Origin of the sequence: Microcoleus sp. ARI1-B5, assembly GCF_036705795.1 — a bacterium.
Lineage (GTDB): Bacteria > Cyanobacteriota > Cyanobacteriia > Cyanobacteriales > Microcoleaceae > Microcoleus.
Window position 1 is genome coordinate 241,264 of sequence record NZ_JAUBVK010000002.1, and the last position, 57,671, is coordinate 298,934.

Sequence of the window (57,671 nt, forward strand, 5' to 3'; positions counted from 1 at the left end):
GGTACAGCAAAACTCCGTAATCCATTCTGCCTTGCCCCAATACCGACACGTAGAGGCTGGCGACATCCCACTGATTGATTTCAATAGATATAATTTGGTGTTCGCTCAAAGTCCGCCACGGAGCATCGTGCCAAATTTGAGCTGCTTTTTCCATCAGCACTTCAGCGTACTGAGGCGGCAACTCGGGAGGCCGATTGACAGCCACCTCTTCCATTCCCCGAAATATTTCGTCAATGAGGGGCAATTCCGGTACGTAGTCAATGGAAATGCCTAAATCTTGAAGTACGCCCCGGAGGTAAAATTGAATTTCTCGGTTTTTGACTACGATTTTTTGGGGGCGGACTGCGGGAGCTGGACTTTGGGGATGTTCCATTGCCCGCAGCAGAGCCCGGACGATCGCCTCGGGGCCGGCATCTGGGCCTACCATGTCCATAGCCCTGACGATGCCTTCAGAGCCGTCCACCCACAGAATGCACTCGCCACCGGCTTCTGGATCGTCGTCGTCCTCTAGCATCATGTGCGAGTCAGCATTTGATAACGGTCGGCGGTCGCCCTCCCACACGCTGGGAATTTGAGGTAAGTTTTGTAGCCGACGAAGAGTAGAGCGATTCAGCGCTGCCATAGAGTAAGCCCGTTGGGTGAAGCATTGTTGCGGTGCCACAAAGGGTCAACCGCTGCTTCTCAATCATAAACCCTATAGGGGGAGAGGACATCAAGCTTGGAAACGAGGCCCCACGGAAATTAAATTTTTCACGGTAAAAATTATTATGCGTTCAGCATCGATCGCAACCCCCCTGACGGTGAGGACTTTCTTAATTCCCCAAACCCTTCTACCTTCTTCCTAATGACCGATGACCGATGACCGATGACCGATGACCGATGACCGATGACCGATGACCGATGACCGATGACCGATGACCGATGACCAATGACTTCTTCCCTGTACAATGGAGGAATAAGATTAAACTCAAGCGCGTTGCACAGTCTCAGGAGTTCGGCAAATTATGACTCAAGCGATTTCCCAACAGCGGGGCATTCTAATGACGGACTCTGCTGTCCGTCAAGTTTTAGCTCTTCGAGAAAAACAAGGTAAAGACCTCTGCTTGCGAGTAGGGGTGCGCCAGGGCGGCTGCTCTGGTATGTCTTACGTGATGGATTTCGCAGACCCCAGCACTGTGAAATCGGACGATGAGGTGTTCGACTACGAAGGTTTTCAGGTAGTTTGCGATCGCAAGAGCATTCTTTATCTCTACGGTTTGGTGCTCGATTTCAGCGATGCCATGATCGGCGGCGGCTTTAAGTTTACCAACCCCAACGCTACTCAAACTTGCGGCTGCGGCAGTTCTTTTTCTGCTTAAATGGGAAAATTGCTTGGGGGCACGGGCATGGGGCATCGGTAATTGGTCTGAAGCTAAATTGCTAACAGTTCACCGACAATGGCGATCGACCATTAGCATCAGATTGGGTTCCTTTATCCCGCACCCAATGCTTTCAAGCAATTATTGAATCCAAAATCCCAAATTGCAGAACCTCGGATTGACTTAGGAGTGTCCCGCACGGATGCTTTCAATCAATTCTTTAATCTAAAATCCAAAATCCAAAATCGAATGACCCCTGAAGAAATGTTTAAAGATGGTTTCGATCGCTACCAAGCTGGCGAAGCCCCTGCTAATCTGATCCCCGTGTTCAAAGAATTGTGCGAGAAATCTCCCAAAAATGGCAATGCCTGGGCTAGCCTCGCGTGGCTCTACCTTTTGGAAAATAAACCCACCTCGGCTCAAAAGGCAGCGAAAACCGCCGTTAAATTGAACCCTCACGACCCCCAAGCTCGCATCAACCTAGCAGTCGCGATCCTCGACCTCAAAGAAAAAGGAGTGCGCCCCCACGTTGAAGTCGCTCAGCAACTCCTGATGGCTTCCGATGAGTTGCTCGACGAAGTTAAAAAAAATTTTGAAGAAGGATTAAGCAGAAAACCGGACTGGAAAAGTCTCGCCCGCGTTAAACAGTGGCTTCTGGAGCCGTAACCGCGCAAACAAGTCGATTGGGTGGCGGGGATCAAGGTAATCGAGTTTGCGGTTTATTACGAGATCGTAATAAATCAATAAATAACTTTATGGAAAACTCAGCAAGCCAGTGCTAGTATTTGAAAACTTAGACGATCGACAAACCGGCACAGCGGTTTTCAGACTTGACTACCATAAATACTAGGAGTTGTAACGACATGAGCACTGACAGCCACGTTAACATCAAACCAGCAACCCGCAACCACAAAGGTTTCTTTATTCAGCCCGCTTCTTACAAGTTGATGAGCATTGATAAATCCGGCTGGGCCTTGATTTGCATGGACAAAGCAGTTTGTCATTATGTAGATCCTGATGACTTGCAATTGCCGAATAAGTCGGGAACGTCTGAAGGTTAATCCAGAAGTTTTGAGAGACATTAAAATGCTTTACTGAAGTAGCTGCCCTCGATTGAGAGGCAGCATCTTTTTTTTGTCAGTTGTCAGTAGTTAGTAGTCAGTTGTCAGTTGTCAGTTGTCCTGCCGTCGGGCCGTCGGGCCGTCGGGCCGTCCTGCCGTCGGGCAGTCATCAGTCATCAGTCAGAATTGTACTGGCTCTAACCAATGTAAGGAAGTTCGGCAACGGATTGTGTAGCGGATGTAACGGATAGAATTCCCAATTACCAATTCCCAATTACCAATTACCAATTACCAATTCCCAATTCCCAATTACCAATTACCAATTACCAATTCCCGATCGCCTAATTGTTAGATTTGAAGGCAAAAAGCATTTCAAGCTGAGCAGTTGTTGGTTGTGTGGAAGCTGTGGCTACGCTGACTCCTCGGAGAGAATTGAGCAATTCAGCGACGGGCGGCGAAACTAAATTTGGCTGTACTGCAAGCAAATAACGGTTGGCCCAGGACATGGTTTTTTCCATATCTATGTAACAGTAACCTTGGTTGGCTTGCGGTAAAGAAGTGGCGATCGCCTGAAAACTCGGACTGCTGCTTAAGGGTTGCGGCGGCGTCGAAGTAATCACATCAACTAAAGGGCCGCCGAAAGCGACAAACACAGAATTTTCATTCAGCCAACCGTGCCCGAATAAAGTGCCTTGCTCGGGTATTTGCCACTCTGTAACCTCTTTCCCCTGCACTTGTCTGGGGGCGACGCTGACTGTGGGATTGCTTTTGGCGATCGCATCGAGCTTTTTCAGGGTTGCTTCCGCTGCGGGGCGATCGCTCGTTTCAAAAATCATCGCCGCCCCCATCCCCAACTGAGACAAAATACCTCGATCCGAACCGATCGCCCCGATCGCAAATTCCCCATTCATCCAACCAAAAACATCACGATCCGCATCCAAATCCAAGCGTTTAAAACTACTTCTCACCTGCTGAATGCCGCTGTCCACTTCCGGGCTATCTTTTGCCTCTGCCGTCGCCTGCGACCAAATGCGATCGAGTCCCTTACCGCCGACTAAAGCAATGGTTTCGCCGGGAAATCTGGGCAACAGTTTCGACGGGAATTGCTTTTGTTGCTGCGCGAATTTAGGATCTAGCTGAGCGATGGTTTTTACTCTCAATCCCGAACTGTCCGCCCCAATTCCCGCAACCATTGACTTGACTTGTTTGAACTGTCCAAGCACTGTCGAAGGCAACTGGAAATCAGCGGGCAAATTAGCTTTTAATTGCTCGATTGCAGCAGGATAGTCAGCAATGTAAATAGTTGCGATCGGATTCGGTACGCCAGCACTCTCGGAAAAAAACTTAGTTGTACTCTTCTGGGTGGCGAGGGAGGGTTGTCCTTTAAAAGTATCGATCGCCAATTCCACAGGCTTTCTCAAAGGAGCCATAACTAATTGGTCGTTCAACAAAGCCACACTGTAGCGCTTGCCGGTTGGCTCTGCAATCTCAGAAATTTTAACTCCTTTATACTCAGTTTCTTGAGTTGTAGCACCAGGCTGAGATTTTAATTTATTCGCAAAATTCCAAGCGCTAATTTTATTTTTGACGCTGACTACAACCAGCAGCTTAGGAGGCTCTGTTTTTGCCCCAGCATCCGGTGGCAGCAAAGCCACCATCACCCCCCCCAGCCACGGCTTTAAGTCCCTCTCAAAGTCGATTTGAGTGCCTGCCAAGCTTTGTTCTTGAAAGGCCTTCAAACCCGCACCGACCAACTTTTGAGCGCCTGGGGTGCCAAATTGCTGCAACTCGGACAGCGCTTGGGGATTGGGGGAGATGAAGGTGGCCATGGTTGCTTCGTCGGGTACAACTTTAGCGCTGTCTTGGGGGTTGGATACTTGTTGGCTCAAACCCTGGAAGTAAAAGTAGACCGCGGCGCTACCTGCTGCGACGGCGGCGGCAGCAATTAGAAGCTTTGGTTTTTTTGCAGGCATTGTTTTTGATCCTCGCGTCCTTTATCAGTTTAATGAAAATAGACTTGGCTTGTGGGGAGGCGATCGAGCTTGCCATTTATTTTTGTATAATTTAAAACGGGTTTGGACGATCGTCTAAACTACTGTTCATGTGCATTGCGGGAAGAAAGATGAAAGTAGCGATCGCGGGAGCAACGGGATTTGTAGGTAGCCGGCTGGTGGAGAAGCTGCAAGCTGCGGGACATCAAACGGTGGTTTTGAGCAGGGATGCGCAGAGGGCGGGGCGAGTTTTTCCGGCTTCGGCTTATCCAAATTTGGAAGTTGTCGCCTACACTCCAGCGGAGTCCGGTGATTGGCTGCATTCGATCGCGGGCTGCGACGCTGTTGTCAATTTAGCTGGGGTGCCGATTGCGGAGGAAAGGTGGACGGCGGCGCGCCAGCAAGCGATTCTCGACAGTCGCAAACTGACGACGGCAAAACTGGTAGAGGCGATCGTCAATGCTAATCCTAGGCCATCTGTGTTTGTGAGCGCATCGGCGATCGGCTACTACGGAACCAGCGAAACCGCTGAGTTTGACGAAAATAGTCCTGCGGGAAACGATTTTTTAGCAGCAGTTTGCAAAGAGTGGGAAGCCGCCGCCCAACCTGCAAAAAATGCAGGCACCAGGCTAGCAATTTTGCGATTGGGAATAGTTTTGGGAATGGGAGGCGCGCTGGCAAAAATGCTGCCACCTTTTAAACTATTTGCGGGCGGCCCGATTGGCACAGGAAAACAGTGGTTTTCTTGGATTCACCGCGAGGATGTGGTTGATTTAATTTTGTACGCCCTGCAAAATCCGCAAGTTGAAGGCGTTTTGAATGCGACAGCGCCGAATCCGGTGCGGATGAATGAATTGTGCCAAACTTTAGGGGAAGTTTTAAGTCGGCCTTCTTGGTTGCCGGTGCCAGGTTTTGCTTTAGAATTGCTCTTGGGAGATGGTGCTAAAGTTGTTTTGGAAGGGCAGAAAGTTTTGCCTAAACAAACTTTGGCTAGCGGTTTTCAATATCAGTATCCGACGCTTAAATTAGCACTGGAAGAGATTTTTGCTGGTAATTAAATCCTTCGTTTTTAGATATCCCTCGTTACCAGGATCTGCCTGGTAACGCAGATCCTGAGGCAGAGCCTCGTTCCTTCAAATGCCTCGTTCCCCGGCTCTCTCTGCCTGGGAACGCAAATGAGCGAGCCTCTGCATCGCTCCTTAAAATAAATCATCCGACTCAACAATCAATCACATCAACAAGCAGCAATCCATCGCGATCGATATAGTTTCGATAACTCGAATATCTCCAACAAGCTGGATCGTCCACATAGCCGCGCTTGACAGGATTATGCGGAAGCTGCTTATCAAGTGATGCAACCGCTATAGCGAGCGATTCAGTATTTCCAAGAACCTCCTGAAGATCGGGAAAAATGCTATGAGATTTTGAGTATCGCAGAACCAAATAAAGTTATTGACGGTATCGATTTACTAGCTCAGGATTTAGGAAAGGAAGCAACAGTCAGGACTTTTAGGGAAGATGTGCAGGATTTTGACTTTCTCTAGTCCGGGAGGTAGAAAAATGGTTTGATGATTGATAAAACTGGGTTTCTGTGTTTTCACTAATGATTTGCGATCGCCATATCGCGCTCACCATGATACAATTAAGTTACAATTCAAAACTTAACACGTTTGTCATTATACCATGACTAGCCCTACTGCAACTCTTTTAATTGCCTGTCCCGATCGCAAAGGGCTTGTCGCCTTACTTGCTAATTTTATCGCCTCCCATAATGGCAATATTATCCACGCCGATCACCATACTGATTTTACCGCAGGATTATTTTTAAGTCGTCTGGAATGGCAATTAGACGGTTTTGACTTAAGCATTGAAGAAATGACAGATGCTTTTAGCGAACTTGCCAAGGATTTACAAGCAAATTGGCAATTGCATTTCTCCCATAATATTCGACGGATCGCGCTCTGGGTAAGCCGTCAAGATCATTGTTTATTAGACTTGATTTGGCGAGAACGCTCTAAAGAAATTAATGGTGAAATTCCCTTAATTCTGAGCAACCATGAAAAGTTAAAGCCCATTGCCGAACAGTATGGTATCGACTTTGAGTATATTCCCATTACTAAAGACAATAAAGCTGTTCAAGAAGCACGACAGTTAGAGATTCTTAAAAATTATAACATTGATTTAGTGGTTTTGGCGAAATATATGCAAATATTGAGTCACGATTTTATGATGAAGTTTCCTAACGTGATTAATATTCACCATTCATTTTTGCCCGCGTTTGTGGGGGCAAATCCCTACGAAAGGGCTTATGAAAGAGGTGTGAAAATTATTGGTGCAACTGCCCACTATGTGACACCCGATTTAGATGCTGGCCCGATTATTGAGCAAGATGTTGTGCGCGTGAGTCACCGCGATGAAGTGTCGGATTTGGTTCGCAAAGGTAAAGATTTAGAAAGGGTTGTTTTGGCAAGGGCGGTGCGATATCATTTACAAAATCGTGTTTTAGTTTATGGCAATCGCACTGTTGTTTTTGCGTAAATTTTAGACCTGACTCGCGATCGCATTTTTCCGTTGACTTCACAGGTAACGTTTTTTATCTGACGAGAAAAGTCGCAGGGAGACCAAAGAAACCGGGTTTTTTGCCTGATTGGCGGGCTGCAACGAAGAATTTTCGTAAAAAACCAGGTTTCTCGCCACCATTTCGTCTAATAAGCCGAATCAAATAAGCAATCCTGGGAATGCGAGGTGCATGAAATAGCTCCTCGCATTTTATTCATCGCAGCAGCTTACATTCGGGCGAATAATGTTTCAGCGTAAGCTCGATCGATCAATTGGCGAGCCACCGTCTGAATTCCCGTATGTTCGTAATAATTGGTACTCATGTCCAAAAACGCGGCGACATAATCCAATTTGTCATCGGTAACATCAACGTATTGCTTGAGATTGCCTAAAACTGTGGCGGGAGTTAAGCCGCGAGACTGCACTAAATTGTTCATCCAACCTTGGGCTGAGGCGAAAGTTGCTGTCACGAATCCGAACTTTTGTGCATTATTTGCGCCGGGAATTAGGTTGCTGATATTTTGGAATGTTGAGTTTTGCTGCAAGCTTGAAGCGTTCAATCCGCCTAGGGTATTTTGCGCTACTCGAATGAAGTCCGGGCCGAGGGGAATTAAACCGTCAGCGCATACTAATGCAGCCATCCGCATCAGAGATTCGCCTTTGTATTCTGATAAGTAATTAGCAAAGCTTCCCGCGTTGTTAAGGGAAATTTTGTTAAGTTTGCAGAAGACTATGAGCTCGATCGCCACTTTGATGCACAAGTCGATCGTTTGAGTGGTGTCAGCCTTGGGAGTCAGGCGGCTCATAAACGACAGAAAGCCGATTTTTTCGCCGATTTTATTCGCCATAGCGGCGGCGCCTAACGCACTGTCGGCGCTGTCTGCTAGCTGGTAAAGCCTGACTGCGCCTTGATAGGGCTCGTTGGAGTTGGCGTAAAGCTCGATCGCCCGGGCGCGAATTTTTTGCACTAATTTGCGATCGGTTTCCCCTGTGACAGCTTGAATAGTATTGTCAAAACCAGATAAATTGTTCCACTCTCCCGGAACCACAAAATCCAGGGATTTGAGCATCATCACAGTAATCCCAGAAGACGGCAAATTGTCAACCAATTCCACAATTGATTTGCTCACAACAAACTCCTAAATAGCCATATTTGATAGTGTTCTTCCAAATACTCCAACTTGGGCAAATCCGATTCCAGATTCCCCCGTAATATCATCTGGGATCAAAGGATCGCATTCAGATTGGTTCGATCGTTCGGAATGCGAATCCTTTCTTTGATGCGGACTCGCATTCCGAACGATCGAACCTTGTAAAGTTTAATTATATCAACTCGGTAAAAATCACCGAGATGTGTTAAAATCGATGGCGCAAAATAGAAACATATAAAATATGACTGTTGCAGCTAACAAAACTCCGGGATTAGCTTCGCGTTTAGTAAATGGCGTACTCTCCATCAAGCCTTTGGCCGCTCTAGCCAAGCACCAAGCGCGGGAAATGATGATAAACAGAGCTGAAAAAATAGGAGTGCATTGGCGAGAAGAAGCGCAAGCACTTTTGTCCCGGAATTGGGATGCAGAATTGCTCAGCGTAGAAAATCCAGATTTGGTTTACCCTCCATATTATCTAACTTCATTCCACGCTTATGAAAAAGGTAATATGAGTTGGGAAGCTGCTACAGAAGTTGAAGTTGCAGCCCGTGCAGTTCATGCCGGAATTTGGCCGGAAGCCGGTGCAGAAGGCGATGCTAAACTCCGCGCCAGCTATCACGAAATTGTCAAAGCTCAAATTTCTTCTTCGCCGCAAGATATTGTGGATTTGGGATGCAGTGTGGGAATGAGTACCTTTGCGCTTGGGAATGTTTACCCGGAAGCAAAGATGACTGGGGTGGATTTGTCCCCTTATTTTTTGTCGGTTGCTCAATACCGTTCCCAACAGCGAGAAGCGGAATTTTATAATCAAAAATCTCCGACTTGGGTGCACGCTGCTGCTGAATCTACTGGTTTACCTGCGGCTAGTTTTGATTTAGTTTCTATTTGTCTCGTTTGTCACGAATTGCCGCAGAAAGCTTCTAAAGAAGTATTCCGGGAAGCGAGGCGCTTGCTGCGTGTTGGCGGACATTTGACAATTATGGATATGAATCCTCAGTCTGAAGTTTATGCCAAAATGCCTCCTTATATTTTGACTTTGCTCAAGAGTACGGAGCCTTATTTGGATCAGTATTTTGGGTTGGATATTGACCAAGCTTTGGTAGATTCCGGTTTTGCACAGCCGACAATCACTTGCAATACCGTCCGACACCGGACTATTGTTGCTGAGGCGATATAGCGGTTTTTAGGTGACTTTAGTACAAATGCTCGGATAGGACACGGCAGTGCCGTGTCTCTACTGTATGGGATTCGATCGCCAATCTGGTAAAATTAACGGTCAGACAGCGGTCTTAGGTAGAAGATTCTGAAAAAACCGTAAATTAAGGATATCTTGATGAACCCGACAGATCCTTCTCAACACGTCATCGATTGTTTGCAGACGATTTTGGATTCTACGGCCTCGAAAAATTACCAGCTTTTTACAACTGTAGGCGATGCTGGCTACAAAGCGGCGATTACACAAGAAATGTTTGAAGATGTTAGCTATCGGCTCGGTTCGCGCCTGCAAAACGGATATTCAATTACTTATTTTGGCGAGTGAAAACAAGGTGATTCTCAGATTTATTTGTGGAAGCTGAGTTTTGCAGATGGTGGAGATGAATTTGTGGCACAGATGACCATGAATAAAGACAAAGTTGCTGGGATTTTTATCGCTTGATGTCACCTTGAGGTTGGTAGTGAGGAATGCGAGTCCTCAAAAAACTATGAGGACACAAGTCCGAACGATCGAACTTATTTAATTGTGGTTTTGACTGCGGACTTGATATTAGAAGATAACCGATCGCCCACAACGGTTAATCGAAACCGCTCCGGCGGTACAAACGTGATTCCCCGGCGGGCTGGACGAATTGGCCGATCGATATTTGAGACAAACTCGCGCCCTGACAACACGGTTGCTAACACCAGTTTCATCTCAAACATCGACAACGCCATGCCGATGCAGCTTCGACTCCCGCCGCCAAACGGTAAAAATTCCGCGGCGGAAAACTTGCGATCTAAAAAGCGATCGGGATTAAACCCGGCCGGATTTTCGTAGGTTTCAGGGCGGCGGTGCGCTAAATACACGCAGGGGATTAAAATCGTTCCCGGTTGATAGGTATAGCCTTCGAGTTCGATCGCCCTTTTTACCTTGCGCGGCTGCGAAATTAACGCAATCGGATAAACCCGCAGCGCTTCTTTGCAAACTGCGGTTAAATACGGCGACTGCGAAAGCGATCTCGGATCGGGATTTGAGCCTAATTCATCCAATTCGGCGCGCAACTTAGCCAGACATTCGGGATGCTGATGCAGCCAGTAAAATGCCCAGGTCAATGCAGATCCAGTGGTTTCGTGTCCCAACAACAACAGCGTCATCAACTGATCGCGCAATTCTCGATCGCCAATGGATTCGCCTGCTTCGTCGCGCGCCACCATCAATACTGACAGAATATCCGTGGCTGACGCATTCAGGGAATGCGATCGCCTCTCGGCAATTTCCGCATAAATTAGCGAGTCAATCTGTGCCATTTGCTGCAAAAACTGCCCCCACGGACTCCAAGAGCCGAAATTTTGCTGCAACGGCGCAAAGAAAAATTGGATTGAGTACAGCTCAGAGGTAATTGCTTCTAAAAGTTTGCCCAGCAACTGTTTGAGGCGATCGTAGCGCTCTCCAGGCACCAATCCGAAGACAACTTGCAGGATTACTTGCAGCGAAATTTCCGACATTTCTTGACGCACGGCGATCGCATTTCCGGCTTTCCAATCCAGTGTTTGCTTTCGCGTCAAGTCAACTATCAAATGCCCTTGACTGTGCAACTGTTCCCGATGTAGCGCCGGCATTAATAGCTGCCGCTGTCGCAGGTGTCGCGGGCCTTCGTTCATAATTAGGGATTCATTTCCTACCAGCGGGCGAAATACGTTGGTGACTTTGCCGAATTCAAAGGCATCGGCGAAGGTGGTAAACACGGCTTGAATGGCTTCTGGACGGCCTAGAAACACGACGGGGGGCGAGCCTGGCCCTAACACGCGGGCGCTAAATGTATCGCCGTATTTGGCAGAATAGCGATCGAAAAAGGCGATCGGATCGGCTACCAGCGAAAGCGTTTGGAACAAAGCGGGAGAACGAGCTCCGGTAGGCAACGTCATTGCAAAAATTGGCGATACACAATATTTCTAGTGTATTTTGACATACTGGGAAGTCGATCGACCGCAGGCACTCTGAAATTTATCTGCGATCGATCGACAACTTAACGCGAGGCAATTAATTTTAATATATAGTTGTTGCGATACAGAGGATTATGGTACAGGTTAAAATCTCCGGCTTGAGAGAGCATCTCGATCCCATTAAGCCGCAACTCTCTGATGTGATTAATTCCTGTGTGATAGATGCACTCGAGTATCCACCCGATAAACGTTCGCACCGATTCTTTCCGTTCGACTCCTGTGATTTCTTCTACCCTGCGGGGCGGACAGAACGTTACACGATTGTTGAGGTGAGCATGATTGAAGGACGCAGTGTTGAGGCGAAAAAGCAGTTGATTCGTTTATTGTTTGAGCGATTACAGCCATTGGGAATTTCCACACAGGATTTAGAAATCACGATTTTTGAGAATCCCAAGCATAATTGGGGTTTTCGAGGCTTACCCGGTGACGAACATCAACTCAACTATAAAATCGAGGTGTAGCCGATCGACCTTAATCGATCGCAAGGCGGGCGATCGGCTAAAAGCTCGATCGCCCGCCCTTAACCTCCCCGCAACTGCTGCACCAAGTGAACTAACTCAGGTAAAATTAGCTTTTCCACAGCTAGTTTCACCCCATTGCTAGAGCCTGGAAGAGAAAAGACTAACTTGCCTTGATACACGCCTGCAACAGCGCGAGAGGCGATCGCCCTCGAACCAATTTCTTGATAGCTCAAAAACCGAAATATCTCCCCAAATCCCGGTAAAATCCTGTCGAGCAAACTCTCCATCACATCGTAAGTAGTATCTCGGGGAGAAATACCCGTCCCGCCGTTAAAAATGATTGCATCCACATCTTCGCGCTGGGAAAACGCCTGCATTTGCAATACAATTTTTGCCGCATCATCTTTAACAACAGTGTAAGCTACCACAGAGTGACCTGCATCTTTTAGCAGCTTCTTCGTTAACAAGCCGCTATTGTCTGTTTCAGCCGAGCGCGTGTCGCTAACAGTAATGATAGCGCAATTTACGGTTATTTTAGATAAATCGGGGTGAGGAATTTGGGTCATAGTTTCTTGTCGTAAGTAATCGGCAACCGGCAACCAGCGATCGGCTTTCTTACCAATTACCAATTACCAATTACCAACTACCCATTATGCCTTGTTAAATCCTAAGCCGTTTGCTTCCGAGTAGCGTTCCATGAAACGCATAAAGCGTTCCCATTCTGCGGAACTTCTCATGAGATAAAGAGCTTCCAAACCCGCAGGCTGACCGTTGATGAACTTCGCCTTGACCTCGCGAGTCAGGAGTTCGCCTTCTTCGTCGATCATGTACATTCCAGTAATATCTTGGGTACTGCTGTTGCTGAGAGATTTGGGATTTTCAAACAGAAACGTGGCAGTGCCTTGCTCTCCGCTTTTGGAACGGGTTAGGCGCACTTCGGGTACAGCATCTTCGTCTATACCCCGGGAGAATTGAATTTTAGCCATAATCTGACAGTCGAACCTTAAAGATTGCTGAATTTCTTAATTTTTTAATCATAAAACGATTCGGGTACTCGGAAGTCGAGACTTACCAGAGAGATCGGGGAGAGAGAGGGGGAGCCAGAGAAGGGGAAGGGGAGACGAGTTGGTTATTGGTAAGCTGTTGGGGATTTAAATTGTATGTTTCCATGCCCGATCGAAACTCGTCAGCTCTGCTCCCCCTCTGGCAATAGGTTTAGACGATGTAGGGAGAGTTAATGGCTTGTGCTCGGTTTGTAGCTACCAGAGTTTGGTAGACGAGGGCGGATATCTCGCCGCGGGTGATATCGCGGGCGGGGGACAGCTTGTCGCGGGCGGGATAGTTGACGACGATTTTGCGCTCTGTGGCGGTGGCGATGGAGTCGGTGGCAAAACTGGGAATCAAAGCCCGATCGGCATAAACGCTCAAAGAATTGGGATTGCCGCCCGCAAACTGCAAGCCGTTTACCAAAGATACGATCGCCTGAGCTCTAGTCAAATTCTGCTCCGGGCGAAACGTGCTGTCGGGGTATCCAGCCAAAAACCCACCTCGATTAGCTTTGACGATCGCACTTTGGGCCCAAAAATCCGGCGCCACATCCTTAAAAACCGTCGCCTCGCGGCGCGGCGCCAACTCAAACGCCTTCGCAAGCATTGCCGCATACTCAGCCCTAGTTAAACTCCGATCGGGTTTAAAAGTACCGTCGGGAAACCCGTTAACAATATTCATCTTAGCAAGGCGATCGATAAAATCCTTCGCCCAGTGCGTGCTGGTGTCGCTGAAATTTACGCCCCCAGGAGTCGGAGTTGGTGTCGGAGTTGGTGTCGGAGTTGGTGTTGGAGTTGGCGTCACATTGCCCAAATCAAATAAACCTTTCACCCGCGAAGGATTGAGCTGATTTCCCAACGCAGAAATTTTCACCCCAGTCGCGTTTTGCAAATCAAATTCGCCGTTATTGGCAAATATATTTCCTCCCAAATCTTGAGCCGTACCAAGATCCGGCAGCGATTTGCCCACCGCAGTTAAACCATCTTCGGTATTTTTTTCAATGCGATTCTTGCGCAAAACCGGCTTAGAGTCCCCCGCTAAAACGATACCGGAGCGATTTGCCAAAATTTGGTTATCAACAATCAAAGGAGCCGACTGAGCTTGCAGAGAAATGCCGAAACCGGTATTTTGAAAAAGATTGCGCCGCATTACGCCTTTAGCACTTCCAGCCAAGATCGCGCCAGCCGCCGAGTTTTCTACAAATCTGTTGTCGAGAATCGCAGGATTAGCGGTGCCCGTGGCAAAAATGCCTTCGCGCTTGCAAAGCGTGAAAGTGCAATTAGCCACAGTGGGAGAAGTTGACTCAATCCAGACTCCCGTGCCGCGACTATCCAAATTAGTGACAGTTACTCCCCGCAATTCGGCATCGGTTGCTAGCAGTATAGTGATATTTTGACCCGCAGCGCTGGGACTGACAAATTTGCCGCTTCCTTGAATCAGAGTGCCGCTTCCTTTGTTGGCTTCATTGCCGGTAACTTTGACTCCTGAGGGAATTTCTAAGGGGAATTGTTCGCCGCTGGCTGCGCTGTAAGTTCCCGGTGCTAGCTGAATAACTGTTCCGGATGCAGCGGAGTTGATCGCGCGGGCGATCGTTTTGAAAGGAGCCGATTGGCTGCCGGCTGCTCCATCGCTGCCTGTTTGCGGGTTGACGTAAAGTGTTGCCATGTTTTTGCTGTATGGATAATTTGCGATTCCCTTCGGGATAGCTTCGCTTAACGAGCCTTTATGCACTTTTCATTCTCTACCAAGCTGGCCCCGGATCTATATTTGCGTTTAATTTCGGAGATTATTTACTTGCACGATATCCGCCACGTCACCCCTCGGGAGCGACAACCCGCAGGGGGGATTGCCCCTACAAAACAGTAATAGGATTTGAGATTTTAGATTTGAGATTTTAGATTTGAATAATTTGGCATGATATCATGCCCGAACAGAACAAGCACAATAAATTTGGTGTCGATCGTTCGGACTTCAGTCCTCAGAAGTTTCATGAGGACTGAAGTCCGAACGATCAAACGTTATAACGGTTATTATTTTCCTCAACTATTGCGGTTTATTTATCTTTATACACTAAATAAAAACGCATTTTTTTATTGCTTTTCCCGTCTTAACTTCCAGCAATTTTCACAATACAAGACGCATCCAAAACCACTAGAATTTCATTCTGAAAAACAGCACAACTTGTCATTGCGGGAGCTAAAGCGGGAATTTTCCCTTGTTTGAGAGCAAGCATCGCCTCCGGTGTCGCATCAAAATCCTCGATCCAGCCGTAATCCTCTACATACTTAAGAGTCAAGGCATTGCGCTCGATCATCCAAAAATCAACTCCATAGCTGTTAATGAAGTTTTGCAATACAGTTCGATCGTCCGTATATTGAGCGCGAATCAAATCGTTAATCCGCCGCAAAAATCGGCTGTAGTAGCCTTTCTGATACGGCACGGCATATTCCTTTCCCACCAAAACCGAACGCTGGCTAAACGTTGGCAGATTATCGGCTTCTGGGGCAATCGAAGCAATCACAATATCTTGAGGTTGTTGCTGAAAAAACTTGTACAAAGCGGGCATTTCACCTTCTACATACCCGACTGTGGGAAATTCTTCAACTAAGCAGGGATAAAGCACCACTGCGATCGCGATTGTCGCTGCGGTAATTAGTGCAACTAGATTTTTTAAATGAAATCTGGTTTCGGTTGTTGATGCCCAATGGCAAACTCCATCGATAATTAACGTCAGGGCGATCGCACTTATAAAAACAATCATAAATCGCAAGCTATAAGCTGTATAGCGTCCGGGCTGATACAGCTTAAAAACGGTGGCGTGAGCCGCAAAAAACATCGCAGAGGATGCTAAAAATAGCTGAAGCAACAGCCAGATTTTGCTTTGAATCTGATTTGCTAAGGGAAAAGCCGATCGAAACATTAATAGCAGCGGAAATAACAATCCAGCACAGTGAGTTACAGGCGTAAACAGCGACTTGGGAAACATCCCGCTGCCCCTACCAGTCAGCCAATAATCTACCGGATTTGGACGAAAAAAAGCATTTCTGCCGTCGGCTGCAAATACTCCCATTTGTTTAGCTTCTGCTGCTGTATAAGTCGGGCCAAATTCAGATTTATCTAAGGCATAAGGTAGCATTACTAAAAATATAACTCCTAAACCTGTACTGCAAAATAGGTAATTTGTGCGATCGCCCGACAAGCGCAAACGACCGTTTTCCCAGCTTAGCAGGCGCAAAACTAAAATTCCGGCAGCAACTAAGGCGTAAGGAGGGTAGAATAATCCGATTAGGGCGATCGCGCTCAAGCAAGGCAACAACCAACTGCGCGACAAATAATATAAAAAACCGAGAAATATCGGATAGATAAAAGCTCTTGGCGTTGTAGAAGCCAAATCATCTGTCATCCACATATGCTGATTTAAGAGCAAAGAAGCAATAAATCCAGTCATCGGCACTGGCAGCATTTCTAGGCAAAGGCCAAAACAGTAATAAGTGGAGATTAAGCCGAGAAATAGCGGCAATATTTTGTGAAATAATAGCGGGTGAATGCCGATTGTTGCTGCTAATTTGTAGAGAGTGCTGTATCCTGCGGGGGCGACAGATTGAAAGTAATTAGCAATGAAATCGTTGGGGAACAATTGTCGATCGACAAACCGCATCATCCAGAAAACGTGCTGTCTCGCATCGTCTTGCACGATATACTCGCCGCTGAAGGCTTGCTTCATCCCTAAAATGGCGTAAACTGCGGCAAATGTCAGCGAGAGAGTCAACCAAAAGATTGTGCGCGATCGGGATGTGCGATCGGCTGGCGCCGTCAGAAATTTGTGCGATCGGGCTATTAACATTTCATAACTTTTTTAAGAGTCGCATTATATCACGTTCCCGCCCGCACGCCCGCAATTTTAAGGCGAATCCGATAAAGACTTTTACTCCCGGTAATATAAAGCGTTTTGCGATCGCTTTCTCCCCAAGCCAAATTAGTCGCCGTCTCAGGCACCGAAATCCTCCCCAAAAGTTGGCCAGACGGCGATAAAATCCACACTCCCCCCGGCCCGGTGCTGTAAACATTCCCTTCTACATCAACTTTTAAACCGTCTGGAACCCCGCTTTGACTGGCGTCTTTCAACTCGGCAAAAACCCGCTCGTTTGTAACAGTTCCGTCTGGCTTGACATCGAAAACGCCAATGTATCCCGCTTCCGAATTGTTGACATAAAGTTTTTGCTCGTCTGGTGAAAAAGCGATGCCGTTCGGCATCACCAAATCCTTAACCAGCAGAGTTAATTTGCCGTCGGATGCCAGTCGGTAAACACCGTAAAAACCCAATTCTTCCTGCTCTTTAGTAATACCGTAGGGCGGATCTGTAAAATAAATGCTGCCGTCGGATTTAACAACCAAATCGTTCGGGCTGTTGAGCTTTTGGCCCTCGTATCTATCCGCCAATGCGATCGCTTTGCCGTCTTTTTCCGTGCGGGATACGCGCCGATTTTCGTGTTCGGCAGTAATTAAGCGGCCTGCTTTGTCTAAAGTATTTCCGTTGGCTTTTCCCGAAGGGCGGCGAAATATCTCAACTTTCCCATTTGATGCGAATTTATAGATAGTATTGGCGGGAATATCGCTGAACAGTAGAAAGCCATCGGGATGCCAAATCGGGCCTTCTATAAATTGGAAATCTCCTGCTACTTTTTCTAATTTTGCGCTGTCGTCTAGAATAGCTTGCACAGTCTTTTTTTCCTCCCTGTTTTCCGTTTGGGTGGCAAATATTTTTAAGTTAACCCTTAGCTTTTGGCTGGGGTTGCTGACTGCTAAAGTTAATACTATCAACAACAGGCTGATTGTAGCAATTTTGACTGTCATGTTGGCGATCGTAATTTCATTAACCAAGAGCTGATATTATATCCGGTTATACGGCGTATTCCAGTACAGTAGGGACACGGCAATGCCCTGTCCCTACCTGTTAAGCTGTTGCGGCATTTAAATTGTATGTCAAAAAACAATCAAACAATGAGTGGGGAGTAGGGGTTGGGCGGGAGAGCCCGCTGAGAATATGCAATTTAAATGCGCGACAGCTTATCTGTACTGCACTCAACTGAAAACTGCTATACAACCATTCTGAGGTTTGTAGTAAGGACTTTAGTCCTTAAAATTTATTTGGGAGGGAGGACTGAATTCCTGACTACAAACAGGTTCTCCGTCAGGAATGCAAATTTTTTCAACTGTTAAGCAGGAAATGACACGAATAGAAATGCAATACCGATCGCGATCGCACCAATCCCCATCACAAAAGACCAGAAACGGTGATAACTGTTAACCGCCGTACCGCTATCGCTTTCAAGCTGAATCAAATCCATCCAAGGCGCCACACCCCGGCGGAACCAACCCAAAGCACTAACATCCATACCGATCAAACTCTTAACCCGTTTCATCCCAAACATAAAATTGCCGATCGGGCCAAAACGAGAAGCATAGCGCAGATAAATCATTCCCGTTCTGTCTTGCAATTTCAAATCAGAACCAAACGCATAACCCGCATCGCCGCGACCAATTAATTCGCCTTGCAGTTTCGCAGGCTGACCCCGCAAAGGACTCGCATAGGGGTCAGACATTAAGGTTAAAACATCCAAATGTTCTGCTTGTTCGTAATTCGGAAACATCACCAAAGTCTTGAGCAAAATTCCCGCGCCCAAACCGATTAAAGGACAAGCAACCATCATCATCGGATTCGCAGCAGACAGGTAAATGCCGATCGCAAAACCCACCGCTAAGCCCAGAGTTTCCGCACTGTAAAGCAGCAAATCGAACACAAAATTGCCGTACAATTTCCGCCGGCTCAAATTGCGGCCTTCGCCCACAATCCTGCCCATGTCAAACTCAATATCCAAGCCTAATTGTTCTGCATAGGTGCTCAAAGCGCGAACTCGCTTACCAGTCAGCGGGTGAGTCGAATTCAACTCCATCCACCAACCCCACGGATTAAACATATCCCACAGAAACACTCGCCCAATTTTTTCGGGTTCCGAAGAAATCCGGTAAGCGGTACCCGTAGATGTGGCAGCTTTGGCATCGTAAATGCCCAAAGCGCGAGTTCCTTCTAACAAGCGGCTGGGTTCCGTTGCTCTTTGTCCTTCTTCCAAAATACCGTAAGCAATTTTTACCAAAGCGCGGGATAAAGCGTTCGGGTTCCCGGTAGTTTCGGCGGCAAAATGGTCGGCAAAATATTCTCGCGTCCGCGACAAATACAGCAGCAAATAAGTGCCGGCGATGTAAAACAAATAAGCAACAGCAGCTACAGTACCGGCCGCATCTTTTGCTTTGTCGCCGCCGCTTCGACCGAGCCTTTGAGCTGTAGTATAAATTAAGTAAGTAATTTGCACCAAAGTCGAAGCTAAAGTCATTACTGCAAAGTCCCAGTGGACGATGTGACCGAGTTCGTGGGCGTAAACAGTGGCAATTTCATCGTCGTCTAAATAGGTGAAAAGACCTTGACTGACGAGTAAGCGAGCGCTGTTAGGAAAGGAACCGTAAGTAAAAGCTGTGGGGTTTTGGTCGTCGATAATTCCTAAACGCGGCTGCTGGAGGTTTTTCTGTTTGCAAACCTTTTGAATAACTTTCGCTGTTTCGGGACTCAGGCTTTCTATTTCTGCTAGGGAAACCCAGCGAGTATTGTACAGCCAATTTTGGGTTAAGTCCATCAAGTAAGGTGATAGGAAAAAAGCTGCGATGTTAAAAATCAGGGTTATGGGAAGTGCGATCGCCAATCCGGCGACTGGATCGGGACTGTTGATAATGAAAACTGTGGCTAAGGATAGCGCCAACACCATACCGCATAGCAGGATGATGGTGACGCCGGAAGCTAAAACGAGATTTCCACCAGTTTTCTGGATCAGTTTAATGCCGGCTTTGGGCGATCGCCCTGCCTTGCGTAAAGGAGCTTGAGATGACATAATAATCTCCTAAGGTTATTGACAAAAGGTAATTACCGTGGGAATTTATCTATACTTCACTGTTTTAACCTGTAATTGCGGAGCGCGGTAAGGGGTCTCAACAAAAATATATAATTTCCAGTAAATTGTTAAGATTGAAAACCGCCCGCCCAATTTATTTCCGGGAATTCAATTTCTCCCTCAAAACCCAAAAATCACAACTATTTAAAAGTTACCAGAAAGAATTGGTTTAAAGCCCCAAGCCTTATATGGAGAAATTAAAATCAGACAATTGATTACTCCAATCGTCTTGATTCCAGGTAGAAGTCGCCCTCAAGCGGTCAACTGTCAACTGTCAACTGTCAACTGTCAACTGAATGAACGCTATGTCTATTATTGAAATTGCCCAAAAAACGCGCGCATCTGCTAGAAAGTTAGCAGTTTTGTCCGCCGATGCCAAAAATCAAGCTATTGAGGCTATTGCTAAAGCTTTAGAAGCTGCGGCGCCGGATGTTTTGGCGGCGAATGCGGCCGATCGCCAAGCTGCTGAGGCGGATGGAATTGCCAAACCGCTGTACGATCGCCTGAAGTTGGATGAAGTAAAGTTGAAAAGTGCGATCGCAGGCGTGCGAGATGTTGCCAAACTCCCAGACCCCGTAGGTTCCGTGCAAATCCACCGCGAATTAGATGCAGGATTAATTCTGAAGCGCGTTACCTGTCCTTTAGGCGTTTTAGGCATTATTTTTGAAGCGCGCCCAGAAGCCTTAATTCAGATAGTATCCTTGGCAATCAAATCCGGCAACGGCGTCATTCTCAAAGGCGGCAAAGAAGCCGTCCGTTCCTGCGAAATATTGACAAAAGTCATCCACCAAGCATTAGCAGAAACCGCAGTGAATCCCGCCGCCGTGCAGTTGCTCACCACGCGGGAAGAAACAATCGAACTGCTGAAAATGGATGAATACGTAGACCTAATTATTCCCAGAGGTTCCAATTCCTTCGTGCGGTTCGTGCAGGAAAATACCAGAATTCCCGTCTTGGGACACGCCGACGGGATTTGTCATTTGTACGCCGACAAAGCAGCGGATATTCAGAAAGCAGTAGAGATTTCGGTCGATGCCAAAACTCAGTATCCGGCCGCTTGCAATGCCATTGAAACCTTGTTAGTTCACAGTGCGATCGCCCCCGTTTTCCTGCCCGCTGTCGCCCAAGCTTTGCAGCAGAAAAAAGTCGAACTGCGAGGAGACGAAACCACCCGCGAAATCTTGGATATTGCCCCAGCAACAGAAACAGATTGGTCTACAGAATACAGCGATTTGATTTTGTCAATCAAAATAGTAGATTCTGTGGAAGAGGCAATTAACCATATCAATACTTACGGTTCTAGACACACAGATGCAATTGTCACCGAAGACAGTGAAGCCGCCGAAACATTTTTAAATGGAGTAGATGCGGCCGGAGTTTATCACAATTGTTCGACTCGATTTGCCGACGGTTTCCGCTACGGTTTCGGCGCAGAAGTGGGGATTAGCACGCAGCAAATGCCGCCTCGCGGGCCGGTTGGTTTAGAAGGATTGATTACCTATAAGTATCGAGTGGTTGGAGATGGCCATATTGCCGCGAGTTATGTAGGGAAAGATGCGAAGGGGTTTACTCATCAGGATTTGTAAGCATTTGAGTAATTCTTACGCTTGGTGCTGCTAGATTTTCTCTTAGTCCGTAAAGCTGTGAGACTATCCCACTTTTCTACTGTCGGTTTATACAACCAACGCTCTAGTTTAGCTTCATCCACATATCCTCTCAGTTCGGGATCTGGCCAAATGTGTAGTCGCTCTTCACACCCCACATCTTTCGCTGCCTCTTCAATATATTCCCATTGTTTGTTAAAACATTCTGCCCATGATTTTCTAGTCATAATTGAATGAGCAAAATCTAAACCTGCTGCTGTCATTCGCTTACCATTAGTCCCGCGAGCATTAATGGGTTCCCAAAAAATAACCTCTGGATTCACAGTCATAATTTTGTCTAGATATCTTTTAAAGTCCTCTAATGTCATGGTAGGAGGAGTGGGAGCCATTGCAACATACAATCTACATCCAGCTTCATGACCTTTTAGCAAAGCTTCATAGCGTTTAGAAGGTGGGGGTGATTGAGGTTCTATCTTGCGAATCAGCTCGTCATCATCTAGGTATGGCAAACTCATGCCAACTGTCACATTAGGATTTTTGAGAATTTCGAGATCGTTTACCCACAATAAACCACGAGTTAGAATTCTGACTCTTTTGTTATATTTTAAGAGAACCTCGACGGTTTTGCGAGTTACATTGGCCGTTTGCTGGTTTTGATATGGGTCAGTACCCGAACACAGTAAAACTACTCCTTTTCCTTCAGGTGTCTCGCGCCAAGACTGCTTCCGACTTAGGTTTTTTTCTAGTAACTCGGGTATCTCTTCACGAACAAAAAGATACTGTCCCCAGTCCATTTGAGGATTGCTTACTCCCCTTTCCCGCAGTTGTGCTTGCTTTGTTCTAATTGCTGGCGTTGAGGGTACATAACAAAAGGTACACCCGTGCAGACAACCAGAGGCTACGTTAATTACATAGTCGCATAGTCCCTTCTTATTAAGCGCACTCTCTTGCAGTGGATTGACAATTTTTTCGGTGCCTTTGACGATAGACATTATATGCCTCTGTTTATGGTTGTGAGAGTTTCTGGGTCTTTGTTATTTAGGAATCAGATGTAAAAAACTTACTGTTATAAAGTAATGAAATTTGATATTTTTGGGGTAGCTTTATTATATCATTTTTTTGCAAGGTGACTCGCTTACCGCTTAATAACTTATCCTTTCTCCAAACTTCTATTTCTTTAGAATCAATATATCTATTGATATATTCATTATAGAGCCTTCGGTTAGCTGGATTAAGTACCATTGTTCTTTTCTTTATTTCTCCAAAAGAAATACCATCGGGATTTTTTCTGATTAAATCTCCCACATCTCTATCTAACTTATCCATACAAACTTCATAACTATCTTTGGTTATATTCAATTGGAGGGAAATTTGATTTTGATTATAATAATCAGCAGTTTTAAGTCCATATCCATATATTTCATAATGGTATTGATAATCTAGATTGTTCTCTAAATCAAAGCAATCTTTGATAACTTCCAATGCTGTTAAGTTCTTAGAAAGATGCAGTAGATAGTATAATACATTACTTTCTCCTTTAGGAATCAGTGCAAAAGTAAAAACATATTCTGATTCACCTCTTTCAATAAAGAGCTTGACAGTTTGGTCTCTCAAATAACACTGTTCTCCCATGCTCGTGTCTTCTAAGTTGGCTTTTTCATAATATCCATCTGCTTCAAGAACTTCTTCAAAAGCAGATTTCAGTGTTGTGTATCTTTCAAGAAGAAATCTTTTGATATAAGAAATCATGTAAGTATATAAAATTTCCGAACCCCTGAGATTATTTAAGTCTCTAATAGTTCCCATTGAAACATCTGTCCAACCAAAGGGATCTAGCAAAAAGAAAGAATGACCTCTACGAGTCTCAACTGTAAAAATACAGGGTTTTACTAATTTTTCAAAGTCTCCCTGTAGAAATTCACATTGCTCTATCCTATCTCCATAACCCTCATTAAATGTATGCGGTTGTTCGTCTACTAATTCTCCTAAATTCGCTTTGATCATTGAATAATTTTTAAGACAACTCAGGTGCGATTTTTTGCTATCTATAAAAATAAATTTTACATTTAATGCTTGTGAATAAATTCGTTTGGATTTTTGATGTGCTTTTCTTACAGCTTTTATAATTTTAATAGGAGAACCTTCCCATTCCTCACTATCATCTTTATACATACCACCCCCACAAAAGCCATCTATAAAAGTAAATGTAGTTTCTCCAAAACGAGCTTTTTCATAAAGTGTATATATTAGGTTTTCAATGTATTTTTCTATAATTTGATGTTTGGATTTAGTATGAGGATCTATTGTAGGAATATTACTTCCGTCTGCACTCCATTTCGGCTGTGAATTACTCATATTGATTAGAGGATCAACAAAAATTAGTAACATAACTTATTTGTCAAATATTAGCACATATGTTGATCAGGCGCAACTACCTCAATAAAAAGTGTTAGCTTTCTTAAATTTAGGGTCAATTCGTTGCTCACTCAAGCTACAAAATCTAGTTGGCAAATCAGATAAGATTGACATAATTAGCTGAAGTTGTGCAGGAAGCTTTGGCTAAATCCAGCGATCGCCCTCGCATTCAAACAAATTTAGCTACAATAAGCTATACTGTGCTCGGCGACTCCCCAACTCGAACAATTTGCCGTGGTTTATGTCTAACTCCTCCCTCCTCGCCCCAGGTTCCACTCTCGAAAAACGCTACCGCATCATCCGCGAATTAGGCCGCGGCGGCTTCGGGCGCACTTATCTCGCAGAGGATATCAACCGCTACGGCGAACACTGCGTGCTCAAAGAGTTTTCCCCGGTTGTCCAAAGCCCGAAAGCCGCCGAATTGTTCGATCGCGAATCGAGTATGCTTTACAACCTCCAACACCCGCAAATCCCGCGCTTTCGAGAACTCCTGCGAACCGATTTAGACGGAAATCCATCTTTATTTTTAGTTCAAGACTACATCCCCGGTCAAACCTACGAAGAAATACTTATATCCCGCCAGCAGCAAAATAAAAATTTTACCGAAGCCGAAGTTACTCAACTGCTATTTCAGATTTTACCAGTTTTAGAATACATTCACTCCAAAAATTTAATTCACCGCGATGTTTCCCCAGACAACATCATTCAGCACACTGCTGACAAACTGCCCTTTTTAATTGATTTCGGTTCAGTCAAGCAAATCGCAGCAACGGCCGTATTTCAGTTTAGCGGACAACCTGCTACGGCGATCGGCAAACAAGGTTATTCGCCCGCAGAACAAATGCGGCTGGGGAAAGTTTCGGCGGCTAGCGATTTGTACGCTTTAGCCGTCACGGCGTTGGTGCTGCTAAGCGGCAAAAAGCCCCAAAAATTGTACGATATTCATAACAGAACTTGGGATTGGCGATCGCACGTCACAGTCAGTCAAAACCTCGGGACTGTGTTGGATAAGATGCTAGCAGAACAACCGGGCGATCGCTACGGGTCCGCCAAAGAAGTCCGCGAAGCCCTCAAAGACCCCAAATTATCCCAAATTCGTAGCATTATCTCCCAAATGGTGACGGTGAACTTTGTCGGGCGCCCCTTCAGAAACACCACTCAAACAGCTACCAACACCCATCCTCCTGTGGTGCAAACCCCTCAACTTGTTAACATCAACACCAGCAAATTTAAGTTAATTCCTTGGAAAAGCCTAGCGAGTTTTAGTGTGGTTTTATTGCCGGGAATTCTAGCCTTTAGTGCGATAAAATCTGGTTTTACTCTCCCAAAGTTGCCTGAATTGCCAAAATTTCCCCAAATCCCCCATTCTCCAGATACGTCTTTAGATGCAGAAATAGCTAGGCAAGAAAAGATTGGCAAGCGCCGCAAAAATCTTAATATTGAGCCGGATATTTTTTATCATAAAGTAGATGAATTATTTTACAATAAATATCCAGAATTACAAGGTCGCACCTTGACAGAAAAGCCAGAAGATGCGGGCATGAGAAATAAATGGTGTCAGGTTGCTGAGGATTTTCTGGACAGGTTGGAGAAGGGAGAGCAGCTTTGATATTAAAGATAGAATAAGAGCGATCGAACCGCAGAGGGCGCAGAGAACGCAGAGAAGAGAGAGGACAGAGAAATTTATCTGGTTCCAATGTAAATTAGTATATGCAATGCACTTTTAGTTTATTTCACAATGGATTCTATTCAACTTACAGGAATTCGCTGCTACGGCTACACGGGCTATTTGCCGGAGGAGCAAGTGTTGGGGCAGTGGTTTGAAGTGGATGTCACTCTCTGGCTAGATTTATCGAAAGCTGGAAAAAGTGATGATATTGAACATACTCTGGATTACCGGAGTGCCATTACTCTGATTCAAGAGTTAGTCAAAAACTCCAAGTTTTTATTGATCGAACGGTTAGCAGATGCGATCGCCCAAGCGCTTTTACAACTACCGTTAGTAGAGAAAGTTAAACTACAACTCTCGAAACCTGCTGCCCCTATCCCTGATTTCGGGGGTAGAATTACTCTAGAAATTACTAGAAGTCATTAGTCAGTAGTCCTGCCGTCATCAGTCATCAGTCATTAATATTTAGTCAGTCTACTGTCTTCCTTCTACAGTCTTCCCGAACCCCGCTAGGGCGTGTTTTCAAACTACTGATTGTGAACTTCACGGCTCGAAGATTCCCCTAAATCCCCCTTAAAAAGACCCACTTTGATGTCTTTGCTTCTCCCTTTTGAAGGGGGGCTGGGAGGGATATAAGGGTTTGAAAACACGCCCTAGTTCCTACGCACACTCAAAACCCATCTCCGCGATCGCACTTGATTAATTTATGTACATATCTTAATGAATATCTGAGAAGTTGATTCTGTATAAACTGTCTGTTTCTTGATTAGTCACAGGTTCGATTTTATCAATCTTACCTTTATAGAAATAGGGTCGGATTGTATTAACCGATGGCCTTTGCTTGAAGGCATAGTACAGTACCACTGGTTCCTGATGAAACTGACAGGTCGTAATATAGCCAATTAGAGCGCGTTCAAAAGAATGGTAAGCATTTTTCCAAGGCCACTGTTTGGGTAGCTCCTGAAGAGGTTTGTTCGTTGAATCATCAACGCCCGTCCAAACTTCACCGTACTTCCGATCGACAAAATAGTTGAACCAGTAATCGTAAGTTTGTGGAAGGTAAATTGCTAAAGATTGGTTTTCTAGAGCCAGGGAGGCAGCAAATTGGTCGAGTTCTGCATAGACCCACCAATCTTTATTTACGTTAACTTTACCCATCTGATTGATTTCGGATGCCCAGGAACCCGATTTAGGGAGATAGGCTCGTTCTAGAACCTTCGATCCATTTTTTTCGGCAAACTTGACGAGTGTCTGGTTGCCACTAAGTAAACCAGCCATACGGATCATCCACATCGCTTTGATAGTGTGTCCAAAATCAACTTTTGTGTTTTGGATATCCCTATCTAAGGGTGAATTTGCGACATAAAAAAACAAATTATCATTAGGAGAATAGAATTGGTTAAGCATAATATTTGAAATATCTACCAAATCCTGTTTCCATTCCGCTTGGTATGGTTCAGGCAGGATTGGAGTAATCAGAACCATGTATGCGTTCATCTGGTCTAGTTGAGCAGTCAAACGCTTATCCAGAGCTTTCGCATCGTCTCCGTCTTTTAACTGCCACTGTAGCGCCTTCAGTTTTGGGTTATAGTATGTTTTGAGAATATAATCTTTAACGGCTAGAATGTCGGGCAAGACTTCTGGGTCACGGGTCAAGTAGTAGTAAAAGCTGATGCCCAGAAGAGAATAAGCCAGTTCTTGAGGATTGCGGTACTCAACCGATGGTTGCCAGGACTTTGTTTCACCATCCCAGAAGGCATAGACTCCGCCATGTTGGCGATCGAAACTGTTCTGACGCAGATAATCTACACCTGCTTTCGCATACTGCAAATACTTGGCGTCACCTGTTAAGTGGAAAGCGACTCCATAGCCATAGATCTGCCGAGATATAGAAACAACATAGTTGCGATCCATCATTAGCCAACTGTTGTCTTTAATTTCCGCGCAGGGATTGCTACGGTCAAGCAGTGTTCCATCGTTACAACGAATTGAAGGGAAATTGCCGATTGGATCTCCTAAGGCAGTCGGCATCCTCCAGAAGGGAAGAAGTTCATTCTGCACATGATTCAACCAACGTTGGGCAGTTGGGAGTTGGGAGGGAAGATGGTTAGTAGAGGTTAGGGCCGGCAGAATAACTTGATGCTGAGAATAACCTGGTCGCGCATTGGTAGCCCAAGAAGCCACCGCAAAGTAGCTACCAAAAGGTAAAACGCACAGTAAACAAACAGCTAAAGAAGTGATGGTAAATTGAATCGGATTCCAGCGCATATTTGTATAGAGGAAGAGCGAAATGTTTGTTTGTTTACTCGATCGCGATCGGGCTAAGAAAGTCCTTCCGAGAGGCAAATAACAAAAAAATCGTGAAGCCCCCCAAAACATGGGGGGGACAAGAGTATTTCTCAAAGTCCCACTTATTAAGGGGAGCGACTATTGCCAGAGGGGTATCCCTCAGTATCGCGGTGCGGCGTAGATTTAGGGGGTTCTAGACTCGACTACCAGGGAGATTTACATAGGTTTTCAGTCTTAAGTTGACACCAATGCCTACTGCCTATGGCCAACTGACTAATTACCACTTCAGCAAATTAAACTCTTCCATGTCTACGGTATTGCGGTTGCGGTAAATCGCCAAGACGATCGCCAAACCGACGGCGGCCTCAGCAGCCGCTACCGTAACTACAAACACAGTAAATACTTGACCTTTAATCTGTACGGGGTCAAGATAGTTAGAAAAAGCCATCAGGTTGAGATTGACTGCATTCAGCATCAACTCGATCGACATCAATACCCGCACGGCGTTTCGGCTGGTAATTAAACCGTAAATGCCAATGCAGAAAAGCGCAGCAGCTAATAACAGGAAATACTGGAGTTGCAGTTGCATAAATTTTTGGAGTTGCTCTCAGTCTAAATTACTACAAAACAGGCAGATACAGAGGCTGCGAACAGAAACCAGGTTTCTCGCCTGACTAAAAGATAGGTGCGCAGTGCGCACCCTACAATTACTTTGTTTCCGGTGCAGAAACATCGCCGGCCGAAACTAATTCGCGCGGCCGTTCTGGTAAACTAAAAGCTGGTGTTTCTGATAAATTACTTGACAGTTCATCCGCAAAGAAATCGCGGCGCGCCAAGACAATTGCTCCCACCATTGCCATCAACAAAAACACTGATGCTAACTCGAAAGGCAGCAAATAGTCCGTGAAGAAGTGTTTGGCGATCGTCACGATCGAACTTTCAGCAGGTGCTCCCGCCGTCGCCACAATCGCCCAAGGAGTAGACACTACCATCGTACCCAAAAGTGCAAACAAACCAGCACAAACCACTGCCGTTGCTACTTGACGCACCCAAGCGTTGGAAATTGTGCGGAAGTCTTCTCGCTTGTTTACCAACATGATGGCAAACAAAATTAAGACGTTAACCGCACCAACATAAATCAAGACTTGCGCGGCTGCGACAAAATCAGCATTCAGCAACAGGTACATACCGGCAATGCTGGTAAATACGGCGCACAGCAAAAATGCTGAGTAAACGATGTTGGAGAATAGGACTACTCCTAATGCTCCTGCAATCATCATTACAGCCAATATGCCAAATGAAACAATTTGAACCCCTTCGGCTAGATTCACAATCTTTAATCCTCAATCATTAGTTTTCTCTTGTTCGTTTTTACTCATTAGTTATAGCAGCAGCCAGGATAGTGGAGAGGAGCGGGTTTATATATATCTAGGCTGGGTGCCTTTATCTGTTGGTGAGCCCGCCCCTACAATTTGTCCTAATCGACTTTCATCGGTTGCTATAGCAGTCATTAATAGTTGGTTATTTCACTAATGACTGATGACTGCTGACTAATGACTAATTACTTACTTTCCTGAATTTCCTCTGGGCGCAGACCAGCGCGGCGATCGGTGTAGGAAACTTCATGAGGGTCGATCGCACCTTTCGGCAAATAAGCGAATTCCCGCATCGGTGTCACCATCGGGTCATCTGTAACCTTGTACGGCAAACGTCCGAGGGCCACGTTGTCAAAATTCAACTCGTGACGTTCGTAAGCCGCCAACTCGTATTCTTCTGTCATCGACAAACAATTTGTCGGACAATATTCTACGCAGTTGCCGCAGAAGATACACACCCCAAAATCAATACTGTAGTGCTTGAGCTGTTTCTTCTTAGTTTCTTTGTTAAATTCCCAATCCACCACAGGCAAATTGATCGGACAAACTCGAACGCAGACTTCGCAGGAAATGCACTTGTCAAATTCAAAGTGAATTCGGCCCCGGAAACGTTCGGAAGGAATTAGTTTCTCGTAAGGATACTGCACCGTAATCGGCCGGCGTCTCATGTGGTCAAAAGTAACAGATAGCCCTTGACCGATATACTTGGCAGCTTGAAGAGTCTCTTTGGCGTATTCGCCTACTTGATTGAGGAATTTTAGCATCGTGTTCTCTCTCTGTACTTGAGTTTTTGGTAATTGCTAACTGATAATAGGTAATTGGTTAACAGCTATTTTTTTAGCTGTTGCCCTTTACCTATTATAAATTAACCGCCAAAAGCAAAGGGAAAGGCAAGCTTCAAAGCTGCGGTCAATAGCAAATTAACTAAAGCAACGGGAAGCAAAAACTTCCATCCCAAATTGAGCAATTGGTCGATCCGAACTCGCGGCAGAGTCCAGCGCAGCAGCACTGCCAGAAACAGGAAAAAGTAGGCTTTGAGCATGGTCATTGTAATGCCCAGCAAGCCTGTAATTACCTGCAACCAAGGAGTCGTCTCGCTCAATCCCAGGGCATTTGTGATGACTCCGACGGGAATCGGAGATTCCCAGCCGCCGAGGTACAAAACGGCTACTAGCAGGCAAGAAAGGACGAGGTTAACGTAGGAAGCGATGTAGTACAGAGCAAATTTCATGCCCGTGTACTCAGTCTGATATCCTGCTACCAATTCTTCTTCTGCTTCAGGAAGGTCAAAGGGCAACCGTTCGCATTCTGCCAGTGCTGAGATCCAGAAAATTAGGAAACCTGCGGGCTGGCGCCAGACGTTCCAGCCGACGATGCCGTAGCCGGCTTGTTGGTGTACGATGTCGATCGTACTTAAGCTGTTGGACATCATCACAACTGCCAATACTGCCAAAGCTAGAGGAATTTCGTAGCTGAGGGATTGAGCGGCTGCTCTGAGTCCGCCGAGGAGGGCGTATTTGTTGTTAGAAGCATAGCCCGACATCAGCAAGCCGATCGGCTGAATGCTAGACAGGGCAATCCACAGAAATATTGCTGTCCCCATATCGGCGATCAGCATATGCTCTCCGAAGGGCACGATCAAGTAGGACAGAAACACTGGAATCACGACAATTACCGGGCCGAGCGTGAACAGCAGCGCGTCAGCTTTTGCCGGTACAATGTCTTCTTTGAATACCAACTTCAGGCCGTCGGCTACGGGTGCGAGCACTCCCAGAGGGCCGATGAATTCTGGGCCGATCCGCTGTTGAGCGGCGGCGGAAATTTTCCGCTCTAGCCAGACGCTAGTCAGTACCCCGAAAACAGCACCGACAATCATCAGCAACATCGGCAGCGGTAGCCAAAGCACGTGGGCGATGTCTGCCGGTAAGCCCAAATTGATGAGGGCTTCTACGAAACTTCCTTGTAAGTCAATTCCTGGGTTCATTTTTCCAGCTTTTGAGCGATCGCCATATAATTTTTCACCCGTCCTTCGTAGGAGTAGGCTTAGAGAGCGGGGACTTTGTAAAGATTTTTAATGCTTTACCGCCTATAAGTATATCGCCCGAGGGCCCCGACGAACGCACGGACGGGTGAAGTTCTAATTATCTGATCCCCCAAGCTAGCTAATGGGTTGGTAACTTATACGATTTTAGATTTTAGATTTTAGATTTTAGATTTTAGATTTTAGATTTTAGATTCTAGATTTTAGATTGAATCAAGATTGAATGCCAAACAAAAGGGCCCGCGAGTTAACTCGCGGGCCCTTTGAATGTTGTAAAGCGACTTTCAAATGGCTTCAACCATTGATTTTACGTCACCTTTGCGATGGAACTGGGCAGAATCGAACTGCCGTCCAAAGCGGGTATTTACCTTCCGATCGTTCACAGGTTTATCCCCTCTGATCCTCAGGGCGGGAACCATCTTTATCCCAAATGGGGGGATTTTCTAGTGATTGCTTTCCCGGCTAGCCGACTAGAAACGTCTAGCTAGGGCATCCGTTGGGGGTTGTTATGCTACCGTTAACGGAGTAAGGTGGCATACACTCTGAACCAAGCTAGAGAAGTTTTTAGGCTACAGCTACGGCTTTGCGAGCGAAAGGAACGATGTTGTTCGCATTTACTATTTTTTTTGAGCCGATATTAACGAGAGTAGACTCCCTCTCGACCTGCATCACGGAGCAGCTTTCGCCACCCTGTCGAAACCATTACAGCCCCTCGTGCGTTCTTTAATCATAGCCAATATTTTGTGTAACGTCAATCGATTTTAGATTTTAGATTTTGGATTGGGGATTGGGGATTGGGGATTGGGGATTGTTTGGCAAATAGTCCAGGTCGCACTACCAACCAAGAAACCGGGTTTTTTAACCGAGACACATTAAAAAAGGTACGTAGTTGCGCTGTCTTCGCTTTCATCGCAACTACGTACCTAAAAAACCTTTAAGTATTGTGACACTTGCGATCGCCAACTGTGAGAATGAGGATTTTGCGCAAATATTTTCGTGAAAAAACCCGGTTTCTGAACACCCGTGCATGAGTCCTAACAAAGCTCAGCAGGTATTCCCAACAAGTTTAATGCAAATTTTCGTCCCAAACGCCGATGTAAATCCGATCGCGCTCGTTGCGTTCGATCGTCCCTTTCAACGAACCTTTCTGAAAATTAAACCGATTGGTGCGGCGCTGCTGCACGTCCCGGAACCCTTCCAAAATCTCCCGATCGGCGCCGCCCACCATCCCGTTTAAGGCGGTTCGCACTACCAAATCGTCCACCGTCGGGGCAAAAGAACCCTCTGTTTGCACTAACTTGTCGGAATCGCGATCGTAAATATAGCCGAGAGTCACCCGGTTCGGCAGCAATTCGTAAAGTGCGGTGCGAGTATTGGGCCAATAGCCGCGGGATTGAGAGTCAGTCGGATCTCCCAATGCACTTACAATCTGACTTTCCGGCGTACCCACCGCAAACCCTGGGATAGTGGGAGTCTTCTGATAACCGGTTCCTGGTAGTTCGCTGGGTGGGGGCGATCGATCGGGCGGCAACTCCTTGTCAACCAGTTTTTCCGTTGGTGTGGGTTCGGCAGCCTCAGGTGTTGGGGCTGGAGTTGGGGCCGGAGTTGGGGCCGGAGTTGGAGTTGGAGTTGGGGCCGGAGTTGGAGTTGGAGTTGGAGTTGGGGCCGGAGTTGGAGTTTCAGCAGCAGGCGGCGGAGTTTCTCGGCGAGGGGGAATTGGTGCGGGTGTTGGAGTGGGAATTGGTGCGGGGCCCGTGCGCGCCTCTGGATCTGCGGGGGTGGAAGTGCGATCGTCCTTCGCCACGGGTGCAGGATCGGGAGACTGCCGGTTGAGGAAAACCCTCGCCACACCCACTAAACCAGCGAATAGAAGTGCGATCGCCACCAACCCCAAAATCAACCAAACCTTGCGGTTTCCTTCCCCATTCGTCACCGCAGCAGGCGCTGTTTTGAGAGTTGCAGGCGACTGAGGGCCGTGTCCCGGCATCACCGCCACCGTCGGCCCGGTGTCCGGCGACGCTGCTGCACCCTGCCCGTGCAGCAGCGACAACCACTCATCCACGCTAGCAGGGCGATTTTGAGCCTCTACAGTCATCCCCCGCATCACCGCTTGACTGACAGTAGGACTCACTTGAGGCCGCAAGTCCCGGGGTGAAGGCATCGGCTGGCTGGTACGCAAAATTGCAGCCACCGGCACCTGTGCTGTCAGTAAAGTGTAAAGCGTCGCCGCCAGCCCGTAAACATCGGTAGCTGGCGTATATTTTCCTTGGGCGAAATACTGTTCTGGGGGTGCGTAACCGTCGGACACCATATTAGTGTGATTTTGGGTTGCACCGTTTGTAAACTCGCGGGCAATGCCAAAATCAATCAGCACGACTTCCTGGGTACCTTGGCGCAAGAGAATGTTTTGCGGCTTGACATCTCGGTGCAGCAAACCCTTTTGATGAACTGCTTTCAAAGCAGCCCCAATTTGAGTGATGTAGAGAATTGCGAGATTTTCTGGGAGGGGATTGTTTGTACCGACTACATCGCCCAAATTCTGACCGGCTATGTAGTCCATTACCATGTAAGGCTGTCCGTCTTCGACAAAGAAGTCGCTGACGCGCACTATATTCGGATGGACGCAGGAAGCCAACCGCCTTGCTTCGTCTTGGAATTTGCGATCGAACTCGGCAAATTTGGGATCGCGCCGCAGAGATTCGTTGAGGGTTTTAATCACCACCGGCTGTCCTAAATACCGGTGATTTGCCCTGAAAGTAATCCCAAAGCCGCCTCGCCCCAGTTCTTGTTCGAGGGTATATTTTCCGCCCTGTAAACTTTTGCCGATTAGTGCGTCCATAAATCCTAAATCCTAAATCCTAAATCCTAAATCCTAAATCCTAATTCATTAGTCATCTTTTAGTAGCCGTCTGTCATCAGTCATTAGTTCGAGATTTACGCAATCCTCCTCAGAAACCCGGTTGCTTCCGAGATTTTTCGTTTCCACAGCCAATATTGTCCTAAGCTGTCGCGCATTTAATTTGTCAGCTACTGTTTACTTAAACTCTTGTGGCGCGGGCCGGAAAGCCCAGATTCGATCGCCCTGTTTATTCCAAGGCTGCGATCGCTCTACCCCTGTATTGCTTAACCGATTAGAAACACTACTCATAATGCGTCCACACCGGCAAAATTTTCACCGTATTCTCAGACTCAATCACCTCGTACACCAGACGATGCTGAATGTTGATTCGCCGTGAATATGCACCTGCCAAATCTCCCACCAATTTCTCGTAGGGTGGCGGATTCTGAAACGGATTGGTTTGAATGATGTCGAGTAACGTTTGCGCTTTGTCTCGTAAATTGCTAGAAGCCAGATTTTTGGCATCTTTTTGTGCCTGTTTGGTGTATACCAGATCCCAACTCACCACTGTAACTCCCGTTAGCGAAGCTTGCAGAAGAGGATCGCACTCCTCAATTGGTGTTGCCAGTCCTTCCCGAATCGATTCCCGCATCCCCGGTACTGACAGCAAATACAGTGTTTCACGGGCAACCGATGCCCAATCAGATTCAGATAATAAGACTGCATTGCTAGTCTGTCCTGCGATCGCGATCGGTTGATGCGACTGACTCACGGAATCTATTAACTGCTGCAACTGCTGTTGAGCTTCATTAATTGGGATCATAATTTTCCACTTGTCTAAATACACTTTTCTAATTGATATTGGCTGGCGGCAGACACTGCTACAACTGCCCCAGAAACTTGTCGTACACGGAGGGTGAACCAACCCAAAACCAGATTGCAGTGTCTCCATCCAACTGACCAACTGCTCGATAGTTTTTGCTAATTCGGGCTGAGTAGATTGGTAAGTCTGGATGCACCTTCTTGAAACGCAGGCTTGGATGACTTGGGTCTTCCTTGAACTGGCGATACGCCGCGCGTGTCTGCTGTTGAACTTGTTCGGGTAAATCAGCAAATAATCTGCGGAACTCGGTTGTAGTGCGTGACTTCACAATGTTTCTGGATCGAGTTCTTGGGTTTGACCTGCATGATACTCAGCCATTGCGGTGGCTGCGAGTTTAGCAAGAGCATCTGGGGAACGGGAGAATGCTTTATCCCAGCGCATATCGTCTTCCAGTTCTTCCAGAATCATTGAAGCGAGGGCATCTTGCTCGCTGGCAGACAAGGTTTTCAACTTGGCGATCCTCTTCGAGGGCTTCGCTAACGCGCGATCGAGTAACAAGCGTCATGGCTACCACACTCTTACAATTAAAATGGCATCCTATCTATTATCGCTGTTGACTAGATTATACCGCAACTTCAACATCATACTTTATATGAATGACTTTCAATTGCCAAAGCCGCAGTACAATACACTATTTCAAAAACGCCTTTCTCGGAACCCTGGCGAGTTGGTACGCGCCCCGACTGTCCAACAACTGATATTGATTTGGCTGCAATCCGAATTCCACAAACTTGTGTGGATATCCCAACACCATAATCGTCGGAGAAGTATGGTTGTTGGATTCCTCGATGTAGTCCTTCGCCCCTCTGGGAAGTCGGTAGAAAGTAACAGGATCTTGGGTATAAAAAACTAAACTTGGTTTCCAGAAACCAATCATCATCAACTCTTCTCCAGGCAGTTTTTGTTGAAGAACAACCTTCGCTAACTCTCTCAGAGGTAACTGGCGGTTGATATCGACTAAATTGTAGGCGGGAGTAAGACCAAAGATGATAAATGCTACTAACCCGATGAAGTTAGCAACCAAAATCCAGCGTTGTTGCCGCTTCCAGAGTAAAAGCGCGATCGCCCCAGCCGCAGTTATCCAAATCGCACCGCCGACAATCAGCAATCCCGACTCCTGAATTGCTTGGGGAAAATTGGGCATTGCCGGATCGTCTCCCAGCCAGTGGTAGCAGTAGAAAGTTGCTCCGGCTACAATCAATAAAAATACGACATTGAAAATGTATGTAACTAACAGCCCTCGCGGTAAACAATTCGGTTTTTTTTCTAACTTTGCCAGTCGGTTTTTTGGTTCATTACCTGCAATAATATCGCTCCACAGCAGCGTTACCAAAATCGCAGCGGCCGGCAGTAAAGGCAATACATAACTGGGCAATTTTGTCACGGCGATCGTGAAAAAGCCAAAGATGCAGGCGAACCAAAATAGGGCAAATAAACTTAACTGTGCCGATCGCGGTTGGCGGCGCCAGTAACTGCGCTGCCAAAAACGGGTACGGGCGATCGCCACGGGCAAATAAATCGACCAAGGCGCAAAACCAACTAGCACTACAAAAAAGTAAAAATACCAAGGCGCCGAGTGCTTGTTGACTACTCCAGTAAAACGCTGGAAATTGTGATAGCCGAAAAAACTGTCAATATAAGTTTCACCGTTGGCTAATATCACCAGAATGTACCAAGGCAGGGCGATCGCCAAAATAATCAAGATTCCCGACAGCGGACGCATTTCGCGCCAAAGTTGTCGAAAATTTCCCAAATACAGCCCGAAGCTACCAACAATCAGCGCTGGTACGACAATTCCCACAGGCCCCTTAGCCAGAATTGCTAAGGCAATTAGTACGTAACAAGTCAGATACCATTTATTGGGAAATCGCGCAGCAGAAACTGTGGGAAATTCTGCTTTTTCTCTCTGTTCTTCTAGCGTGTAACCGAGGAAAAATGCCAGAAGTGCCGAACACATACAGGCGACTAATAGCATATCTGAAACGCCAGTCCGCCCCCAGGCAATAGTTTGGGGATTTAAAGCGATTAGCGCCGCACCAATCCAAGGAGTAGAAAGAAACAGCGGGAGAGGGGGAGAGGGGGAGAGGGGGGGAGTGGGAGTTTGGGAGAGGGGGAGATTGGGAGATTGGGAAAATATTCCCTCAGACTTCTCCCTTACATCCGTTACATCCGATCGCGTGCTCGTTGCCGAACTTCCTTCTTCCTTCTTCCTTCGGAAACCTTCTGTCTTCGATAGGGTATAGAATCCGAGGCAAGTCAGGGCGATCGCGCACAAGGCCGACGGAAGGCGCACAGCCCACTCGTTCACCCCCAGAGTGCGGTAAGCCACCGCCATCAGCCAGTAAATCAACGGCGGCTTGTCAAACCTGGTTTCGCCGTTGAAATAAGGAGTGATCCAATCCCCTGTCACCGTCATTTGACGGGCGGCTTCAGCAAACAGCGGTTCGGTTTCGTCAACTAAGCCGATGTTGCCGAGATTCCACAAGAAAGCCACCCAGGCGATCGCGCACAGCCACAGCAGCGACAGCAACAAAGGTGCCATCCTCTTCGAGGGCTTCGCTAACGGGCGATTCCTGTAATATTCTGACAAATTTTTAATAACTTCCTTCACCCAAACTTCCTGCGATTTTAGATTTAAAATTTTAACTCGCATAGAAGTCTACCGAAAAATTGCCTTCTCGAAACTGGGAATTCGATCGCACCCCCTTCAACTCACCTCTTGCACCGCTCTCAACAATAGCTGAGCAACCGGGTTTCTCAACCAAAATATCGGGGCGCACCTCAGTAAAATCCACTTAATCCGTCACATATCGATCGATCCAGCTTGCTATGTATGTCTTCTTCCTTCTTCCGACTTCCATCGGACTTCTTCCTTCTTCCTTCAAGGCTGCAAAGTTAAATGCCATTCTCCGGCTGTGGCGTTCCAAGCGGGCGAGGCTGTCTCTCCGGCGACGTAAGGCCCCCAGTAGCGGCGGGAACCATCCTGAGCAAAAACCACCAGAATGTCTCCCTGTTTGACTTGTAACTTGCCCTCCGGCAGCGATAGCATCAGTCCCTTGCCGCCGCCTTCCCCGGGTGCAAAATCCCAGTGAGCCGGTTTGGCGTAGGATTTCTCGGCTTCCCGTTTCGACAGCAGCGCCACTCGCACCGGGTGTTCGCTGCGGTTGCTGACGCGCAGGCTGCCGGCGGATGCGGCATTTGCAGGGATTGAGGAATTGCTTTCTTCTTCTGGTTCTGGGGGTAAGTCGGCTTTGCGCCCTTGAGCGGTGTCTGGGGAAGCTGTGGCGACTGGGGAAACGGGGGGTGTTGGGGGGAGTGCGGTGGCTGGGGAGCGCAAATCGCTCGGCCGGTTTGCACCGTTGGAGATGGTGATTTCAAAACGTCCGAGAAACATTCCTGTAATTAGGACGATCGTCGCTCCAATTAATATCTGGTAAATTTTAAGCTTCATAAATTTTATGCTTTAAAGGATAGGCTGCACACCCGCAATTAGTCATAACTATGTTTAATGTAGAACCCGGGGCTGCTGTGCCCCAAGATCGAGCTACACTTAATTACTTGACTGTTAAGAGCGATAACTGGGCGATCGCACAATACCATCTTAGATGTTAAATTTTAGATTTTATATGGCAGCATACTGACCCCGGTCAAGATTGGGAGTTGTTGGCGACCGGCATTTTTGTAATCATCGGCATAACTTTTAAGTTCTATGCAGAATACCCGAATTAACAGATTGATTGATGTTCTGGGCGAGCAATTGGGAAACTGGCTGAGCAATCCTTGGCGGCGGATTTCGCTCCTGGTAATTAGCCTGCTGTTCGGCACTTTTTTGGGAACAGCTATTTCTACCATCGCCGGACAATCCGCTGATTGGGATATTATCGCGGGGGGGCTGTTGGTATTTTTGACGGAGCTGGCGAACCGGCTGGTTTACGGCAGCAGGCGCCCCGCTGGCGGTTCTTTGTGGGTGGAAATGCTCAATGCTCTGAAAATTGGCCTGACTTACAATTTATTTGTAGAAGCTTTCAAACTTGGCTCTTAAAAAATAGTAAAATATTTGTCGGTTGCAGAGATTATTTGCCCAAAATCAGCCTCGGCTTAGAAAGTTTTGATACCAGTCCAGGACGCACGCCGAGGTCAGAAACCGGGTTTCTTCGTAGATGTTTAGTTGAGAAACGAAGATTTTTCAGAGAAACCCGGTTTCTTTCCGTAAGTCCTGGATACAAGTTTAAAAAAAATAATGCCACTCCATGCACGCTCCAAACTGATACAAAATTCTTAAATTCTTCAAGTCTTCAATCCTCCCATCCTCCCATCCTCCAATCCTCCCATCCTTGAATTCTAAAATCTAAAATCTAAAATCTAAAATCTAAAATGGTTGGCTCGACTGTAACGCCTGTTGAAATTTTACACCGATGGCAAACTGGCGATCGCCCGAGCGCTCCAGATTGCGATCGCCTCGCCTCTTGGGAACTTGCCGATGATGTGCGATCGCGCGCTTTTAACATTAATCCTGACAGTGCAGCCGATGTTGTCCGCCACAAAACCGATTTATTCTTTTCTCTGGTTGACGAACTGCATACTTTCCCGGTAAAGTCTACTGTTTTTCTCGAAACTTTGTGGAATCTTTGGCTGCCGCTGGCAATCCAATTATCGACACAAAAACAAAGTTTAAAGCGTCCTCTCATTCAAGGAATTTTAGGAGGGCAAGGAACGGGAAAAACTACTTTATGCCGAGTTTTGAGGCTGATTCTGGGAAAATTGGGATATTCTACAGTCAGCCTTTCTTTAGACGACCTTTACAAGACTTATGCCGATCGCCAAAAGCTCCAAAAAGCCGACCCGCGTTTAATTTGGCGCGGCCCTCCCGGCACTCACGATATTGACTTGGGAATCTCCGTTTTAGATGAGTTGCGCGCTGCTCAAACTCGCGAATTAGCAGCAGTTGACCGTCCAAAAATAGAAATTCCCCGCTTTGACAAATCAGCCTGGGGAGGTGCGGGAGATAGAAGTCAACCCGAAATTATTTCCGGTGCGGATATTGTACTGTTTGAAGGTTGGTTTGTCGGCGTGAATCCAGTCGCTGATGCCAAATTGAAGGAGTTTTTGGCGGCTGCACCGTTTCCAATTTCCACAGAAGCTGACTGTCAGTTTGCGCGCGATATGAATGGGAAGCTGCACGACTATTTGCCGCTGTGGAACCGATTAGATCGGTTGATGGTTTTGTATCCCCGAGATTACCGCCTTTCTCAAGTGTGGCGCAATCAGGCGGAACGGGAAATGATGGCGGCGGGGAAGTCGGGAATGTCAGAGGACGAAATTAATCGGTTTGTCGAATATTTCTGGAAAGCGCTGCATCCTGAGTTATTTATTCAGTCGATGCTTGAGGGCGATCGCGTGGATTTGGTAGTCGAAATTTTGGGCGATCGCGCGATCGGCCAAATCTGTCGGGCGATCGACCTAAAACCAAGCCTTTAGCGACACTTAAATGTTCGCAGGTATAAACTTAACGTTATACCCACAGTCCGGCAGGGGTTAAAACCCCTGCCTCAGAGCTGCAAGTCCTCTGAAGAGGACTGATGAATTCTTCAGTCCTCTTCAGAGGACTTGAGCTATTAGCCAGGGACTTCAGTCCCTGGCGGTCTTTTCGCTCACTCAATTGAGCATTTCTAAATTAGCTGCCGGGAGTACCCATTTCAATGGCTTTTTGCACCAAATCGTCAGTAACATTACCCGGTGCACCTGCGGGGTTAACTTCCTTAGCCATCGACCGAAAATCATCGGGATTGCCCTGTGCATCTGCCGGCATTGGGATTTCTTTAGCAGCGGGAATCTCAAATTTAGGTGCAGTTGCAGCGGCGGCGGCTTCGGCGCCGGCACTCGTGCGATCGATTTCACTAACGCTGAATTCTTTTGAAGCTTCGTAGTCTGCAGATACATCAACCGTCGGCAACTTTTGTTCTCCAGCTTCCACGCTTTCAGTTATCTGAGCAGCGTCAAATGTTTGAGTGTTATCTAATTCTGTATTTATTTCCGACATCGCCGACTCCTTGCTACTTTTATTTAACAATTCAATATATTTATCCTTACTTAAATCCCAGGCTTTTTCATCTACCCGCAGATGTATCGCTGGCTTCTATCTCAAGGATGATTTATTCTAGGGTGGCGGCTCAGCATTACACCGGTTTACGAAAATAATGCAACTGTATGCAAGCTCCAAACCCATACATACTAAGTCCTTCCCTCTTTTTTCATCTAAAATCTCAAATCTCAAATCTAAAATCGCATTACCTCTGGGGGATGGTGACTTGTACTGACAAATGTTGATATTTATATATTCGGGAAGCATTTTTTAAGGAATTTTATTTATGAACTCACCCGCCGCGACCAATTCTCACGCTCTTTCCAACGACACTCAAAACATGGTTGAAAAAATCAACGGGTTGGGTACAGATGAAAAACTGGCGCTGCTCTACTTTGTTTATGAAAAAATGGGAGACTCAATTACACCAGCCGCTCCCGCCGCCGCCGAACCAGAATTAGCTCCGGTGCTGCTGAATGATTTTTACAACCTTTCCCACGACCAACAACTAAATATCATGCGAGGTATTGTCAACCGATCCGACACGCCTTATTCTCACGCTTACGGAGCTTTAACTGCTAACAATCAGTTGTTGGTTTGGTATGCTTGGGCTATTGGTATGGGGGAAAGAATTGTCGATATCCCCGAAGGATATGAGGCAACTGAGGCTGTGAATGGCGTGTTGAGTCAAATTGAAGGTCTTGAGTTTGAACAGCAAATTTCGGTGCTGCGCGATGTAGCTAATAATATGGGCTACACCGATGTTAAACCAATTGCTACTCAGGCCGAAGTTGGGAAAACTTCTAGTCTTTAGAAAATAAGACGGGGCGGTTGAAACCGCTCCTGTTGGTAGTGCGCCCGAAAGTCCGCTCTCATGCGGAGGACTCTAGTCCGCACGCGCGATCGAATTTGATTGTGGTTAATCGATAGGATACGATATAATTAGCGGGCATGAGTAAACCTCCGAAATGTCCGCAGGTTTGTATGCTAACTCCGGTTTTAATCTTTGCTAAATTGCTCCTGGATGCAGAACCTAATTATGTAGTATGTTCGCAGCATCGGACTTTAGTCCTCAGTTTTTATGAGGACTAAAGTCCTCACTACGAACCAATTTTATTGTGGTGGTTCGAGGGAATATGATATGAAGTGACGAAGGAGTGCGATCGCGAACTATTCTTCCTTCTTCCTTCTTCCTGATGACTGACAACTAATGACTAATGACTAATGACTAATGACTTCTTCTATGGCTTTTTAGGGTGAATTTTTCGAGGAATTTCGATCGCAAATCTCGAACCTTTTTTGGGTTGACTTTCGACTGCAATTGTGCCGTTCATCATCTTGACTAACGAGGCACTAATCGCTAGTCCTAAACCGGTGCCTGGATATGGGCGGGTTGTGCTTTGGTCGGCTTGATGGAATTTGTCGAAAATGTGGGGCAGCTCGGTTTCACAGATGCCGATTCCTGTATCCCGAACGGCGATCGTTAGCCGATCGCACTTTAATTCCCCCACCTCAATGCAAATGCTGCCCTGATGCGTGAATTTAACCGCGTTGGAAATCAGATTGACCAAAACTTGCCGCAGGCGCAACTTGTCATTAACTATAAACCGATCCTGCAAGCACGCGCTGACGGACATTGCCACATTCTTGTCGGCGGCTTGATTTCCGAATTCCAGGGCGGCCTCCATTACTAACTGGGCTAAATCAAATTCTTCAGTTTCTAATTCTGTGCGGCCGCTCTCGATTTTGGAGAGATCGAGGATATCGTTAATCAGCACTAGCAGGTTTTTGCCGTTATTTAAAATCCGCCCCACCATGTCTGTTTGATGGGCACTCAGCAGTGGTTTGTGCTGGCGCAGCAGCAATTGGGAAAAGCCGATAATCGCATTCATGGGAGTTCGCAATTCGTGGGAAATGGTGGCCAAAAATTGCGATTTTAACTTTGCTGCTTCTAGCAGTTGCAATTTTTGCTGTTGAATGCGCCGGGCCTGATTTTCCAGTTCTTCCTGCTGGCGAATTAGCAGCTCGTTTTGCAACTCTAAAAGCTGTTCCTGCTTTTTTAATTTTTCCATCGCCCGGGCCCTGTTAATCGCGATCGCAGCTTGTTTTCCCATCACCGCCAGCAGTTGCACAGATCCCGGGTCAATGGCCGTGCTGTCTTGGACGTTGCCGATCGCCAAAACGCCCAAACGCCCCGTATCCCCCGACTCGATCGCCGCAGCACAGGCCGCCGCCGGCACCGAGCCGCCCGACTCACAGCGCCACAGTTGAGACTCTCCCGTCGCAAACGCCCTCAGCAGCAGCTTGTCTTGTACGTGCGGGGTTTGGCCTTTCTCAAAGTTTGACGCGCCCCCGACTGCGCTGAGTTTGAGGCCGCTGCAATCGCACTCCGGGAGCGCCACCAGGCAAAATTCAGCTCCGGCGAGCGCCTCTACAGTCGCGTCCGCGATCGCTTGCAACAATTCGCACAAGTTACCCGCGCGCTGGCTCAACAGATTTGTAAACCGCTCGATCGCCTGCAACTCCTGCCCAGCATCCGTTACCGCCCTGGCTTCGCACATATTTTGGGAGCGGAAGTTAGCTTCAGAGCGCGCCAAGGAGCGTAAAAATTCGGGTTCGGCTGCGGGAGCGCCTTGAGTTTGTGGGAGCGCCTCTATATCTGTGTAGGTTCCCACCCACTCCAAAACTTCTTGAGAGTCTGCGTTGGCGGGCGTTCCTCTGGCGAGATTCCAGCGGTAAGCGCCCTCTCGCGTGCACAGACGAAATTTTATTTCGTAACTTTGGGGCGGGAGATCGTTCGTGCGCGATCGCGCCAACAGCAGAGCGCGGTCTTCTGGGTGGACGCGCGCCAGATACCCGAAACCCAAACCTGCGGCTGCTGGTACCCCCGTGTACTCCTCCCAGCGCTGCCCTAAATAAGTCGCCCAGCCGCCGGCATTTACTTTCCAAACTATGTGAGGACTTGCCGACCACAGGCGATCGTCCTGAGTTTCGCGATCGCAAACTTGCCGTTGGGGGGAGGCTATTTCTGATGCCTTGTATAGTATTTCGCCGTCGGAAAAGTCCGAGCGAAAAGAGTTATTGCCGTGATAGTGAGTCATAACTGGTTTTATAAATAAGCATCCAACTTGAGCCCTAACACCGGCTAAAGACTCGTGCTGCTAGCTTTATTGATTTTGACTGCCAATGTGCATCAAAAGTTTTTATACTTTAAATTTATCTCGGTAGTGATATGTTTACCTCTATCAAGGGGCGGACAATGGCATAATTCAGTTACACTGTGAAAACATCTTCGAGCTTACCTGTCCCGATCGGGCTCGTGCAGGCGATCGCCGCCAAATAACTTGACAATTAACTTGCAATCTTGGTGGCTGCATGAGTATGCTGGAAAAAGATGTGCGGGCTGTCAAACCCTAAATCAGGACACATTCTCAAATTTACTCAGCTTGGCTGAGTCACTTGACGATATTTTAAAAGTTTAGCGGACTATTGGAAGAAAGATGAGTAAAATTCGCGTTGCTTTGATAGAAGACCACGACCTGACAAGAGTCGGCATCCGCACAGCTTTACAACAGCGTGACACTATAGAAGTTGTCGGCGATGCCGCTAATGCCACAGACGGATTGAAACTGCTTCAGTCTTCAAAACCTGACGTGGCCATCGTAGACATTGGCTTGCCTGATTTTGACGGCATTGAACTGACACAAAAGTTTAAAAAATCGATGGTAGCGGAGTCCGATCCGGATACCAAAATTTTGATTTTGACTTTTCAGGACAACGAAGAAGAAGTTTTAGCAGCTTTTGCCGCCGGAGCTGACTCTTACTGCATGAAAGATATCAGCTTCGATCAGTTGTTGGATGTAGTAAAAGTAACTCACGAAGGTAACTCTTGGATCGATCCGGCGATCGCCCGCATCGTCCTGAAACAAGCTCGCACAAAGGAATCGGCGCCGGAAGAACCGAAGGCTGAGGGCAAAAGAGTCACAATTAAGGCTGCCGAACCCGAGTTCAGTCACATCATTGAAACTTACCCTTTAACCGAGCGGGAATTAGAAGTTTTGGAACTGATCGTGCAGGGTTACAGCAATGCGGCTATCGCCGAAAAGCTTTACATTACTGTCGGTACAGTCAAGACTCACGTCCGCAATATTTTGAACAAGCTGTGTGCTGACGATCGCACTCAGGCGGCCGTTCTCGCCCTCCGTTCTGGCTTGGTTGGATAAAGCGTCATTAGAAGGCAAAAGCAAGTTAAAAGTAGGGTGCGCACTGCGCACCTTACGGCCAAAAATGTAGGGTGCAACCTCAGCACCGGCAGACTAATTCTTGCCGCTCGTGTAGGGTGTTATAAGAGCGCACAGACCGACTAATTCTTGCCGCTCATGTAGGGTGCGAATTGGACACCGGCAGCCGAATAATTTCAAGTTTAAAAAAGCTGTATTTTAACTCCGCATCTATCCCAGTGCAGATATTTAAAATAAGGTTTTTATAAGTAAATACACCTTAAGATAGATACCGAAGAATCCTCACGCTCCTAATACTTATGGTTGAGCAATAACAAGTTAGATATAGCAACCGCGCGGGACGTTGAGAACGTTCTTAATTGCTCAAACCCTTGGTTTTCTTCGTTCTTCCGACTTCCATTTCTCGAATTCCTTCTGCGATAAATTCCGATCGCAGTGCCGATATGGCGCGATATCAATTCATAAAATGCGGAAGTCTCGCCCAGATACCCATACTTTTAGGAATAGGTAAACAGTTAAAGAACTTATATCCGCAGAGTGATGCCTGAGTTCGCTTAAATTTGCGAGATTATTAAAAGTATCAACTGCTACTGAAATATCCTAAAAAGAGGTATTATGAGCGCTCCAATTGAATTCAAGTTATTTGCTCCCTACAACAAAGGAGCTGCCTTGATAGGGTGTTTTTCTAATTGGGAAGAAATCCCGATGGAAAAAGACGAAGAAGGTTATTTTCGCACGCGAGTTGAGTTGGAGGATGGTGTTTATCAATACAAATTCCGCGTTCAGTCGAAAAGCTGGTTTCTAGAAGCAGATCAGTGGGTAGAGGTGGTCGATCCCTACGCCACTGACATCGACGATCCCACTCAAAACGGCGTGGTTCGGATCAAAGATGGCGATCGCATTGTCGATACCTACGTGTGGCAGCACGACGACAAACCGCTGCCGGCCGATCGGGAATTAGTGATTTACGAAATGCACGTTGCCGACTTTTCCGGCGGCGAAGCCGATCCCCTCGCCCGCGGCAAGTACAAGCACGTCGTCGAAAAACTCGATTACCTAGTCGAACTCGGCATCAACGCGATCGAACTCATGCCCCTCAAAGAATACCCAGGCGACTACAGTTGGGGCTACAACCCCCGCTACTTCTTCGCTGCCGAGTCCAGCTACGGCACCACCGAAGAACTCAAAAACCTGATAGACGAGTGTCACGGCCGCGGCATTCGCGTCATCATCGACGGGATTTACAACCACTCAGAAGCATCGAGCCCCCTCACTCAAATCGATCACGATTATTGGTATCACCACGAACCCCGCGATCCCGACAACAATTGGGGCCCGGAATTTAACTACGAATTCTACGACGAAAACTTAGGAACTTTCCCCGCACGCAGATTTGCTGGCGATACAGTCCGCTTCTGGATTCAAGAATATCATCTCGACGGCATTCGTTTCGACGCGGCGCGACAAATTGCCAACTACGATTTCATGCACTGGGTAGTTCAAGAAGCCAAAAATGCCGCCGGCCCCAAACCGTTTTACACCGTTGCCGAATACATTCCCGACAATCCCAGCATCACGAATCTAGACGGGCCGATGGACGGCTGCTGGCACGACAGTTTCTATCACTGCATCATTCCACAACTCTGCGGCGACTTTTTTGATTTAGAACAGCTCAAAGATGTGATTGACTGCAAGCGGCAAGGTTACTTGGGTGCTACGAATGTAGTGAATTATCTGAGCAATCACGACCACGATCGCCTTTTTGCCGAATTGGGTTCGCGCGGGATTTTGGATGAAGCAGCATTCAAGCGAGCGAAGTTGGGAACGGCGGTATTAATGACAGCAGTTGGCGTGCCGCTGATTTGGATGGGCGAAGAATTTGGCGAATACAAAGCCAAAACGATCGAGCAAGCTAAAATTGACTGGACGCTGCTAGGAAATGATATGAATAAAGGTTTGTGGGAATACTACAAAGGCTTGATTCACCTGCGCAAAAATAACCAAGCACTTTACACAGAAAACATCGAGTTTTTCCACGAAGACCCCGAGTCGAAAGTTTTTGCTTACACTCGCTGGAACGATGAAGGTTCGAGAGTTGTAGTAGTTGCGAATTGGTCGGAAAATTATCTAGCAGGTTACAGCGTTCCCCACTTCCCGGCTAATGGAACTTGGCACGAATGGACGGGGAATTATGATGTGGAATCTGGCGATGACAATATTATGATTGACTTGCCGGAATACGAAGCAAAAGTGTTTGTCTGGCAGTAATATCAAATCAGGTGACATCAGAATTATACCCCAATACGCTTGGGTTAAAACTGTTTATTCCTCGGAGATCCCCCTCGCCATTGGTGTCAACAATCGCCTAAAACCTTTGATAAATCTCGCTTATAGCCTCTTGCCCGATCCCCCTCGCATACCCCCTACTCGACCCCTACTCCCCTGGTTGTTGGGGAGTAGGGGTTGACGAAAGAGAAGACTCTTGTCCCACCCCCTACTCCCCTTGGTTCGGGCGGCGCCGGGGGGATCGGGCAAGAGGCTATAAGCGTATTGAATTATACCGCGCATCGCTTGCGAACCGTCATCGCGAGCGGGACGGCAAGAAGTGCAAACGGAAATGATATCACAAGTCAAAACCGAAGCTCTTTTTTTTCCGCTTTCTGCTGGTTAATTTAAACTACCTATTTTACCCGATCGATTTTCTAGGCACAATTGGGTGGCCGCCGCCGCCGGTACTGGTTTGCTAAAGAAGTAACCCTGACCCATCTCGCACTGAAGAGACTGCAAAAATGCCAACTGTTCTCCTGTTTCCACTCCCTCAGCAATCACCTGTAAATTCAAGCCCTGTCCCAGGGCGATCGCCACTTTCACAATCGTAGCACCGCTGCTGCCGTTGAGCAAATCTGCCACGAAGGATTTGTCTATTTTTAAATTATTGAGCGGCAAGTTTTTTAGAGACCACAGCGAAGAATAACCGGTACCAAAATCGTCCAGAGAAATGTGAATTCCCATTTGCTGCAACTGATGCAGTACCGATACGGTAAAATTCACATCTGTCATGGCAACTGTTTCGGTAATTTCTATTTCTAAATACTCTGGATTTAACTCGGTTTCTGACAAAATTTCAGCGATGGTTTGTACCGTGTTAGCTTGCAAAAACTGGCGGGCTGATAAATTCACAGCTACCCGCACCGGCGGCAATCCCAATAACTGCCACGCTCGATTTTGCAAGCAAGCAGTCCGCAGCACCCATTCGTCAATTTGGCAGATTAATCCTGTTTCCTCAGCTAAGGGAATAAATCGATCGGGAGCAATCAAGCCGCGTGAGGGATGCTGCCAGCGAATCAGAGCTTCCATGCCGACTATTTTGCCAGTATTTAAGTTTATTTGCGGTTGATAGTGCAGCACAAACTCAGATTTTTTCAGAGCTTTGTAAAGATGATTTTCTAATTTAAGTTCCTCGGAGACTTGATTGCCGATCGCCCGCGTGTAAAACTGATAATTATTGCGACCTTTCTGTTTAGCTTTGTACATCGCAGCATCAGCATTTTTCAGCAAAGTTTCTGCGTCTTCTCCGTCGTAAGGAGCCAAAGCAATTCCCAAGCTAGCCTTAGTATAAAGTTCCAGACCGTCAAAATCAAAAGGAGTGCTTAAACTCTGGATAATTCGCTGACAAATCTTAGTTGCGTCCTCAGGGCTGTTGATATTGTGCAGCAGCAAAGTAAATTCATCGCCGCCCCAACGGGCGATCGAATCCCCCACGCGCAAACAGTTACTCAAACGCCGAGATACACCTTGCAGCAACAAATCGCCCACTGGGTGGCCGAGAGTATCGTTGACATTTTTAAATCTGTCCAAATCTAGAAATATCACCGCCAGCATTTCTGCGTTTTGGTGAGCGTTAGCTAAAGCTAAAGACAGCCTTTCATTAAACAGCAATCTATTCGCTAAACCTGTTAATTGGTCGTGAGAAGCTTGATGTCGGATCATCGCCTCGACGCGCCTCTGCATTGCAGCCATGTACAGGTGAGTTCCTAAAGATTTGGCCAGCTTCTGTTCGTCGCTGCTCCACTTTTGAGCTTCGCTGATTTTGATTTCTTTCCAAGCAGCAAAGGACTGTCGGGGACGATCGCTCCGGGCGTCGGAACTGCAACGGCCCGCCCACAAAATTTCGGTTTCTACGGCGGCGCGAAAAACGGTGAGACAGCCGATGCACTGTTGGCGGTATTGCAGCGGTACTGCCAAAAATGACCGAATGTCAGCTTCGAGAAAATTTGCCGATAAAGATTTGAGTTGAGGTTCTTTAGAAATATCGGAAATCGCGTACAAGTGCGGGACAATCAAATTAGAAATATTTGTATCAATTGAACTGTAACGCTCGGAATAGAGATTTTGAAAAATACCTAATTGGCTGGTATTATCGGCAGTTTTTCCTTGCTCGTCTTGGTCGGCAAACCCCATGATCCGCTGCCAAAACTCGCTGGCTTCCAGGTTGCCGTCCGGGGGCTGCTGGCCGCAGGTATAAAGTTTAGCCGGCCGATCGCCAAATTCGGCTGCTATGTACAACCGCCCTCCCGAACCGCGCAAATGCTTGACAGTTTGTTCGAGAACTGCTTGCCGAATTTCGTTTAGTTCCAGAGGAGAGTGCAGCAAGCTGCTAATTTGGTTGACAACGGCTTCGTCGCGCGCTTGCGCTCTAGCTTGAGTGAGCAGAAAAGATTGGGCGATCGCAATTGAAAGCTGATCCACAAGCAATTGCACCATGTTCAATTCTCGATCGCTAAACCGTTTCGATTGGCTGTGGTGAGACACCAACAGCCCCCAAAGCTGATTTTGATGCAAAATCGGCACCGCCAGAGAAGAACGCGCCCCCATAGCCTTTAGATATTCAATGTGACAGGGGTCTACAGGACAATAGCGAATATCTTCAACTGCTAAAGTTTTGCCGGTTTCGGGACAATCTAACCGATTAATTGTTTGATGCTGCAATCCCACATCTACAATCACTCGCTGCCGCGCTTTGACAAACATTTCGCGGGCACTATGGGGAATGTCGCCTGCTGGAAAGCGCAAACCCAGCAGAGATGGTAAGTTGTCCCCGTCGAGCGACTCAGCAATCACCTCGCCGCTACCGTCGGTATCAAACCGATAAACTTTTACCCGATCGCTTCCTAAAAAGCTGCGGATTTCTCGCGCCGTTGTCGTCAAAATCTCTTGCAGTTCTAAAGAGTTGCGAATGCGATTGGTAATTCGATTGAGTAAAATCTCTTGTTCTAAAGTCGATCTTGACATTTGTCTAACTTTTCGGCGGGCCATCCCTTTTGATCTCCAGGGCTGTTGACAGCATTTTTGCGAGCCACTGTGTTAACTCGCCCTGTACTATAGATTACAACAATTTGGCTGCGTCTGGGGGATTTACCCAACCGGGGGCGAGAAACCCTGTTTTTAGGAATATTTCTGGTTTTCCCACAAATTTTGTGTAGCAACCCGGTTTCTCAAAAGACTTTTATGCGGACTCGCATTCCCAACGATCGAACGAATACAGAAACCGGGTCGATCGGACAAGCTTCTAACTTAGAGCGCAGAATGCTGGTTCGTCAACCCGGATTGTAAGTATTTATACTCGGAAATATCCCGTTAAGCCGACTCCCAAATTTCCCGAATTCTGTCCGGCAAAAAGCCCGCTATTTCCTGAATTCGCTCCTGGGACAACTCATCCTTTGTTGCCGAAAATACAGCGGCGATCGCAGTTTCCGGTTTGACTCCCGAAGGAAGTGAGCCTTCTAGTTCCACCCTCCGTGCAAACAAATTGCCATCGATCCCCACAGGTGCAGGCCCGCGCAAAGGCTGACGCACCCGGCTGAGCAATCCTACCAGCGGATTCGTATCTTTCCAGAGCTCGGCTATTTCTGTTTGCAGGGTTTTGTCGTCCGTCGGTAAAACTTCTTTGTGCAATTCAGATTCCACGCGATCGATGGCTTCTGTTGTCATCAAATCGCGCATGATCCGGTAGACCACTTCAGTAATGTCCCGGGCATCAAAAATATCCTCCATGTTACCGTTTACCATCACTTTTTCCAAAAACGGCATATCCTTAGAGGCGATCGGAACTGCTGACCCTTCTTGGTGGAGGGACTTAGGAGGATTCGTCTCCATTTTCTGCAACAGTTTGCGGCCTTTTTCGGTTAAATCAGCTTCTTGAAATGCCACTAAAGGCGGCAATAACTCAGCGCCTCCGTAAGGCTCCCCGCTAAACTGGGCTTTGATAAATTCCCTTTGGTTGAGGTAGTCCAAGTGACCGAGCAGTTCCGCTTCGGCTACCTCGCGACCGACATATTCTTCGGCTGCATTTCTAATTTCCGACTCTCCCCCGCTGTTTCCGCTGCCAATCTTTTTGAGCAAAATGTAAGTCAGGTCGTCTCTGATTGCAATTGTCATCCAAACCTCCTAGGTTAATATCCGGTAAAACTCAAGTAAAAACTGATTTTTTTACTGGCTCAAACTGTGATAATTACTACTTAAAAACATTGAAGTCTAAACTAGAGCAACAAGTATCCCTCAGCAGGTGGAAGTTGTGAAATTTAAGTGTCAGCGACACTCTTCCTTTAGGTAGATTCACTTAGGGGAACAGGAGTCTACTGTTGGTAGTATCCTGAAAAGCAGCCGCCACTCTTCAAAGCAAAAATTAAGGTACGATGGTTTATTAGCAAGATTTTTCCTAGTTAGATCCTCTTGTTGTCAAGGCTGACGCAACCGTAGGGCTTCATTCAGTTGACAGTTGACAGTTGACAGTTGACAGTTGACAGTTAAGAGCGACCTCTACCTGGAAGTCCGAGGATTGGAGTAATAAATAGTCGGATTTTAATTTCTCCCTACAAGGCTTGGGGCCTTAAACCAATTCTTTCTGGTAAGTTGGCAATTGGCGCGGGGATCAGTAAAATTATGGAGATGCGATAGCATAGATCGACTGGTGCAGTCTTTGCCCGAACTTGCAGCAATATTGTACAATCGGGCTAGACCAAAGACTGGCCATCTCAGAGCTACAAATACGAGCCAATCTGTTTCAAGTGCCGGAGCGCCACTTGAAGAATGCCTCGGGGACAACTATTTCGATCGGTTTTCGATCTGAATTTATGAACTACCCTAATTGGAATCAGAATTTGGAATCTTCTTTAAATAGCGGTCAAGCCACACTTGACAAGCGTCCTTTAGTTTTGGCTGTAGACGACAATCACGACAACTTAGAGCTGCTGACGCAAATACTCGATTTATTCGGCTGCGAGTGCGTGGGAGCCGTTGACGGGTACAGTGCTCTTTCGGCTGCAGCCGATCGACTTCCCGAGCTAATCGTACTCGACATTTGCCTGCCCGATATAGACGGTATAGAATTAGTCAAGCGCATCAAACAAAAGCCCGAGCTCAGAGATATTCCGATTGTAGCTGTCACAGCACTAGCAAAAACAGAAGACCGCGATCGAATTCTCCAAGTCGGCTGCATTGCATACCTTTCCAAACCTTTTAACATCAAGGATTTAGAAAAAATTATCCGCCACCACCTCAACCATCAGCCGCTTATGGTTGAGTTTTAGACTTAGAACTCGCATCGCGAACTTTAGGTGCAGACTCCAAAATTGCGATCGTTCCGGTGCGGCCCGTCTCCAAAGTCGCATCGCTGAGCAAATCAGTCACGGCCACACCCAAAACCTCTTTGATTAACTCTTTCAGTGGCAATTCCAGAACTGACTCTAATTGCGATCGCACCTGAGAAGCCAAATCTTCCTGACCGTTCTGAGCCAAAAGTTTTTCTGGTTGAGTAATCGCATTTTCGATTACAATTATCAATTTATTATCCAAAATATTGCAGAGCGCCTGACTCGTTTGGTGTCCGAGTACAGAGCGGTACAAAGCTTGAATAGCTTGCGCAAGACTGCGTTCTAATTTGCCGCGAGTAGGTACTAAATTTTCCCCGGTCATATTTTTTAGGTACAGCAAGATAACTCAAAAAAAACAGTTAACTCTTAAGCCTTAACTGTGACAGCAGATTCCACGTTTATTAAGTACACCGTTCTGTGAAACCTACTCAAACCTACTCATAGTAGATTTGATGTTCTCGAACTGCTTCCACCAAGGGAGTCAGCTCCTTCTTGTCCACAGGCGTAACTTCAGACCGAACTGGTCTTACCAGAGAATGAATAATGAGCCAAGTTAATCGCGGCATTTAAGTCACGATTAATAATTGCACTGCAATGTTGACAATGAAAAACTCGTTCTTTCAGGGGCATTGACTGAATATTGCCACAATTTGAACAAGTTTTTGATGACGGATACCAACGGTCAACTAATTCAACTGTCGTGCCGTACATAACAGATTTATATTCCAACTCACGACGAAATTCATAAAAGCCACAATCTGAAATGGCAGCCGCTAATTTATGGTTGGCTATCATCCCACTTACGTTCAAATTTTCGATGCGAATGTGGGCATATTTTTGGCTAATTTCTGTCGTAGTTTTCTGCAAGAAGTCTCGACGTTGATTGGCAGTATTCCCATAAATTTTGGCGATTCTACGATAATGCTTGTGGGCATTATTGGATGCTTTCACACCCAATTTTCTATTACCCAATTGCTTGTTTCTATTTCTCCACTGTTCTTTACTCAGCTTGGTTTTCGCTGTGGTGAGCGGACGGGGAGATTCGTAATAATTGCCATCGGAAAGAGTAGCAAAAGTTGACACACCCAAGTCAATACCTACCGTTTTCACAACGGGGTGAAACAAAGGTGGAATCTTTTGAGCTTTGATAGCGAAGGAAACAAACCATTTATCTGCGGTGCGCGAGACGGTAAATGTCTGCGCCATACAAGGAAACCCGATAGCTTCTTTCAGTCTAAAAGTCCCTAATGTGGGAATTTTAATTGACTTTTGCGGTTTGAGTAAAATCGAATGATTCCAGTCAGCCGCATCCACCGTAAAAGAGTCGCCATCTTTTTTCCTTTTAAACTTTGGGAACTCTCCTAGCCCTTTAAAGTATCGGGATAGTGCTTCAGCAAAATGCCGGAATGTGGTTTTATACACTCGGGAAGATAGAGTATTAGTCCATTTATATTCTGGCCTTTTTTTGATGTGGTTGGTAAAAACTCGTTCAATCGCCGCCACTTTTTTACTACTAGCGCCTTGGATATCTTTAACTCCTTGGTAAAGAGATAGGGCGTAGTTATAGCAAAATCTGGCATAACCAGAATGTCTTGCCATCAAGGTACGTTCTTTATTATTAAGTTTTAGTTCTCGCTTGATGGCGTACATAGCTGATTAAAATTTGTGAGCGATTTCTTTAAGTTCGGCTGCTTCCGAAGGGGGCTTACTTGCTCATTTAGCCATCAAGTGCGGACTTAATGAGCAATTTTAGTAAGGTTTAGGTAAGTTTTTGTGAACTGTTCTTACCCCTCAGTCCGGCAGGGACTTAAGTCCCTGCCTCAAAGCTTAAGTCCTCGCTATGAGGACTGAGAAGAACACTTTTAAACTCATTAGTCCTCATAGCGAGGACTTTAGCTATAAGAGGGGGACTTAAGTCCCTGGCGGGCTTGCGGAATGACAGCTTAAGTTGACACCACCAAAGGCACGGCGCCGTGTCCCTACCTCTACTCGCGAACAAGCGCAAAAGTGCTGTACAAAGAACCGTCGCCCTAGCCAACAGTAACTTGATTGGTTTCCACCCCAGTTGCACCATTAACGCTTTTAGCAATTGTCACCAACGTGCTGACAATTTCCTGACTGGGAACCGTACCTTTGAGAACCACCGTACTACCGTGTTGAGCCACATAAACAGTCTCAATGTCCGCCACATCAGGATTTGCATCGAAAGCCTGAGCCACCCGTTTAGCTAAACCGCTTTGATCGTATTCTCCATTCAATCCCATGCGTTCCGGCGGGATTGTCTGAGCGCTCGCAGCAGCAGGTTGAGCTTGAGCTTGAGATTGAGCTACAGGTGCTTGGTAAGCAGGAGCGTCAACAGTTTCTTGATTTTCAAGTTTTTCTAAACCAAACAGTCTTTTTAGCCAGCCCATAGAGTTTGTCCTCCCACAAAGTTTGTGTTAATTGACAGTTGGCACAGCGCCGTGCAATTCTTATTCTCAATACCGGGAATTGCGATCGCACTCCAGCACCGAGAAACCGGATTTTTCTACAAAAAACTATCGTTCCAACCATCCGCCCGTTAGAAAAACCCGGTTTCTTGAGTTTTGTGCGCCCGTCATAAATACAATTTAAGGTTGTACAACTTCGCCGGTCATCTGCCTGGAGACATAAATTCTCCGGCTCTCAAACAAATATCTGAGCTGACCATTCCGGCAAATCAAACTTAAAGCCTTCTTCCCCAACTTCTACAATTTTGTTGTACATCGACTCGTGCCAAGTTCCCGTATCGGGAAAGTTAGGAATCCAGTAACCGGATAGATAAGTATCCGAAAAATTTGCCACCACAACGGCTCGCGTGCCCTCATCGCTCCAGCGGTAGTAAGCGAGCACTTTAGCTTCGGGATTTTCGTGGATGAATTCAATATTTTCGGTGTAAAGTGCCGGAAAATTTGTCCGCAGCAGAATGAGGTGTTTGTAGTATTTCAACAAATCATGATTCTGCCGATTGTTCAACAAAGACCATTGCAGTGGATTCGGCTGGTTGGGAGTTTGGCGAGTGGATTGTCCGAACTCTTCGCCCATCCACAGCATCGGTATTCCTACTGCTGTTACTAACAACACCGCTGCCAATTTAGCGCGCTTAAAAGCTGCTTCTGGGTCAAGATTTTCAAAGCTTGATTCTGCCAGCAAGTGGTTGCGGTCGTGACTGGCTAAATAATTGATAACATTAGTTGCGTTTTGATACCCTTGTTGTGTGGCATCGAGAACTTGCTTGAGCTTGGCGATATCGAAACTATTCCCTGCGAGATTTTCGAGGGCAAAAATGCGAAAACTTTCGCGCCAGCAGCCGTCCATCGGCCCGTCTGCTGCCACGAGTTCGGGAAGTTCGGGAATGTGTTCTGCAATGTTGTAAAATGGCTTGTCGCCGGCGGTTTTTCTCGCTTCGGCAGTTATCCAGTGCAGGAAATCTCTATTTTCCAACTGCCGCACTGCGTCGTAGCGAATGCCGTCGATATGATATTCAAGAATCCAGAAATTAACGACATCGCCGATGAATTTCCAAGCGGGACGAATGCCGAGTTTGCCGTCGAAGTTTTCGTAGTTAAACTCGGGGCCCCAGTAGTTAGCGGGGTCGTCGGGATAGTGTTTGTCGCTGTAGTACCAATAATTGCGATCGATTAGCAATAAGGGACATTCTTCGTCGCAGTGGTTGTAAATGCCATCCAGGAGCACTCGGATGCCCCGTCCGTGGCACTCGTCAATCAATTGCTTCAAATCTGCGGTTGTACCGTAGCTGGACTCTACAGCGAAGAAATCGCGGACTTTGTAGCCCCAGCTATAATCGCCCGGATATTCATTAACTGGCATTAGTTCGATCGCATTTATCCCCAAATCGCCCAGATAATCTAATTTCTCGATAACCTGCTGAAACTTACTGCCGCTATCGGAGTCATCGGCGCCGGAAAAATCAGCCGCGTGCAGTTCGTAAATAACTAATTCTTCATTCTCGGGGAGTTCTGTGTCGTCGTGTTCCCATACATAAGTATCAATAATTCGTTCTCCGGCTTTGATGCGAATTTTACTTGTACGAGCCGTGCTGTCAATCTCAGTAGCGTAGGGGTCATTGACTTCTACCCATTCGTCCGGTTCAAAACAGGGACTTTGCGACTGAACTCGGAACTTATATTGATAAATACCGTCTGCTAGCTGAATTTGAGTGCGGAAAAAACCTCTCTCATCTTTTTCTAAGGGAATTTCTTCCCATTGGGAAAAGGAGCCGAGCAGTGTAGCTGCTTTGTTGTTGGGAGCGAAGAGTTTGAATTCAATTGCAGCGGCCATGAATACCTTGTGCGCAGAACTTATAACTGTGATTAGTATTGATTTTTACAATTTTGCAAATCTGCCGCCATCGTTCTTAAGAGTTAAACCAGTAACTATGATTTTGTCACGTGTTCCGCGCGCACCCTACTCAAATCCTTTGTCTCTCTCGTTTGCATCAAGCGTCTCGCTCCCCCCTAGCCCCCCTTCCCAAGGGGGGGACAAGAGTGTTTCCGATCCCCCCCTTGGGAAGGGGGGTTAGGGGGGATCGAGGGCCTAATTGAGTAAGGTGTGCACTGCGCACCCGGAGGCCAGATTTCAATCAAAAATGTAGTTAAAGTAACAAAAAGTTATTAAGCGCTGTTTATGAAAAGTAATTTAACTTTTGATAAGTAGATAAATCGTGATAAAAATTTAAAATTTGTAACTAAAGGAACATTTTTTAGCTGAC

At 46.7% G+C, this 57,671-nt stretch carries 49 protein-coding genes and 1 other RNA gene (1 of these 50 running past the window's edge); 17 read left to right on the top strand and 33 right to left on the bottom strand.

The window, feature by feature from the left end; genetic code table 11:
* On the bottom strand, positions 1-622 hold the 5' portion of the coding sequence (locus tag QUB63_RS03930; protein WP_332943738.1) for a DUF6930 domain-containing protein. 1,019 nt of this gene lie to the left of the window's left edge; the window shows 622 of its 1,641 coding nt (coding positions 1-622); the start codon lies at positions 620-622; its stop codon lies beyond the left edge, outside the window.
* A 382-nt stretch (positions 623-1,004) separates the two neighbouring features.
* On the opposite strand from QUB63_RS03930, the gene QUB63_RS03935 reads away from it, so the two are divergent.
* From QUB63_RS03935 to QUB63_RS03945, 3 genes are all read left to right on the top strand, one after another.
* A complete protein-coding gene (locus QUB63_RS03935; RefSeq protein ID WP_332943495.1) occupies positions 1,005-1,358 on the top strand; it encodes a HesB/IscA family protein in 354 nt (117 codons plus the stop codon).
* A 249-nt stretch (positions 1,359-1,607) separates the two neighbouring features.
* Positions 1,608-2,024, top strand: coding sequence for a tetratricopeptide repeat protein (locus QUB63_RS03940; RefSeq protein WP_332943496.1), 417 nt, complete (start codon positions 1,608-1,610; stop codon positions 2,022-2,024).
* A 197-nt stretch (positions 2,025-2,221) separates the two neighbouring features.
* The gene (locus QUB63_RS03945; RefSeq protein WP_293132876.1) at positions 2,222-2,419 is read left to right on the top strand and encodes a hypothetical protein; all 198 of its coding nucleotides are present in this window, start codon (positions 2,222-2,224) and stop codon (positions 2,417-2,419) included.
* A gap of 341 nt (positions 2,420-2,760) precedes the next feature.
* On the opposite strand, the gene QUB63_RS03950 is transcribed toward QUB63_RS03945, so the two are convergent.
* Positions 2,761-4,392 (bottom strand): DUF3352 domain-containing protein, encoded by a 1,632-nt coding sequence (locus tag QUB63_RS03950; protein ID WP_332943497.1) that lies wholly within the window; start codon positions 4,390-4,392, stop codon positions 2,761-2,763.
* Between the two features lie 149 nt (positions 4,393-4,541).
* Here QUB63_RS03950 and thyD point away from each other — a divergent pair, with 149 nt between their 5' ends.
* Positions 4,542-5,468 carry a thylakoid membrane protein ThyD gene (gene thyD, locus QUB63_RS03955; protein ID WP_332943498.1) on the top strand — a complete coding sequence of 309 codons (927 nt, stop codon included), beginning with the start codon at positions 4,542-4,544 and terminating at the stop codon, positions 5,466-5,468.
* Positions 5,469-6,093: 625 nt separating this feature from the next.
* Positions 6,094-6,948: a formyltetrahydrofolate deformylase gene (gene purU, locus QUB63_RS03960; RefSeq protein WP_332943499.1), complete on the top strand. Its 855-nt coding sequence runs from the start codon at positions 6,094-6,096 to the stop codon at positions 6,946-6,948.
* A gap of 248 nt (positions 6,949-7,196) precedes the next feature.
* Here the strand turns inward: purU and QUB63_RS03965 are convergent, their stop codons facing one another.
* Positions 7,197-8,099 (bottom strand): hypothetical protein, encoded by a 903-nt coding sequence (locus tag QUB63_RS03965; protein ID WP_332943500.1) that lies wholly within the window; start codon positions 8,097-8,099, stop codon positions 7,197-7,199.
* 262 nt (positions 8,100-8,361) lie between these two features.
* Between QUB63_RS03965 and QUB63_RS03970 the strand changes: the two genes are divergently transcribed.
* Positions 8,362-9,297 carry a class I SAM-dependent methyltransferase gene (locus QUB63_RS03970; RefSeq protein ID WP_332943501.1) on the top strand — a complete coding sequence of 312 codons (936 nt, stop codon included), beginning with the start codon at positions 8,362-8,364 and terminating at the stop codon, positions 9,295-9,297.
* Positions 9,298-9,453: 156 nt separating this feature from the next.
* Positions 9,454-9,660, top strand: a complete 207-nt coding sequence (locus QUB63_RS03975) for a hypothetical protein (protein ID WP_332943502.1) — start codon at positions 9,454-9,456, stop codon at positions 9,658-9,660.
* Positions 9,661-9,851: 191 nt separating this feature from the next.
* On the opposite strand, the gene QUB63_RS03980 is transcribed toward QUB63_RS03975, so the two are convergent.
* Positions 9,852-11,243, bottom strand: coding sequence for a cytochrome P450 (locus QUB63_RS03980; protein ID WP_332943503.1), 1,392 nt, complete (start codon positions 11,241-11,243; stop codon positions 9,852-9,854).
* Positions 11,244-11,395: 152 nt separating this feature from the next.
* Here QUB63_RS03980 and QUB63_RS03985 point away from each other — a divergent pair, with 152 nt between their 5' ends.
* The gene (locus QUB63_RS03985; protein WP_332943504.1) at positions 11,396-11,782 is read left to right on the top strand and encodes a tautomerase family protein; all 387 of its coding nucleotides are present in this window, start codon (positions 11,396-11,398) and stop codon (positions 11,780-11,782) included.
* Between the two features lie 59 nt (positions 11,783-11,841).
* Here QUB63_RS03985 and QUB63_RS03990 read toward each other — a convergent pair whose 3' ends face one another.
* From QUB63_RS03990 to QUB63_RS04015, 6 genes are all read right to left on the bottom strand, one after another.
* Positions 11,842-12,348: a MogA/MoaB family molybdenum cofactor biosynthesis protein gene (locus QUB63_RS03990; RefSeq protein WP_332943739.1), complete on the bottom strand. Its 507-nt coding sequence runs from the start codon at positions 12,346-12,348 to the stop codon at positions 11,842-11,844.
* Positions 12,349-12,432: 84 nt separating this feature from the next.
* A complete protein-coding gene (gene psb28, locus QUB63_RS03995; RefSeq protein ID WP_332943505.1) occupies positions 12,433-12,768 on the bottom strand; it encodes a photosystem II reaction center protein Psb28 in 336 nt (111 codons plus the stop codon).
* A gap of 229 nt (positions 12,769-12,997) precedes the next feature.
* Positions 12,998-14,494: a DUF1565 domain-containing protein gene (locus QUB63_RS04000; protein ID WP_332943506.1), complete on the bottom strand. Its 1,497-nt coding sequence runs from the start codon at positions 14,492-14,494 to the stop codon at positions 12,998-13,000.
* A 442-nt stretch (positions 14,495-14,936) separates the two neighbouring features.
* Complete coding sequence (locus tag QUB63_RS04005) at positions 14,937-16,673, bottom strand: hypothetical protein (RefSeq protein ID WP_332943507.1); 1,737 nt, start codon at positions 16,671-16,673, stop codon at positions 14,937-14,939.
* A 29-nt stretch (positions 16,674-16,702) separates the two neighbouring features.
* Entirely contained in the window at positions 16,703-17,710 is a 1,008-nt protein-coding gene (locus tag QUB63_RS04010; RefSeq protein WP_332943508.1) for an SMP-30/gluconolactonase/LRE family protein, read from the bottom strand.
* Positions 17,711-18,045: 335 nt separating this feature from the next.
* Positions 18,046-19,770, bottom strand: a complete 1,725-nt coding sequence (locus QUB63_RS04015) for a zinc metalloprotease HtpX (protein WP_332943509.1) — start codon at positions 19,768-19,770, stop codon at positions 18,046-18,048.
* Positions 19,771-20,126: 356 nt separating this feature from the next.
* Between QUB63_RS04015 and QUB63_RS04020 the strand changes: the two genes are divergently transcribed.
* A complete protein-coding gene (locus QUB63_RS04020; protein WP_442921752.1) occupies positions 20,127-21,416 on the top strand; it encodes a glutamate-5-semialdehyde dehydrogenase in 1,290 nt (429 codons plus the stop codon).
* Here the strand turns inward: QUB63_RS04020 and QUB63_RS04025 are convergent.
* Both QUB63_RS04025 and tcmP read right to left on the bottom strand, forming a co-directional pair.
* A complete protein-coding gene (locus tag QUB63_RS04025; RefSeq protein ID WP_332943511.1) occupies positions 21,404-22,426 on the bottom strand; it encodes an SPL family radical SAM protein in 1,023 nt (340 codons plus the stop codon). The genes QUB63_RS04020 and QUB63_RS04025 overlap by 13 nt on opposite strands.
* Before the next feature lie 46 nt (positions 22,427-22,472).
* Positions 22,473-23,822, bottom strand: coding sequence for a three-Cys-motif partner protein TcmP (tcmP, locus tag QUB63_RS04030; RefSeq protein WP_332943512.1), 1,350 nt, complete (start codon positions 23,820-23,822; stop codon positions 22,473-22,475).
* Between the two features lie 268 nt (positions 23,823-24,090).
* Between tcmP and QUB63_RS04035 the strand changes: the two genes are divergently transcribed.
* On the top strand, positions 24,091-25,458 hold the full coding sequence (locus QUB63_RS04035; RefSeq protein ID WP_332943513.1) for a serine/threonine-protein kinase: 1,368 nt from the start codon (positions 24,091-24,093) through the stop codon (positions 25,456-25,458).
* A 129-nt stretch (positions 25,459-25,587) separates the two neighbouring features.
* A complete protein-coding gene (gene folB, locus QUB63_RS04040; protein ID WP_332943514.1) occupies positions 25,588-25,944 on the top strand; it encodes a dihydroneopterin aldolase in 357 nt (118 codons plus the stop codon).
* A 291-nt stretch (positions 25,945-26,235) separates the two neighbouring features.
* Here folB and QUB63_RS04045 read toward each other — a convergent pair whose 3' ends face one another.
* The 13 genes from QUB63_RS04045 to QUB63_RS04105 all read right to left on the bottom strand — a co-directional run bounded on the left by QUB63_RS04045 (position 26,236) and on the right by QUB63_RS04105 (position 38,397).
* Entirely contained in the window at positions 26,236-27,786 is a 1,551-nt protein-coding gene (locus QUB63_RS04045; protein ID WP_332943515.1) for an AGE family epimerase/isomerase, read from the bottom strand.
* A gap of 298 nt (positions 27,787-28,084) precedes the next feature.
* A complete protein-coding gene (gene nuoK, locus QUB63_RS04050; protein ID WP_332943740.1) occupies positions 28,085-28,390 on the bottom strand; it encodes an NADH-quinone oxidoreductase subunit NuoK in 306 nt (101 codons plus the stop codon).
* Between the two features lie 124 nt (positions 28,391-28,514).
* On the bottom strand, positions 28,515-29,138 hold the full coding sequence (locus QUB63_RS04055) for an NADH-quinone oxidoreductase subunit J (protein WP_332943516.1): 624 nt from the start codon (positions 29,136-29,138) through the stop codon (positions 28,515-28,517).
* A 230-nt stretch (positions 29,139-29,368) separates the two neighbouring features.
* Entirely contained in the window at positions 29,369-29,947 is a 579-nt protein-coding gene (ndhI, locus tag QUB63_RS04060; RefSeq protein ID WP_332943517.1) for an NAD(P)H-quinone oxidoreductase subunit I, read from the bottom strand.
* Between the two features lie 101 nt (positions 29,948-30,048).
* Positions 30,049-31,167: an NADH-quinone oxidoreductase subunit NuoH gene (gene nuoH / locus QUB63_RS04065; protein ID WP_332943518.1), complete on the bottom strand. Its 1,119-nt coding sequence runs from the start codon at positions 31,165-31,167 to the stop codon at positions 30,049-30,051.
* A gap of 378 nt (positions 31,168-31,545) precedes the next feature.
* Positions 31,546-31,936: a transfer-messenger RNA gene (gene ssrA / locus QUB63_RS04070) on the bottom strand.
* Positions 31,937-32,290: 354 nt separating this feature from the next.
* Positions 32,291-34,063 (bottom strand): serine/threonine protein kinase, encoded by a 1,773-nt coding sequence (locus QUB63_RS04075; RefSeq protein WP_332943519.1) that lies wholly within the window; start codon positions 34,061-34,063, stop codon positions 32,291-32,293.
* A gap of 301 nt (positions 34,064-34,364) precedes the next feature.
* The gene (locus tag QUB63_RS04080; RefSeq protein WP_332943520.1) at positions 34,365-34,886 is read right to left on the bottom strand and encodes a Txe/YoeB family addiction module toxin; all 522 of its coding nucleotides are present in this window, start codon (positions 34,884-34,886) and stop codon (positions 34,365-34,367) included.
* 58 nt (positions 34,887-34,944) lie between these two features.
* The gene (locus QUB63_RS04085) at positions 34,945-35,214 is read right to left on the bottom strand and encodes a ParE family toxin-like protein (protein WP_332943521.1); all 270 of its coding nucleotides are present in this window, start codon (positions 35,212-35,214) and stop codon (positions 34,945-34,947) included.
* A complete protein-coding gene (locus QUB63_RS04090; protein ID WP_332943522.1) occupies positions 35,211-35,396 on the bottom strand; it encodes a hypothetical protein in 186 nt (61 codons plus the stop codon). The genes QUB63_RS04085 and QUB63_RS04090 overlap by 4 nt, the downstream gene beginning before the upstream one ends.
* A 181-nt stretch (positions 35,397-35,577) precedes the next feature.
* Positions 35,578-37,599: an ArnT family glycosyltransferase gene (locus QUB63_RS04095; RefSeq protein WP_332943523.1), complete on the bottom strand. Its 2,022-nt coding sequence runs from the start codon at positions 37,597-37,599 to the stop codon at positions 35,578-35,580.
* A complete protein-coding gene (locus tag QUB63_RS04100; RefSeq protein ID WP_332943524.1) occupies positions 37,589-37,741 on the bottom strand; it encodes a hypothetical protein in 153 nt (50 codons plus the stop codon). Before QUB63_RS04100 ends, QUB63_RS04095 begins: the two co-directional genes overlap by 11 nt.
* A gap of 86 nt (positions 37,742-37,827) precedes the next feature.
* Entirely contained in the window at positions 37,828-38,397 is a 570-nt protein-coding gene (locus tag QUB63_RS04105) for a hypothetical protein (protein ID WP_332943525.1), read from the bottom strand.
* 258 nt (positions 38,398-38,655) lie between these two features.
* Between QUB63_RS04105 and QUB63_RS04110 the strand changes: the two genes are divergently transcribed.
* Together QUB63_RS04110 and QUB63_RS04115 are read left to right on the top strand one after the other, a co-directional pair.
* Positions 38,656-38,988, top strand: coding sequence for a DUF565 domain-containing protein (locus QUB63_RS04110; RefSeq protein ID WP_332943526.1), 333 nt, complete (start codon positions 38,656-38,658; stop codon positions 38,986-38,988).
* A 332-nt stretch (positions 38,989-39,320) separates the two neighbouring features.
* Positions 39,321-40,424 carry a glycerate kinase gene (locus QUB63_RS04115; protein WP_332943527.1) on the top strand — a complete coding sequence of 368 codons (1,104 nt, stop codon included), beginning with the start codon at positions 39,321-39,323 and terminating at the stop codon, positions 40,422-40,424.
* Positions 40,425-40,620: 196 nt separating this feature from the next.
* Here the strand turns inward: QUB63_RS04115 and QUB63_RS04120 are convergent, their stop codons facing one another.
* Positions 40,621-40,986: a hypothetical protein gene (locus tag QUB63_RS04120; protein ID WP_332943528.1), complete on the bottom strand. Its 366-nt coding sequence runs from the start codon at positions 40,984-40,986 to the stop codon at positions 40,621-40,623.
* A gap of 328 nt (positions 40,987-41,314) precedes the next feature.
* Here QUB63_RS04120 and QUB63_RS04125 point away from each other — a divergent pair, with 328 nt between their 5' ends.
* Positions 41,315-41,842 carry an orange carotenoid protein N-terminal domain-containing protein gene (locus QUB63_RS04125; RefSeq protein ID WP_332943529.1) on the top strand — a complete coding sequence of 176 codons (528 nt, stop codon included), beginning with the start codon at positions 41,315-41,317 and terminating at the stop codon, positions 41,840-41,842.
* 427 nt (positions 41,843-42,269) lie between these two features.
* On the opposite strand, the gene QUB63_RS04130 is transcribed toward QUB63_RS04125, so the two are convergent.
* Complete coding sequence (locus QUB63_RS04130; protein WP_332943530.1) at positions 42,270-44,129, bottom strand: sensor histidine kinase; 1,860 nt, start codon at positions 44,127-44,129, stop codon at positions 42,270-42,272.
* A 399-nt stretch (positions 44,130-44,528) separates the two neighbouring features.
* On the opposite strand from QUB63_RS04130, the gene QUB63_RS04135 reads away from it, so the two are divergent.
* Positions 44,529-45,251, top strand: coding sequence for a response regulator transcription factor (locus QUB63_RS04135; protein WP_332943531.1), 723 nt, complete (start codon positions 44,529-44,531; stop codon positions 45,249-45,251).
* Between the two features lie 633 nt (positions 45,252-45,884).
* On the top strand, positions 45,885-47,537 hold the full coding sequence (locus tag QUB63_RS04140) for an alpha-amylase family glycosyl hydrolase (RefSeq protein WP_332943532.1): 1,653 nt from the start codon (positions 45,885-45,887) through the stop codon (positions 47,535-47,537).
* Between the two features lie 399 nt (positions 47,538-47,936).
* Here the strand turns inward: QUB63_RS04140 and QUB63_RS04145 are convergent, their stop codons facing one another.
* Complete coding sequence (locus QUB63_RS04145) at positions 47,937-50,585, bottom strand: EAL domain-containing protein (protein WP_442921753.1); 2,649 nt, start codon at positions 50,583-50,585, stop codon at positions 47,937-47,939.
* Between the two features lie 321 nt (positions 50,586-50,906).
* On the bottom strand, positions 50,907-51,707 hold the full coding sequence (locus QUB63_RS04150; protein WP_332943534.1) for a DUF2267 domain-containing protein: 801 nt from the start codon (positions 51,705-51,707) through the stop codon (positions 50,907-50,909).
* A 695-nt stretch (positions 51,708-52,402) separates the two neighbouring features.
* Between QUB63_RS04150 and QUB63_RS04155 the strand changes: the two genes are divergently transcribed.
* Positions 52,403-52,858 (top strand): response regulator, encoded by a 456-nt coding sequence (locus QUB63_RS04155; RefSeq protein ID WP_332943535.1) that lies wholly within the window; start codon positions 52,403-52,405, stop codon positions 52,856-52,858.
* Here the strand turns inward: QUB63_RS04155 and QUB63_RS04160 are convergent.
* The 4 genes from QUB63_RS04160 to QUB63_RS04175 all read right to left on the bottom strand — a co-directional run bounded on the left by QUB63_RS04160 (position 52,842) and on the right by QUB63_RS04175 (position 57,241).
* Positions 52,842-53,243 (bottom strand): DUF2294 domain-containing protein, encoded by a 402-nt coding sequence (locus QUB63_RS04160; protein WP_332943536.1) that lies wholly within the window; start codon positions 53,241-53,243, stop codon positions 52,842-52,844. The genes QUB63_RS04155 and QUB63_RS04160 overlap by 17 nt on opposite strands.
* A gap of 188 nt (positions 53,244-53,431) precedes the next feature.
* Positions 53,432-54,571, bottom strand: coding sequence for an RNA-guided endonuclease InsQ/TnpB family protein (locus tag QUB63_RS04165; protein ID WP_332943537.1), 1,140 nt, complete (start codon positions 54,569-54,571; stop codon positions 53,432-53,434).
* Positions 54,572-54,951: 380 nt separating this feature from the next.
* The gene (locus tag QUB63_RS04170) at positions 54,952-55,332 is read right to left on the bottom strand and encodes a BON domain-containing protein (protein ID WP_332943538.1); all 381 of its coding nucleotides are present in this window, start codon (positions 55,330-55,332) and stop codon (positions 54,952-54,954) included.
* A 253-nt stretch (positions 55,333-55,585) separates the two neighbouring features.
* Entirely contained in the window at positions 55,586-57,241 is a 1,656-nt protein-coding gene (locus QUB63_RS04175) for an alpha-amylase family glycosyl hydrolase (protein ID WP_332943539.1), read from the bottom strand.
* Positions 57,242-57,671: the final 430 nt, after the last annotated feature.

Bases quoted from the DNA above. Each gene is read 5' to 3' on its own strand.
- QUB63_RS03935 (WP_332943495.1), top strand. From the start codon at position 1,005: ATGACTCAAGCGATTTCCCAACAGCGGGGCATTCTAATGACGGACTCT.
- QUB63_RS03940 (WP_332943496.1), top strand. From the start codon at position 1,608: ATGACCCCTGAAGAAATGTTTAAAGATGGTTTCGATCGCTACCAAGCT.
- QUB63_RS03945 (WP_293132876.1), top strand. From the start codon at position 2,222: ATGAGCACTGACAGCCACGTTAACATCAAACCAGCAACCCGCAACCAC.
- QUB63_RS03950 (WP_332943497.1), bottom strand. From the start codon at position 4,392: ATGCCTGCAAAAAAACCAAAGCTTCTAATTGCTGCCGCCGCCGTCGCA.
- thyD (WP_332943498.1), top strand. From the start codon at position 4,542: ATGAAAGTAGCGATCGCGGGAGCAACGGGATTTGTAGGTAGCCGGCTG.
- purU (WP_332943499.1), top strand. From the start codon at position 6,094: ATGACTAGCCCTACTGCAACTCTTTTAATTGCCTGTCCCGATCGCAAA.
- QUB63_RS03970 (WP_332943501.1), top strand. From the start codon at position 8,362: ATGACTGTTGCAGCTAACAAAACTCCGGGATTAGCTTCGCGTTTAGTA.
- QUB63_RS03975 (WP_332943502.1), top strand. From the start codon at position 9,454: ATGAACCCGACAGATCCTTCTCAACACGTCATCGATTGTTTGCAGACG.
- QUB63_RS03980 (WP_332943503.1), bottom strand. From the start codon at position 11,243: ATGACGTTGCCTACCGGAGCTCGTTCTCCCGCTTTGTTCCAAACGCTT.
- QUB63_RS03985 (WP_332943504.1), top strand. From the start codon at position 11,396: ATGGTACAGGTTAAAATCTCCGGCTTGAGAGAGCATCTCGATCCCATT.
- QUB63_RS03990 (WP_332943739.1), bottom strand. From the start codon at position 12,348: ATGACCCAAATTCCTCACCCCGATTTATCTAAAATAACCGTAAATTGC.
- psb28 (WP_332943505.1), bottom strand. From the start codon at position 12,768: ATGGCTAAAATTCAATTCTCCCGGGGTATAGACGAAGATGCTGTACCC.
- QUB63_RS04000 (WP_332943506.1), bottom strand. From the start codon at position 14,494: ATGGCAACACTTTACGTCAACCCGCAAACAGGCAGCGATGGAGCAGCC.
- QUB63_RS04005 (WP_332943507.1), bottom strand. From the start codon at position 16,673: ATGTTAATAGCCCGATCGCACAAATTTCTGACGGCGCCAGCCGATCGC.
- QUB63_RS04015 (WP_332943509.1), bottom strand. From the start codon at position 19,770: ATGTCATCTCAAGCTCCTTTACGCAAGGCAGGGCGATCGCCCAAAGCC.
- QUB63_RS04020 (WP_442921752.1), top strand. From the start codon at position 20,127: ATGAACGCTATGTCTATTATTGAAATTGCCCAAAAAACGCGCGCATCT.
- QUB63_RS04025 (WP_332943511.1), bottom strand. From the start codon at position 22,426: ATGTCTATCGTCAAAGGCACCGAAAAAATTGTCAATCCACTGCAAGAG.
- tcmP (WP_332943512.1), bottom strand. From the start codon at position 23,822: ATGTTACTAATTTTTGTTGATCCTCTAATCAATATGAGTAATTCACAG.
- QUB63_RS04035 (WP_332943513.1), top strand. From the start codon at position 24,091: ATGTCTAACTCCTCCCTCCTCGCCCCAGGTTCCACTCTCGAAAAACGC.
- folB (WP_332943514.1), top strand. From the start codon at position 25,588: ATGGATTCTATTCAACTTACAGGAATTCGCTGCTACGGCTACACGGGC.
- QUB63_RS04045 (WP_332943515.1), bottom strand. From the start codon at position 27,786: ATGCGCTGGAATCCGATTCAATTTACCATCACTTCTTTAGCTGTTTGT.
- ndhI (WP_332943517.1), bottom strand. From the start codon at position 29,947: ATGCTAAAATTCCTCAATCAAGTAGGCGAATACGCCAAAGAGACTCTT.
- nuoH (WP_332943518.1), bottom strand. From the start codon at position 31,167: ATGAACCCAGGAATTGACTTACAAGGAAGTTTCGTAGAAGCCCTCATC.
- QUB63_RS04075 (WP_332943519.1), bottom strand. From the start codon at position 34,063: ATGGACGCACTAATCGGCAAAAGTTTACAGGGCGGAAAATATACCCTC.
- QUB63_RS04080 (WP_332943520.1), bottom strand. From the start codon at position 34,886: ATGATCCCAATTAATGAAGCTCAACAGCAGTTGCAGCAGTTAATAGAT.
- QUB63_RS04095 (WP_332943523.1), bottom strand. From the start codon at position 37,599: ATGCGAGTTAAAATTTTAAATCTAAAATCGCAGGAAGTTTGGGTGAAG.
- QUB63_RS04105 (WP_332943525.1), bottom strand. From the start codon at position 38,397: ATGAAGCTTAAAATTTACCAGATATTAATTGGAGCGACGATCGTCCTA.
- QUB63_RS04110 (WP_332943526.1), top strand. From the start codon at position 38,656: ATGCAGAATACCCGAATTAACAGATTGATTGATGTTCTGGGCGAGCAA.
- QUB63_RS04115 (WP_332943527.1), top strand. From the start codon at position 39,321: ATGGTTGGCTCGACTGTAACGCCTGTTGAAATTTTACACCGATGGCAA.
- QUB63_RS04120 (WP_332943528.1), bottom strand. From the start codon at position 40,986: ATGTCGGAAATAAATACAGAATTAGATAACACTCAAACATTTGACGCT.
- QUB63_RS04125 (WP_332943529.1), top strand. From the start codon at position 41,315: ATGAACTCACCCGCCGCGACCAATTCTCACGCTCTTTCCAACGACACT.
- QUB63_RS04130 (WP_332943530.1), bottom strand. From the start codon at position 44,129: ATGACTCACTATCACGGCAATAACTCTTTTCGCTCGGACTTTTCCGAC.
- QUB63_RS04135 (WP_332943531.1), top strand. From the start codon at position 44,529: ATGAGTAAAATTCGCGTTGCTTTGATAGAAGACCACGACCTGACAAGA.
- QUB63_RS04140 (WP_332943532.1), top strand. From the start codon at position 45,885: ATGAGCGCTCCAATTGAATTCAAGTTATTTGCTCCCTACAACAAAGGA.
- QUB63_RS04145 (WP_442921753.1), bottom strand. From the start codon at position 50,585: ATGGCCCGCCGAAAAGTTAGACAAATGTCAAGATCGACTTTAGAACAA.
- QUB63_RS04150 (WP_332943534.1), bottom strand. From the start codon at position 51,707: ATGACAATTGCAATCAGAGACGACCTGACTTACATTTTGCTCAAAAAG.
- QUB63_RS04155 (WP_332943535.1), top strand. From the start codon at position 52,403: ATGAACTACCCTAATTGGAATCAGAATTTGGAATCTTCTTTAAATAGC.
- QUB63_RS04160 (WP_332943536.1), bottom strand. From the start codon at position 53,243: ATGACCGGGGAAAATTTAGTACCTACTCGCGGCAAATTAGAACGCAGT.
- QUB63_RS04165 (WP_332943537.1), bottom strand. From the start codon at position 54,571: ATGTACGCCATCAAGCGAGAACTAAAACTTAATAATAAAGAACGTACC.
- QUB63_RS04170 (WP_332943538.1), bottom strand. From the start codon at position 55,332: ATGGGCTGGCTAAAAAGACTGTTTGGTTTAGAAAAACTTGAAAATCAA.
- QUB63_RS04175 (WP_332943539.1), bottom strand. From the start codon at position 57,241: ATGGCCGCTGCAATTGAATTCAAACTCTTCGCTCCCAACAACAAAGCA.